This window comes from Rhodococcus sp. KBW08 (assembly GCF_003852455.1).
Classification (GTDB): domain Bacteria; phylum Actinomycetota; class Actinomycetes; order Mycobacteriales; family Mycobacteriaceae; genus Rhodococcus_F; species Rhodococcus_F baikonurensis.
In genome coordinates this window covers 1,224-58,894 of the sequence record NZ_QAJJ01000002.1, presented here as the reverse complement: position 1 = coordinate 58,894, position 57,671 = coordinate 1,224, and the positions used below count along the sequence as shown (strand labels likewise).

Annotated in this window: 41 protein-coding genes and 1 pseudogene (1 of these 42 only partly in view); 26 read left to right on the top strand and 16 right to left on the bottom strand. The window is 62.8% G+C overall.

Going from position 1 to position 57,671, the window contains the following annotated elements; all coding sequences use genetic code 11:
* Positions 1-2,187 carry the 5' portion of a LuxR C-terminal-related transcriptional regulator gene (locus tag DBV08_RS00580; protein WP_124566231.1) on the bottom strand. 219 nt of this gene lie to the left of the window's left edge, so the window shows 2,187 of its 2,406 coding nt (coding positions 1-2,187); the start codon lies at positions 2,185-2,187; the stop codon falls past the left edge of the window.
* 153 nt (positions 2,188-2,340) lie between these two features.
* On the opposite strand from DBV08_RS00580, the gene DBV08_RS00575 reads away from it, so the two are divergent.
* Positions 2,341-4,005, top strand: a complete 1,665-nt coding sequence (locus DBV08_RS00575; protein WP_124566230.1) for an alpha/beta-hydrolase family protein — start codon at positions 2,341-2,343, stop codon at positions 4,003-4,005.
* Between the two features lie 103 nt (positions 4,006-4,108).
* A complete protein-coding gene (locus DBV08_RS00570) occupies positions 4,109-5,530 on the top strand; it encodes a hypothetical protein (RefSeq protein ID WP_124566229.1) in 1,422 nt (473 codons plus the stop codon).
* A gap of 44 nt (positions 5,531-5,574) precedes the next feature.
* On the opposite strand, the gene DBV08_RS00565 is transcribed toward DBV08_RS00570, so the two are convergent.
* Complete coding sequence (locus DBV08_RS00565; protein ID WP_124566228.1) at positions 5,575-6,213, bottom strand: PadR family transcriptional regulator; 639 nt, start codon at positions 6,211-6,213, stop codon at positions 5,575-5,577.
* Between the two features lie 43 nt (positions 6,214-6,256).
* On the bottom strand, positions 6,257-7,582 hold the full coding sequence (locus DBV08_RS00560) for a serine hydrolase (protein WP_095970630.1): 1,326 nt from the start codon (positions 7,580-7,582) through the stop codon (positions 6,257-6,259).
* A gap of 86 nt (positions 7,583-7,668) precedes the next feature.
* Between DBV08_RS00560 and DBV08_RS00555 the strand changes: the two genes are divergently transcribed.
* Both DBV08_RS00555 and DBV08_RS00550 read left to right on the top strand, forming a co-directional pair.
* Entirely contained in the window at positions 7,669-9,261 is a 1,593-nt protein-coding gene (locus tag DBV08_RS00555) for a D-alanyl-D-alanine carboxypeptidase/D-alanyl-D-alanine-endopeptidase (protein ID WP_124566227.1), read from the top strand.
* Positions 9,262-9,396: 135 nt separating this feature from the next.
* On the top strand, positions 9,397-10,059 hold the full coding sequence (locus tag DBV08_RS00550; protein ID WP_124566226.1) for a GAP family protein: 663 nt from the start codon (positions 9,397-9,399) through the stop codon (positions 10,057-10,059).
* A gap of 51 nt (positions 10,060-10,110) precedes the next feature.
* On the opposite strand, the gene DBV08_RS00545 is transcribed toward DBV08_RS00550, so the two are convergent.
* A complete protein-coding gene (locus DBV08_RS00545) occupies positions 10,111-11,574 on the bottom strand; it encodes a glycoside hydrolase family 5 protein (protein WP_124566225.1) in 1,464 nt (487 codons plus the stop codon).
* Between the two features lie 173 nt (positions 11,575-11,747).
* On the opposite strand from DBV08_RS00545, the gene DBV08_RS00540 reads away from it, so the two are divergent.
* Positions 11,748-12,671 carry an alpha/beta hydrolase gene (locus DBV08_RS00540; protein WP_124566224.1) on the top strand — a complete coding sequence of 308 codons (924 nt, stop codon included), beginning with the start codon at positions 11,748-11,750 and terminating at the stop codon, positions 12,669-12,671.
* Between the two features lie 16 nt (positions 12,672-12,687).
* Here the strand turns inward: DBV08_RS00540 and DBV08_RS00535 are convergent, their stop codons facing one another.
* A complete protein-coding gene (locus DBV08_RS00535; protein WP_185564382.1) occupies positions 12,688-13,893 on the bottom strand; it encodes a CdaR family transcriptional regulator in 1,206 nt (401 codons plus the stop codon).
* A gap of 196 nt (positions 13,894-14,089) precedes the next feature.
* Between DBV08_RS00535 and DBV08_RS00530 the strand changes: the two genes are divergently transcribed.
* From DBV08_RS00530 to DBV08_RS00515, 4 genes are all read left to right on the top strand, one after another.
* The gene (locus tag DBV08_RS00530; RefSeq protein WP_124566222.1) at positions 14,090-14,347 is read left to right on the top strand and encodes a DUF3311 domain-containing protein; all 258 of its coding nucleotides are present in this window, start codon (positions 14,090-14,092) and stop codon (positions 14,345-14,347) included.
* Positions 14,344-15,837 carry a sodium:solute symporter gene (locus DBV08_RS00525; RefSeq protein WP_124566221.1) on the top strand — a complete coding sequence of 498 codons (1,494 nt, stop codon included), beginning with the start codon at positions 14,344-14,346 and terminating at the stop codon, positions 15,835-15,837. Before DBV08_RS00530 ends, DBV08_RS00525 begins: the two co-directional genes overlap by 4 nt.
* Complete coding sequence (locus tag DBV08_RS00520; RefSeq protein WP_124566220.1) at positions 15,837-17,426, top strand: amidohydrolase; 1,590 nt, start codon at positions 15,837-15,839, stop codon at positions 17,424-17,426. Before DBV08_RS00525 ends, DBV08_RS00520 begins: the two co-directional genes overlap by 1 nt.
* Positions 17,427-18,360: 934 nt before the next feature.
* A complete protein-coding gene (locus tag DBV08_RS00515) occupies positions 18,361-19,269 on the top strand; it encodes a tyrosine-protein phosphatase (protein ID WP_095970624.1) in 909 nt (302 codons plus the stop codon).
* Between the two features lie 163 nt (positions 19,270-19,432).
* Here DBV08_RS00515 and DBV08_RS00510 read toward each other — a convergent pair whose 3' ends face one another.
* The gene (locus tag DBV08_RS00510) at positions 19,433-20,008 is read right to left on the bottom strand and encodes a TetR/AcrR family transcriptional regulator (RefSeq protein ID WP_095970623.1); all 576 of its coding nucleotides are present in this window, start codon (positions 20,006-20,008) and stop codon (positions 19,433-19,435) included.
* A 109-nt stretch (positions 20,009-20,117) separates the two neighbouring features.
* Here DBV08_RS00510 and DBV08_RS00505 point away from each other — a divergent pair, with 109 nt between their 5' ends.
* From DBV08_RS00505 to DBV08_RS00495, 3 genes are all read left to right on the top strand, one after another.
* Positions 20,118-21,299 (top strand): SGNH/GDSL hydrolase family protein, encoded by a 1,182-nt coding sequence (locus DBV08_RS00505; protein ID WP_095970622.1) that lies wholly within the window; start codon positions 20,118-20,120, stop codon positions 21,297-21,299.
* 71 nt (positions 21,300-21,370) lie between these two features.
* Entirely contained in the window at positions 21,371-21,877 is a 507-nt protein-coding gene (locus tag DBV08_RS00500) for a VOC family protein (RefSeq protein ID WP_124566219.1), read from the top strand.
* A 52-nt stretch (positions 21,878-21,929) separates the two neighbouring features.
* Complete coding sequence (locus tag DBV08_RS00495) at positions 21,930-22,745, top strand: MerR family transcriptional regulator (protein WP_185564380.1); 816 nt, start codon at positions 21,930-21,932, stop codon at positions 22,743-22,745.
* Positions 22,746-22,764: 19 nt separating this feature from the next.
* Here the strand turns inward: DBV08_RS00495 and DBV08_RS32180 are convergent, their stop codons facing one another.
* Positions 22,765-22,920 (bottom strand): hypothetical protein, encoded by a 156-nt coding sequence (locus tag DBV08_RS32180; RefSeq protein WP_172436565.1) that lies wholly within the window; start codon positions 22,918-22,920, stop codon positions 22,765-22,767.
* 276 nt (positions 22,921-23,196) lie between these two features.
* Between DBV08_RS32180 and DBV08_RS00490 the strand changes: the two genes are divergently transcribed.
* The gene (locus DBV08_RS00490) at positions 23,197-24,246 is read left to right on the top strand and encodes a biotin/lipoate A/B protein ligase family protein (RefSeq protein ID WP_124566217.1); all 1,050 of its coding nucleotides are present in this window, start codon (positions 23,197-23,199) and stop codon (positions 24,244-24,246) included.
* Between the two features lie 94 nt (positions 24,247-24,340).
* On the opposite strand, the gene DBV08_RS00485 is transcribed toward DBV08_RS00490, so the two are convergent.
* Both DBV08_RS00485 and DBV08_RS00480 read right to left on the bottom strand, forming a co-directional pair.
* Entirely contained in the window at positions 24,341-25,501 is a 1,161-nt protein-coding gene (locus tag DBV08_RS00485; protein ID WP_124566216.1) for a hypothetical protein, read from the bottom strand.
* On the bottom strand, positions 25,501-26,448 hold the full coding sequence (locus DBV08_RS00480) for a metal-dependent hydrolase (RefSeq protein WP_095970618.1): 948 nt from the start codon (positions 26,446-26,448) through the stop codon (positions 25,501-25,503). Before DBV08_RS00480 ends, DBV08_RS00485 begins: the two co-directional genes overlap by 1 nt.
* A gap of 225 nt (positions 26,449-26,673) precedes the next feature.
* On the opposite strand from DBV08_RS00480, the gene DBV08_RS00475 reads away from it, so the two are divergent.
* Positions 26,674-27,282 (top strand): TetR/AcrR family transcriptional regulator, encoded by a 609-nt coding sequence (locus DBV08_RS00475; RefSeq protein WP_124566215.1) that lies wholly within the window; start codon positions 26,674-26,676, stop codon positions 27,280-27,282.
* A gap of 12 nt (positions 27,283-27,294) precedes the next feature.
* Here DBV08_RS00475 and DBV08_RS00470 read toward each other — a convergent pair whose 3' ends face one another.
* Positions 27,295-28,029, bottom strand: coding sequence for an energy-coupling factor transporter transmembrane protein EcfT (locus tag DBV08_RS00470; protein ID WP_095970616.1), 735 nt, complete (start codon positions 28,027-28,029; stop codon positions 27,295-27,297).
* Entirely contained in the window at positions 28,026-30,065 is a 2,040-nt protein-coding gene (locus tag DBV08_RS00465; RefSeq protein WP_124566214.1) for an ATP-binding cassette domain-containing protein, read from the bottom strand. Before DBV08_RS00465 ends, DBV08_RS00470 begins: the two co-directional genes overlap by 4 nt.
* Before the next feature lie 102 nt (positions 30,066-30,167).
* Here DBV08_RS00465 and dapB point away from each other — a divergent pair, with 102 nt between their 5' ends.
* Together dapB and DBV08_RS00455 are read left to right on the top strand one after the other, a co-directional pair.
* Positions 30,168-30,932 carry a 4-hydroxy-tetrahydrodipicolinate reductase gene (dapB, locus tag DBV08_RS00460; RefSeq protein ID WP_124566213.1) on the top strand — a complete coding sequence of 255 codons (765 nt, stop codon included), beginning with the start codon at positions 30,168-30,170 and terminating at the stop codon, positions 30,930-30,932.
* On the top strand, positions 30,929-31,393 hold the full coding sequence (locus DBV08_RS00455; protein WP_046378448.1) for a hypothetical protein: 465 nt from the start codon (positions 30,929-30,931) through the stop codon (positions 31,391-31,393). Before dapB ends, DBV08_RS00455 begins: the two co-directional genes overlap by 4 nt.
* Before the next feature lie 34 nt (positions 31,394-31,427).
* Here DBV08_RS00455 and DBV08_RS00450 read toward each other — a convergent pair whose 3' ends face one another.
* Both DBV08_RS00450 and DBV08_RS00445 read right to left on the bottom strand, forming a co-directional pair.
* Entirely contained in the window at positions 31,428-32,084 is a 657-nt protein-coding gene (locus DBV08_RS00450; protein ID WP_124566212.1) for a DUF3105 domain-containing protein, read from the bottom strand.
* 47 nt (positions 32,085-32,131) lie between these two features.
* On the bottom strand, positions 32,132-33,079 hold the full coding sequence (locus DBV08_RS00445) for a hypothetical protein (RefSeq protein WP_260395277.1): 948 nt from the start codon (positions 33,077-33,079) through the stop codon (positions 32,132-32,134).
* Between the two features lie 203 nt (positions 33,080-33,282).
* Between DBV08_RS00445 and DBV08_RS00440 the strand changes: the two genes are divergently transcribed.
* Positions 33,283-33,681, top strand: coding sequence for a DUF1801 domain-containing protein (locus DBV08_RS00440; protein ID WP_124566210.1), 399 nt, complete (start codon positions 33,283-33,285; stop codon positions 33,679-33,681).
* 7 nt (positions 33,682-33,688) lie between these two features.
* Here the strand turns inward: DBV08_RS00440 and DBV08_RS00435 are convergent, their stop codons facing one another.
* Positions 33,689-34,846 (bottom strand): isochorismate synthase MenF, encoded by a 1,158-nt coding sequence (locus DBV08_RS00435; protein WP_124566209.1) that lies wholly within the window; start codon positions 34,844-34,846, stop codon positions 33,689-33,691.
* Positions 34,847-35,045: 199 nt separating this feature from the next.
* On the opposite strand from DBV08_RS00435, the gene DBV08_RS00430 reads away from it, so the two are divergent.
* The 9 genes from DBV08_RS00430 (at position 35,046) to DBV08_RS00390 (ending at position 54,796) form a co-directional block, all read left to right on the top strand.
* A complete protein-coding gene (locus DBV08_RS00430; protein ID WP_124566208.1) occupies positions 35,046-35,273 on the top strand; it encodes a phosphopantetheine-binding protein in 228 nt (75 codons plus the stop codon).
* Entirely contained in the window at positions 35,264-36,064 is an 801-nt protein-coding gene (locus DBV08_RS00425) for a 2,3-dihydro-2,3-dihydroxybenzoate dehydrogenase (protein ID WP_124566207.1), read from the top strand. Before DBV08_RS00430 ends, DBV08_RS00425 begins: the two co-directional genes overlap by 10 nt.
* A 41-nt stretch (positions 36,065-36,105) precedes the next feature.
* Complete coding sequence (locus DBV08_RS00420; protein WP_124566206.1) at positions 36,106-37,770, top strand: (2,3-dihydroxybenzoyl)adenylate synthase; 1,665 nt, start codon at positions 36,106-36,108, stop codon at positions 37,768-37,770.
* A 35-nt stretch (positions 37,771-37,805) separates the two neighbouring features.
* Entirely contained in the window at positions 37,806-38,453 is a 648-nt protein-coding gene (locus DBV08_RS00415) for an isochorismatase family protein (RefSeq protein WP_124566205.1), read from the top strand.
* 47 nt (positions 38,454-38,500) lie between these two features.
* Positions 38,501-38,953 (top strand): flavodoxin family protein, encoded by a 453-nt coding sequence (locus tag DBV08_RS00410; protein WP_124566204.1) that lies wholly within the window; start codon positions 38,501-38,503, stop codon positions 38,951-38,953.
* A gap of 208 nt (positions 38,954-39,161) precedes the next feature.
* Complete coding sequence (locus tag DBV08_RS00405) at positions 39,162-51,605, top strand: non-ribosomal peptide synthetase (protein ID WP_260395211.1); 12,444 nt, start codon at positions 39,162-39,164, stop codon at positions 51,603-51,605.
* 40 nt (positions 51,606-51,645) lie between these two features.
* Positions 51,646-52,659 carry a Fe2+-enterobactin ABC transporter substrate-binding protein gene (locus DBV08_RS00400; protein ID WP_095970745.1) on the top strand — a complete coding sequence of 338 codons (1,014 nt, stop codon included), beginning with the start codon at positions 51,646-51,648 and terminating at the stop codon, positions 52,657-52,659.
* Entirely contained in the window at positions 52,656-53,957 is a 1,302-nt protein-coding gene (gene entS / locus DBV08_RS00395; protein ID WP_124566202.1) for an enterobactin transporter EntS, read from the top strand. The genes DBV08_RS00400 and entS overlap by 4 nt, the downstream gene beginning before the upstream one ends.
* Positions 53,954-54,796, top strand: coding sequence for a siderophore-interacting protein (locus tag DBV08_RS00390; protein WP_124566201.1), 843 nt, complete (start codon positions 53,954-53,956; stop codon positions 54,794-54,796). Before entS ends, DBV08_RS00390 begins: the two co-directional genes overlap by 4 nt.
* Here DBV08_RS00390 and DBV08_RS00385 read toward each other — a convergent pair.
* Positions 54,741-56,198, bottom strand: a complete 1,458-nt coding sequence (locus DBV08_RS00385; RefSeq protein ID WP_260395210.1) for an MFS transporter — start codon at positions 56,196-56,198, stop codon at positions 54,741-54,743. The genes DBV08_RS00390 and DBV08_RS00385 overlap by 56 nt on opposite strands.
* Positions 56,199-57,227: 1,029 nt before the next feature.
* Positions 57,228-57,671 (bottom strand): annotated as a pseudogene (locus DBV08_RS00380) (ABC transporter permease); the annotation flags it as partial.

The window sequence follows — 57,671 nt, the reverse complement described above, 5'->3', positions numbered from 1 at the left end:
CGCCGATTTCGGTGATCCACCGAGCGGTTGCTCTCTCAGCGCGCGGGCCGCTGCGTCGTCGAGAGTCAGAGCTCGTCCATGATCGAATGCTGTTTGAAAAACCCGGTCTCCGAGCCGGTTACGAGCTTTGGTTACGCTGTTTTCGTGGTACTGGACCATGCTCCTGAAGGTGTCCATCGGGCTGCCCGTGGCGGTGAACAGCGTGTCGGCAGCTCCCAGCAGTGTGGCTGCCAGCTTCGCGTCCCGGTCGACAAGCGTCCACGCGATTTCCTCGAGGCACCATGCACATCCGAACTGGTTACCCAGCTCTCGCAGCAATCGGAGAGAATCTTCGAGTAGCTCGATGCCGCGAGCGTGGTTGCCAGAACGCCACAGGGCGGATCCGTAGTCCGACATCGCCATCGACCGCCACAAGATTTCGCCGCGCGATTCGGTGAGGGCCAACTCCTCCTCGTAAATGCTTGCAGCCCGGTCGGCTTCACCGAGGGCGTCGACGACGAAGGCGAACCAGTAGAGCGCGGGTACCAGACGGGCGATGTTGTCGTTTGCCCGGAATGCTGCAACAGCCTGCTCCAGGTACTCGGCACCGCGCACGAGATCGCCGTCGGCGACCGCGACGAATCCGAGCGTGTACCGCGCCAGTATGCGTCCGTCGTCGTTCCGCTGCATCTCGGCCTGTCGCCGAGCCTCTTCGGCAATGCTTGTCGCCGAAGCGATGTCTCGTTGGAGGGCTGCCAGCAGTGCGCCTGTCGCGGCGGCCTCGACTACCGCGTCACCGAGAGGGCCCTCGGTCAGTGCGGGCACCTCGGCCAGGGCGCGACCCAACCAATAGCGACCTTCGTTGAATCGACCACGTGCAAGCCAGTAATCATGCAGAGCACTTGCGGTACGCAATGTGGCTTCGACCGAGTCGGGTTCGGTCAAACCGAATTCCAACGCGGTGCGCACGTTGGGTAGGTCGCGGTCGATCCGCGTCATCCAGTCGATTTGGTGCGGCCCCGGCCAGTCGACTCCGGAGCGGAAGACGAGTTGCCTGAACCACTCACTGTGCCTGCGCTGCAGTGAGGCCCACTCGTCGACTGACACCAGTTCGCGCCCGTAGTCGCGAAGAGTCTCGAGTAGGCGGTAGCGAACGTACGAGCCGTTTTGTTCACGGATGAGGATCGACTTGTCGACAAGGGACATCACGAGATCGCCCAAGTCGTCGTTCTGTGCTTCGTCGGCGAGAATTCCTTCGACGGACCCGAGATCGAAGCTACCCGCAAATACGCTCGAGTTCGCCCACAACGACTTCTCCGGCGGCGTACACAGATCGAAGCTCCAGTCGATACTCTGTGCAAGCGTTTGTTGACGCGCTGGAGCGTTCCGGCTGCCCCGCGTCAGCAGTTGGAAGCGGTCGTCGAGTTTTTGCAGGATCTGATCGACCGACATCGCCCTCAGTCGGGCGGCCGCCAGCTCGATCGGCAGCGGTAGTCCCTCCAACCGGCGGACGATCTTCTCCACAGCCGCACTGTTCTCGCTGGTGATGCGGAAGTCCGTCACGGAGGAACGTGCCCGCTGCTCGAACAGCATCATCGCATCACCATCACGGGTGTCGGTTGGCGACGGCGCCTCGGTGGGAATTCGCATTGGCGGCACCCGTAATACCATCTCGCCGGGAATGTCGAGCGGTTCTCGGCTGGTCGCCAGAAGTGCCAATCGGGCACAGCACCGGAGTAGTTCGACGACGGTGTCGGCCACCCAGCCGATGAGGTGTTCGCAATTGTCCAGAACAATCAGGACACGTTCGTCGACGAGACGGCCGATCAGTACCGATCGCGGTGACCGCGCAGATCGGTCTTGTACTCCGAGTGCGGCAAGAATCGTCTGATCGAGAAGTGCCGGCTCCCGCAGTTCACTGAAGTCGACGAACCAGACGCCCCCGGGGAACGCACGGGAGGAATCATCGGCGGCACGGAGCGCCAAGCGGGTTTTGCCGACCCCACCCAGGCCCGTAAGGGTCACGAGGCGGTAGTCCGACAGCAGGCGTCGGACTTCTTTGGCTTCGGACCGACGACCGACGAAACTGCTCAGTTCGATCGGTAGGTTTCCTCGTTTTGCCGCCATGAGAATCGCGCCGAATTTGTACGTGCTGAGTGGATTGACCCCACACAGTGTACGCGGATTCGCGTGCGTGAAATCTGCCATCGCACCACCGGTGTTCGCCCGTAGTTGCCTTTGGGGCGAGGCTTATTGGTGTACGACCCGGAACATCGGACACTTTTTGTCGACGTAGTTCGCGCCTCATTCGAAAGGGATGAGAGGCTCATTCCATCTCTCTGCCGCGCTTACGATTCCGGCATGAAACGTGTGTGGGAAGGTGTGCGGCGCTACGGCAAGACGCTGCACTCGGCTGGGTTGTCGTTCGGCTTGGTGTTTTTCGTCCTCTCGATGAGCCCGTCCCTCTTGCCGCGGGCGTGGTACCTGCAGGGCGTGGCGACCGGTATTTCCGTCGCCACGGGGTACGGCATCGGTGTCAGCGTGGCGTGGATGATCCGCAAATGCGGAGTCGAGCCGACGTGGTCGGATCGGACCAAGAAGTTCGGCTGGACTGTACTCACTGTCCTGGCGGTGATATTGGTGCCTCTCTTTCTGATCTTGGGTTCGTGGTGGCAGCAGATCGTCCGTGATCTGGTCGAGGCACCGCGCGTCAACCGGGCGAACTATCTTCTGGTGCTGCTGATTTCGGTCGCGGTGTGGTTGATCTTGCTCGAGGCGGGTCGCGGTTTGCGGTATCTCACCAGAAGCATCGCTGCCGTCGCTCTGCGGTTTGTGCCCAAAGAGGCGGCGAAAGTCGCGAGCTTGGTCGTCGTCTTCGCGTTGGCGATCTTCGTCGTCAACGGTGCCCTCTACAACGGGCTCATCGCGTTTGCGAACTGGAGTTTCTCCGGTGCGGACAACGACACACCGGATGGTATCGACCAGCCTCTGATCGCCGAACGCAGTGGTTCGCCCATGTCTGCCGAGGCGTGGGATTCGCTGGGTAAGGAAGGGCGCACCTTCATGGGTAGCGGACCGTCCGCGGAGCAGATCGCCGCGCTGACCGGCCGGGACGCGAAGCAACCCATCCGCGTGTACGCCGGCCGCGAGTCGTCCGATTCCGTCGACGGCGTCGCAGGGCGGGTCGTCGCTGAACTCGAGCGCACCGGTGGATTCGACCGCGCCGTCCTGGCAGTAGTGACCACCACCGGCCGCGGCTGGGTCAACGACGACGTGGCGTCCTCCTTCGAATACGTTCAGGGCGGCGACACTGCCATCGCGGCGATGCAGTACTCGTTCCTTCCCAGCCCGTTGGCATTCATCGCCGACCGAGAAACCCCGATGGCCGCCGGCCGGGCGCTGTTCAACTCTGTCTACGCGAAATGGATCGAGCTGCCGCTCGACAAACGCCCCAAGCTGGTCGTTTTCGGCGAGAGCCTGGGATCGTACGGGGGACAGGCGGCGTTCGCGGGAGCGCAGGACATGGCGACGCGTGTCGATGGGGCGCTGTGGTCGGGAACCCCGAATTTCACTGCTCAATGGCAGGAGATCACCAGCGGTCGTGACTCAGGCTCACGGGAAGCGGTGCCGGTGATCGACGACGGGCAGTCGATCCGTTTCGCCGCTTACCCGGAAGACCTCGAACTCGATGCGCCGTGGAACGACTCCCGCGTCGTGTACTGGCAGCACGCCAGCGATCCGATTGTCTGGTGGTCTTTCGACCTACTCCTGAACAAACCGGACTGGCTTGCTGAACCTCTGGGCCGGGATGTCGATCCGGGAATGACGTGGATACCGTTCGTGACGTTCTGGCAGGTGACACTGGACATGGTCTTCTCGGCTGACGTGCCCCCTGGTCACGGACACAACTACGGTGCCGAGGCAGCGGACATGTGGGCACAGATCCTGCACCCCGAGAACTGGTCTCAGTCCGACACCGACGCAATTCACGCCGCTCTGACGAACAACTTCCAACCCACCAAGTAGTAGTGCGGACCGCCGACCTCGTGACGGTCCCTCGTCGTTCGAGCGGGAGCACTCGCTCGTGATCGTTCAATCCCTGTTTTTCAGCTATCTCACAAGGAGCGCTATGCATTCGTCAAGATCACTCGTAGCTGCGGTGGCGCTGAGCGCGATCACTGTGTTTGCCGGGGCGGGGTCTGCAGTTGCCGCGCCGGCGATCGGCTCTGTCGATTTCGGTTCGTCGACCGGGTCCGAAACCGGTTCGTCGAGCGGATCAGGATTCGGCTCTGTCGATTTCGGATCCGGCGGTCCTGATGTGGAGCATCCGGTGTCGACCTGCTTCTGGTCGGTGCCGATCAATCCCGAGCGCGCGGACCCGCAACTCAACTACGCCTTTCCCGACACCGCGGCCATCTATTGGGCTGCGCAGTTCACAATCCCCGAGGATGCCGAGTTGGTTGTTCGAGGGCAATATGCGCATGCGCGCTATCAGTCCTTGAACTCGTACAACGCAGCAACCGCTATGCCCACCGCCGTTCTCAATGACATTTCGACGGCCCCGGACGCAGGCTCACACAACACCTATCTTCCCGGTGCCGATCGATCGAATGACGGTGCCAGGTCGTATACGGCTTCGGTCCGCAACGAGGCGTCGCCTGCCGAACCGAAACCCAACACCTTGTATGCCGGTGTGCCGGGCCAGGACCGGATAAGCCTGCTTTATCGCATCTACCTTCCCGACAATGGGCGTGATCTCACCGGTGGAGTCGGACTGCCGGAGCCAGAGTTGCGCCTTTCCGATGGTCGGGTGTTGCGTGGGGAGGATCTGTGTTCGGCGGTCGGTGCGGACAATGGAATCTTGAAGCCGGCGTCGCTGCCGCTGGACACGTACAAGGCATTGCGTGACCAACCGGGCAAGCCTTCGACCTTCCCTTCCGAGCAGACGCCTGTCTGGCGGGCTTACTACAGCGCCGAGTTCACGCTCGGGTGTACCTATCTCGGCAAATGCGATGGCACACCTCAGCGTGTTGGCGGGCAGTACTCCAACATCGACAACAGCTACGTCACGGCCGAAGTCAATCGCGGGTTCGGCGAAGTTCTGGTACTTCGGGGAGAGTTGCCGAGGACTCCTGAGACGACAACCGGCGCAAAGAATCTCGACAGTGCAGTCGACATGCGGTTCTGGTCGATGTGCAGCAATGAATCGCTGACGACGACGAAGGTAGCCACGTGTCTTTTCGACGAGCAGGTGGCCACCGATGCAGCGGGGCGCTACACGATTGTGGCGTCGCTGCCTGAAGACCGACCTGCAAACGCTACGAAGGAATGTGGAGTGTCGTGGTTATCGCTCTCACCGGCCGGTGACGGCGCAGGCCATCTCGACGATTCGCTTCTGATCATGCGGAACATGCTGCCGGCCAAGGACTTCGGTCACGCTGCGCACGATACTCGGACGCCCGGTGACGAGAAGGCAGTGATGGGACAGTATCTGCCGGACGGTCAATATACATCCAAGCTTGCGTTCGAGGGCAGCGGCTGCGCGAAGTAGCTCGATACCGTCGAACCGGCCCTCTTCGGTCTTCGCTGCGGAAGCTAGCTACTTCCGTCGTCTATCGCACGGGCGAGGGTGGACATGGTGCGCTCTCGGTGGGTTGTTGCGGGTTGCACCGTGTCGGGCCAGTCGGCAGTTTCTTCCAACGCCCAGTCGGCCCATTCTGCGATGTGGTTGAAGTGGCCGATCATGAATCGGTTGGCCAGTGCCATCAGGTGATTTTGTTGGGGGAGTGTGCCGGCTTCGGGGGCCGAAATTCGTTGTGCGTGTGAGACGAACAGACTTCGGGATCGAGCAGCTTGTTCGCGCGTGGTAGTCAGGGTGGACCGCAGGTCGTCGATCGTGCCTTGGTGGGCGAAGATCACGCGGATCATGCCTTCGAATTGCAAGGCAGGGGGCGTGGTCTGGGTCGCGAGCCAGTCGCTCAGTGCTGTTCGGCCTTCGTCGGTGATGGAGTAGACAGTGCGTGAGCGCTGAGTGCCTTTGGTGACCGTGGTCGCCGTGACCAGGCCGCGTTCGAGCAATATCTTGGGCGCGTTGTATCGCTGGCGGTCCGCGCTGGGCCACAACTCGGCGACCCCGCGTCCGACCTGCTCGGCGATTTCGTATGCGGACCAGTCCTTGGCTGTCAGCAGTCCCAGGATCATGTACGAGGTGGGTGTGAGATCACGCTGAGCCACATGGCTCCCTTCGCTCCGCGGTTGGCATCCAAGCCTACAAGTGTCACTTCCCTTCGCCGTTCGCATCCTCGGTGTCGGCGATGTCGTCGGATGCGTCCTGCGCAGGTTTGCCGTAGATGAAGGGGACGAGCGCTCCGGCGACGGCAGACGCCGGTGCGAAACCGTCAGCGGTTGGTGCCAGATTTCCCCACACCACCATGGTCACATCGTTGACCGGGTCGTACCCCATGAACGAGTTGTAGCCGGGAAGTTCGCCGATATGGCCGTACATCGGACCCATTTGAGCGATGCCGTATCCGTATCCCGCAGATCCCTCGCCATCTGTGGGTTGCACACTGTTCACACGCAATTCCTGGGTGGCCGGACTCAGGAGCGAACCGGTGCCTAGAGCTTTGACCCATGTCGCCATGTCGTTGGCAGTAGAGATTCCCTGACCTGCGGACCATGTCCACGAAGGGTTGTGCGTCGTGGTGTCGGTCGGCCTTTCGGTGCCTGCGGCGATCGCGTCGAGGCGAGATTGTGGGAGCGCTTGTTTGCCTTCGCCGAGCGTTTCGACGTTCCCGCTGTAGGTGTACCCGTTTGCATAGGGCGTCGGGATGCTGGTGTCGGTGTTCGCAGGAAACGATGTACCGGCGAGTGCGAGTGGCCCGAAGAAGCGGTCCGCGAAGATCTGCTGAATCGGCTTGCCGTCCAGCTGCTCGGCGATCAAGCCGAGGAGAACGGTATTGGTGTTGGAGTAGTGATAGCCGGTGTCTGGCGCGAAATACGGCGGCTGGCTCAGCCCCATCGCCAGCAGCTCCTCGGGTGTCCACACTCGCTCCGGTTGCTCGTCGAGCGCCTGGTTGAGTTCGAGGGTTTCGGTGTAGTTGTACAGGCCGCTACGCATGTCGAGTAGGTCGCCGATCGTGATGTTGTCGCCGTTGGGGACATCGGGGCGGAACTTGCTGACCGGATCGGTTACCGCCAGCTTGCCCTCGTCGACCAACTGCAGGATTGCCGTGCCGGTCCAGGTCTTGGTGTTCGAGCCCACGCGAACCTTGGTGTCCAGAGTGGGAGGCTCGTTGACTCCTTCTCGGACCGAACCCCATGTGTTGACGTACTTCTGTGTCGGTGTCGTGATCATGACCACCATCGCGATCTCGCGGAATCCCTCCGCCTTCTCCGAGACGACGGAATCCATTGCAGCGCTGTCGAAAGACAAGACGGCGCTGCCGGTCGACCCGGCGGAGGTCGGCGCAGACGAGGAGGGGGACGCGGAATCGGTTGCGGACGAACAGGCTGAGAGAAACAACGCCGTGGCGATGCCGGCGACGGCCACTTTGCGAACCTTGGCGTCGTGTCGTGCTGTCGACTTCCCGTAAGAGTTCATGAAAAGACTTTAAGTGATACTGCACATTGCATGCTGCACTTTGCAGTAAATTACGACAAATCAGTCATAAATCCTCAGGAGTGTCCATGTCGTCCACCACATCAGTTCGCGCCGTTGCTGCTTTGGTCAGCGTCGGCGTAGTCCTCACCGCATGTTCGGCGCAGCCGTCGAATTCCGGTGTCACATCGACTCCGATGCTCCAGATTCCGGACGAGGTAACCCGCATCATGACCACCGATCCCTACTCCATGGCTAGCTGGTCGTATCTCGTGGTCGACCCCGACACAGACGAGGTGATCTACAGCAACAACGCGGACAACTCGATGTTTCTGGCCTCGCAGACCAAACATTTCACCGTCGGCACCACCTACGACACCCTCGGCGTTGACCACACCGTCTCGACCCCCGTATATGCCACCTCCGTTCCCGTCGACGGCACTCTCGCCGGAGATCTCGTGCTCGTCGGCTCCGGCGACCTTGCGCTCGGCGGGCGCAATGCGGCGCAGGGTCGATTCGACTTCGCCACCGACGGAATCGACCACGTGTACGCCGACGCCCTACCCGGAGCCGTTCTCGCGCCCGGCGATCCCCTTGCGGGACTGAACGATCTCGCCCGACAAGTAGCCGGCGCCGGCATCACTCGTGTCAAAGGCGACGTCCTCGTCGACCCTCGTCTGTGGGACACCTACGCGACGGTCGAAGGCCTCGTTCCGTCGATCTTCGTCAACGACAATCTCGTCGATATCCAGGCCCGGCCAGGTGCGGTAGGTGAGCCCGCCACCATCGACATGCTTCCCGGGAACAGCCTGTTCCGCGTCGATGCGCAGGTCACCACCGGTGAAGAAGGTAGCGACTCGACACTGAGGGCAGCAGCGGACCCGACCGATCCCACCCAGATCAACGTGACCGGGTCGGTACCGGCTGGAAAGACGTCGCTGACCGTCCACCGCATCACCGATGCACCGTCGTGGGCCCGGCAGCTGTTCGTAGAGGCATTGCGTCGCAACGGAATCGAGGTTGAAACGGTATCTCGGACCAACGACGCAGCTGCTCTGCCTGCCGATCGGACGTATACCGGCAGTCGTCAGGTTGCGAGCCTTCGATCGGCACCACTTTCGGAGTCGGGAGGGATGATCCTCGCGACCAGCTACAACACCGGCGCGAACACCTTCCTGTGTCTGTTGGCGGTAGCGGAAGGATCGTCGTCGTGCAGCGACGGCTTACCGACCGTCAGGGCACTCGCCGAGAAGGCAGGTATTGCAGCGTCTGATCTTGTGGTGATGGACGGTCAAGGCGGAGATCCGTCACAAGCGACACCCGCGGCAGTCGTCGACTGGCTCGACTGGGTGGACCAGCAGCCCTGGGCCGACACGTTCTGGGCCGGTCAACCGGTACTCGGTGAGCGCGGTTCGTTGTCCGGCGTCGGGACCGACAGTCCCGCGAAGGGGAAGATCATCGGTAAGACGGGAACGTCTGCCGACGTCGAACCCGACACCGGCCGGTTGATAGTGACCCTTCAGGCGCTGTCCGGTTACATGATCACCCCCGATGATCGCCGACTTCTGTTCGTCGTAGCCGTCAGCGATGCAGTATTTCCCGATCTGCCTCGTGGAGTCTTCCAAGTCGGGGGTGACGTCGGCGGTGTTGCCGCTGCGTTCCAACAAGCACAGACGAACTGACTCGGGGCGAGTGAGAGGTACGGCGGTCCGGGCACTCATCCCTTTCGAACGAGGCATGAATTACGCAGGCGCTCGCAGTGTCAGCATTGTCGCGCAGCGGTATCGACTGCGTCCCGATGAGAAACGAGTGTTGACATGGGATCCGTTATCGGAGATCTCCTCCCCATAGCCGTCGGTGTCGCCGTCTCCCCGGTGGCCGTCATCGCGACGATCTTGATGTTGCTCTCCAAGCGCGCCGGTAGCACGAGCATCGGTTTCGCGGTGGGCTGGCTACTCGGAATCTTCATTGCCACATTTCTTTTCGTCCTTCTTTCCAGTGCACTGAGCACCTCGGACGATGGACCGTCCACCACTGCTTCGTGGATCAAACTGGCGCTGGGCGTCCTCCTGTTGATGGTCGGGGTCAAGCAATGGCGAGGGCGCAGCGGTGAACACGAAACGCCGAAGTGGATGCACGCCATCGACGAGATGACCGCGGTCAAGGGGTTGGGCCTAGGATTCGCCCTCGCCGCGATCAATCCGAAGAACCTTCTGATGTGCATCGCGGCAGGAGTGTCGATCGGTTCGGCGTCGCTGGCGACCAGTGGAGTGATCGCCTCCGTCCTCGTCTTCACGATCATCGCCAGTTCAACGGTGGTGATACCGGTCGTCGGATACGTGGTGGCTGCTGACCGCCTGCGCGAGCCGTTGGCCAAGCTCAAGGTCTGGCTCCAGGACAACAACACCACGGTGATGAGCGTGTTGATCTTGGTCGTCGGAGTTGTACTGATCGGCAAGGGAATCGGCGGAATCTTCTGACGCCGCTCTTTCACGTGGTGTGGACGTGGGACAGCCGGGGTGAGTGTCCGATCAGGTCGCTTTCACCGCGTATTCGCCGTCGGCGTGCCCGATCAGTTGCCAACCGCCTTCGATCGGGTCCAGGCGGACGTCGGTGAGATTCGTGGTCTCGAGTTGTGGCCGTCCGGTGCCCGGGTACCAGGCCTCGACCCGCCCCGTGCCGCTCCCGGCAAACCCGTTACGCGATACCTTCGTCAGCGTGCCGGGCGCTGCTCGCGGATAAGCACGCGAGAGTGGAACCGCGAATCCCTCTACAAGTCCGAGTGATTCGCCGGACGGGCAGTCGATGCGATTCAGATTTCCTTGCGGCTGGTGGGTATTGCCGTCTCGAACCGGATGGGGGTCACCGCACGCTTGCGTCCACGACCACCAGGCGCCGCCCATCCGGTACTGGTCGGTGGCGTCGACGAAGCGGTCGACGTCTGCCCCCTGCTTGTCGGCGTCCCCGAACCAGCCCCATTCGCCCGTCCACAACGGTGCGTCGTACCAGGCGGCAGCGCGGTCGGCGATCTTGAATCCGTCCTCGATTGCGGGGAATTCGCTACTGACTGTTATCGATTCGCTGTAAAGATGGGGCGAGAAGACCACCAGAGGATCGGTCAGGTACTGGCGTGGGGGCAGCGCGTCGAAGCCGAAAGCCGACCAGATCGCACTGGGCTCGAAGAACACGAGGTGCGGAAATCCGCCTGCTTCGGCCTGTCTGATGGCGTCGGTGGCTCGCTTGTAGAACTGCCCGATCTGATCAGCTGCCGTGAACGGGTCGCGCAGGCCGGGATTCGGTTCGTTCAACAGGTCGTATCCGGCTACCGCTGGTTCGCCTTTGAACTCGGCGGCCAACCTCGCCCACGTCGCCACGAGGAGACTCTGGATTCCTTGCTCGTCGTCGTAGAACGCCTGGAAGGCGTGGCCGATCGCCGGTGCAGCCTCCCGGAGTCCACCGATGTTGCAGGTTGTCCATCCGCCGGTCAGGGTTGCCCATTCGGGTGCGCCGTCCCAGCCGACTCCCGGCTGCATGAATGACGGGCACGACAGGTCGCTCGGGGTGCCGACATACGGGCCCCATGCGTCCTGATGCATGTCGAGAACGGTGTAGATGCCGTGATCTTTCGCGTTCTGGACTGCGCCTCGAATCCGGTCGACATACGCAGTGTCGAATGCACCGCGAGTCGGTTCGAGGAGGGACCACGCGACGTTGAGTCGGACGACGTTGAAGCCCAGCGCGGCCATCTGCGCGAAGTCCGTTCTTCCCAGCGGCGTGACGGTGGGTAGACCGGTGCCGTTGGTCGCGTAGTCATTGAGGCCGTTGGCGTTCACGCCGCGGAGCAGCACCGTTCGTCCGTCGACGTCCTTGATCGTTCGATCTGCGACGGCCAATCGGGGGAGTGTCCATCCCGATTCCGGAGGTGCAGCGTTAGCCGCCGGGGCTGCAAGCTGGACAGCCAGGATTGCAAGGGTGGCAAGCAACAGCGCACGCATCCGTCGACCTTTCTAGACAAACGTCCAATTCCGAGTTGAGGCTAGCGGGAGAACGTCCTTGTTGCGGCGCAATTCGCACATACCCGTCACGACTACATTGCTGGGCACGCCGACTCGAAGCTGTTACTCGAAGTGCGAGAATTGTCGACACGTCGCGACCCGAGGGAGCATTTGTGAAACTTGCACTGACTGAACTGGTCGAACGACTACCCGGCGACGAGTTGGCGATCACGCGTGCGTTCTACGAGTCACGGACCGCTGGCACCGGTCCGAGTTCTCTGCAGGAACTGCTCGCGGTGCGCGCTTCCAGAGTGGTTGATCCCGCGCCGCCGACCCGAGCTGTCGAGCACATACTCGACGTCGACGGCCGAGCCATATCGGTCCGTGTGGTCACACCGAAAGATGGCGTGGTCAACGGGGTCTATCTGTACCTTCCGGGCGGTGGCTTCTACATGAGTTCGGCGGCAAGCGCTGACGCCCGAAGTACGAGACTTGCCGACGAGATCGGGTTCGCAGTGGTTACCGTCGATTACCGGCTTGCGCCGGAGTTCCCTTGGCCGGCAGCGCCGGACGACTGTGAGGCAGTCGCTTTGTGGCTGCTCGATGTCGCGGCCGAACGGTTCGGGACAACCAAGCTCGCCGTCGGTGGCATGTCGGCGGGAGCAACCTTGGTGATGACAACATTGCTACGGCTTCGTGATCGAGGTCTGGCCATGTCGTTCTCGGGTGCCGTGTTGGAAGCCGGCACGTACGACGTCAGTGCTCAGACTCCCGCCGGCCGCACCATCGGCGACGAATACTTCATCGAAGCCTACGTCGGCCATGTCGGTGATCGCACTGTCCCGGATATTTCTCCGACCTTCGGAGACCTGAGCAGCCTGCCCCCGACCCTCGTTGTCATCGGATCCGACGACGTGGTCCTGGCCGAGAATCTCGCCATGGTGGCAAGGCTGTCGGCGGCAGGCAACGACGTCGACTTGCGCCTCTATCCTGATGTCCCGCACGGATTTACAAACCATCCAACGCCTGTTGCCCGCCGCGCTGCGCTCGATATAGGTGCCTGGCTTCGGCGCCGTCTCGACGACGAGTCGGCGTGACAAGCGCGGGCGCGGTTCAGTGTGCCGAGGACACGCGGCGTGTGTTCGGTGTCAGATATTGGTCGAGTGCTTGACGATGGAACAACTCGAGGCTCACCACAGATTTCATCAGGCCGTCGAGGGTTCGCGGATCCCATCCAGTCAGATGCTGCCATCGGTCGAGCCGATAGGTGACCGAATTTGCGTGCAGATGGATGTCGCGGGCGGCAGCGCTGACGGAGAATCCGCTTCGGGCAAAGGCGCGGACTGCGTCCATGAGGTGGGGGTGTTCTTCGGCTACAGACGCCCCGGCGTGTAGGAGTGGCAGGAGCTCGTCCTGGTGGGAGGCAAGAGTGGCGACGAGCCATTCCTCGGTAAAACTGACCGTCGCGCCCGGCGCTGTTGCCAATTGCAATGCTCGCTCGGCGTCGGTGATGCTTTGAGCTGCGCCGACGAGTCCCTCCCGAAGCATTCCGATACCCAATGACGTTCGTGGATGATCTCGCATGATTGCACGGATTATGTCTTCGACCGGCTCGCCTTGACACATCGCTATTACCCGGGTTCCATGTCGACTGCATTGTGCGACAACGTGTATGGAATCCAGGGTGCGTTGCAGGTGTTCCACTTGTGCTTCTGACCATTCGTCTCCGACGACAGACAGCGCTTGGAACGATTTCTGCGGATCGAATCCGAGGCTCAGTGCCAGCTCCCGTGCGTTGTTTTGTCCAATATCTGTTGTGCTGTGCAGTGTTTCGAAGAATCGGTAGCGAACGCCGGCGCGGATGGCCTGCTCGCTTCGCGTTGCCTCGGAGTGCCCGACGGCGACCGCGCTCGTCGCCGCGTGAACGAGGTCCCAGAGTTTGCCGCCCGCCTGCAGCAGTTCGTGTGTGGGTTTCGTGGACCGCTCGACCATTGTGTTCCAGAGCTCACGGGAAGCAATGTGATAGGTCTCGATGACGTTCGAGAGCGGGAGCCCTTGCATTGCGCGGCGGCGCCCCAGCTCGCGATTGCGATCGGTATCTTCGACGGTGATCGTTTCGTTCTCGGCGACCGCACACAGCATTGCGGACAACTGTTTACGGATGTAGTTGCCTTGCTCGGCCAGTGGTACGGCGGAGTAGGCCGGGAGTTCGCTGCGGATCTGTTGTACCGCGCGCTCGGTGAGCGCTTCGAGTTCGTCGGAGACCTCGCTACACAACCGACGGATCGTGTCTTCTTCTTCGACGTCGGGTACGTCCACGGGGCTACTCCTTTGTGCGTGCTTGGTCTTGCGTCCCGTGAATTTCACGAACGAGCGTCGTGGATTCCGGGGTTCACCCATGGTCCCGCCATAGTGACGGGAGGCACACTCAACGCTAGACCGGACGACGATTCGACGGCAAAACGCCCCTCGCCTCAACTGCTCCGGATCGATCAACGGCTAAGGAGCCACAATCATGTCCAACGAGGCGAAGAGTGCCTTGCTCGCAATCGGAGTTCCGTTCGTCGGGGTGCTGGGCGGGATAGTTGCGCTCTCCGGATCCGAACTGACTGTTCTCGGATTTCCCATTTTGTTCGCGTGGCTTTTCCTGTGGATGCCGCTTACTTCGTTATGTCTCCATTTGGCATGGAAGTTCTTTGACCGCAAGGACTTCGAGGAAGCGGAAAGAAACGAACTGGCTCAGGCCATGACCGAGATCGGGGATCCGACATGATCGCTGCAACATTTACGCTCGTGCTACTCCTCGCGCTCGGCGCCGGAGTGCTTTCACGCCGTGGAAGCAAAAAAGAGATCTCCGACTACCTCGTGGGCGGGCGATCTTTCGGTCCCGTGCTGGTTTTCATCCTGGGAGCCGGTGAGGCCTACAGCATCGGCACGCTCATCGGATTCCCTGGCGGTGTGTACGCCCACGGTGCAAGCTACGGCGTCTGGTTCATCGGGTACATCTTGCTTGCCTACCCGATCGGATACTTCTTTGCGCCCTATCTCTGGCGGGCAGGCAAGCGGTACAACGCGATGACGCTGCCAGATGTGGCAGGGCGGCACTTTCGGTCGCGCGGGTTGGAACTGACAATTGCGATTGCTTCGGTAGTCTTCCTCATTCCCTGGGGGCAGCTGCAGCTTGCCGGCCTCCAGGTTGCACTGAGCGGACTTGGCATCACCATCAACCCGACGGTGGCGGTTTTCGTCGGCGCTGCGCTTGCTCTGCTCTTCCTCCTGCTTTCGGGTGTGCGTGCACCGGCGTTCGTGTCTTACGTCAAGGACGCAGCTCTGCTGCTGGGTGCGATCCTGATCGGACTCGCCGCCACGGCCAAATCGGGCGGTATCACGAAGCTCTTCGCCGATGCGGCATCCCATGGGGCTGGGCAGGCTTCGCAATCCACCGTCACCGGTTCGTCGCTGACCTTCGTGCTCACCACAATTGTGTTCCAGTCACTCGGCTTCTTCGTTTTTCCCTTCATAGTGCAGGCGGTGCTCTCGGCGAAGTCCGAGGCAACCCTCAAGCGAGTCGCCCGATTCAACCCGCTGTACATGCTCATGTATCCCTTCCTTGTCGCTGCTGCCTTCGGCGCAATTTCATTGCTGCCCAACAAGCTCGAGGGCGCAGAGTCCAATGAGGTACTCCTGCAACTGTCCCGCCTCGTGCTCCCGGACTGGCTGACCGGAGTGGTGGCGGGTGGTGCGGCACTGTGCGCGATCGTTGTCCTGTGTGGTTCGGCGCTGGGGATCGGCTCGATAGTCTCGCGGAACATCGTTCCCGGGATACCCGAATCAAGTCAGAGAGTGTGGGTGCGCGGGGTCATTGTCGCCTACCTCGGCCTCTCGCTGATCCTGACCCTCGCCGCACCCCAATTGTTGCTGACGCTTGTGAACACCGCGTATTACGGGGTGACCCAGGCGGTGGTGGTGTTCGCGACGATGATATTCGGATGGAAGCTGCGACCGGCAGCGCTCGCGATGGGCGTGGTGCTCGGCGACGTGGTGGTGCTCTGGCTGTACCTCGACACACACGGCACGGTATCGATGTGGTTGTCGGATCACGGGATAAACATCGGTGCCGCAGCCCTCGTGCTGAACGTGTTGTTCGTGTCCGCTACTCGGCTGATGTGGCCTCCAGTCGAAGCGGTTTCGGGTCTGCGGGCCGAAAATCGATCGGCACCATCGCCTAGCCCCGTCACCACGACCGCGAAGGCGGATATCTGATGACCAGAACGTTACTCACCGCAGATGCAATCCTCACCCAGGACGCGGCGTCACCGCAGGTAGAGGCCCTCGTCCTCGATGGAGGCCTGGTTGTCGCCACCGGAAGTCGAAAGGACATGGCGGAGCACGCAGGACCGGGAACTCGTCGGCTCGATCTGGCTGGCTCAACTGTGATCCCGGGGCTGATCGAGTCGCACATTCACCCGACCTATGCCGGCTTGACTGACGGTTGGGCTGATTGTCGGACGCCACCGTGCGCCTCGATCGCGGATATCCAATGGGCGCTGCGGAACTCTGCTCCCACTCACGGCTGGATACGTGGATGGGGGTATGACGACACACAACTTCGAGAAGGTCGCCATCTCACCCGCGATGACCTCGACGCAGTCTGCACTGACCGCCCGATCATCGTTCTGCACATCTCGGGGCACTTTGCGGTGGCAAACACCGTCGCTCTGGCAACTGCAGGCATCGACGAATCGACGGTCAATCCCGGGGACTCGCAGTTTCCGCGTGGGGCGGATGGGAGGCTCACAGGGATGGCCTGGGAAATCGATGCCGTGGCCCGGCTGAGCGCCGCGATACCAGACCTGACACAGGCAGAGGTGCAGACCGCGCTGCTGCGTAGCTTGATCCTGGCGCGTTCGCGAGGAATCACGACCGTGCACGATCTAGGAGTCGGCCTGTCGGCGGGCATGCAGGAGCTGGCTGCGTATCGTGCCCTGGACACCATGGGCAAGATGCCCGTGCACACGGTTGGCTTCCTTCGGGGCGATCTCGCGATCGCAGAACTGGCGGAAGGGAACATTGCTTTCACGGCTGCACCGGCCCCAGGGGCACGTTTCCGCTTGGCTGGCGCCAAATTCTGGGCGGATGGGTCCATTCAAGGGTTGTCTGCAGCCTTGCGGACCCCGTACACCTGCAGCCCGAACCATCATGGTGATCTGCTCTATCCGCAGGAGCAGCTCGACGACATGGTTCTTCAGGTGCACCGCGAGGGAGGTCAGGTCGCGGTGCACGCCAACGGCGATGCGGCCGTAGCCGCCGCCATCACTGCGCTGCGCACTGCGCACCGCAGTGACGGACGTCGAGCGCGGCACCGTATCGAGCATTGCCAGGTAAGTGGGCCTGCGGATCTCGAGGCAATACGTGATGCCGAGATCGGGGTGAGCTTTTTCGTCAACCATGTCTTTCATTGGGGCGATCGTCACCGTGACCGGTTCCTCGGTCCTGAGAGAGCCGGCAACCTGGACCCGCTGGCGTGCGCCGATGACATCGGCTTGAAATTCGGGCTGCACTCGGATTGCCCGATAACGCCGATGGATCCTCTCGAGACGATTCGGACTGCTGTGAATCGGCTGACCATGGGCGGTGCCGTGCTTGGCTCTCACCAACGGATCGGAGTGCGGCGTGCAGTGCAGGCCATGACTGTGGACAGTGCGTACTTGGTCCACGACGAAGGCCGGGTGGGGATCTTGGCGCCGGGTCGTCGTGCGGACCTTGTCGCGCTCGACGGCACTCTCGCTGCTCTCGCAGATGCTGCGTCCGAAATTCCTCGGCCTGCGTTGGTCATGGTCGACGGCCGGTAGCTCGTGAGAGTGATTTCGTCCCAAACGGATGCCGGCTCGAGTTGGAGTTGATTCGACCTGCATTGACACGCTGACCCGCAGCTACCGATAGCGGTTGTGAGATCGGGGACCCGGAGATTCCGTGCAACCCGTCCTCTCGTTCAGATAGCTCTGCACGGTCGCTGCGAGCGGAAACACTATGGGGAGCTTAGTATGTCGAGATTTGTGCAGTTGCTCGACAGTGAGGTTGTCAGCGATGGGCAGTTGCGGGTGCCGCGTCCTATTCCTCTCATTGTTCTCCTTTTCAGAGTCAAGGCGGCAGTCGTTGACCCCTCGGCATGGAAATCTCCATAATCCCGCAACCATCGCCCGTACACGCAGATAGCAGTCGAACTGGAAACTCAGTTCGTCCGCTACTCGTCCAGCAACCACCGAAGCCGCCCTCCATGCCTGCGCTGGCTCGTTTGTTCAGTACGTGAAAACTGTGGTTCTACCGCATAAATGGCGCGGTCACCGAGGTGGGGACGGGCCGATGGTGCCGACTCGATCGGTTCGTCACCGCAGCGGTGTCACGATGATCCATCGGAGTGGCATGTCCATCGGAGCTTGGTTCGGCCAGCAATGCGAGTAATGCGAAACCGAGAACTGCCGGACCCAATAACCGTGAGTCTTCGTGACACGGCCACACAATATGGTGCTCAAACCTCATCACGGTCGTGCCGGACGTGTGGAGGGGCTGTGGCCGCGGTCTGTAGTTCGAGCGGGTCCGGCGTGGTCGATGGCGCTGCGGTGACCGGCACGAGTTTCTTCCCGCACGACGGCGACAATCCGGGCACCTGAACACTTGTCCGGTTTCCGGAGCAAAGTCGGGACGAGGAGCGCGTCACCCTTGTAATCTCGCACGTGAGTTTGCGGGGGCGCGGGGTCGTCACGCACAGTGAGTGAGAGGACGACGATGACGACTGCTTACACGCGCCGCCGAGGGGCGCGCCCTTTCGGGTTCGCCCTCGCTGCGCTCTTTGCCGTGGTTGCGGCCCTGACCGGTCCCACATTCGCCTCCGCTTCGAGCAGCGACCTGCAATCGGGTTCGAGCCAGTTCGGATCGTCCGGCGAGCACCCGCCGCTGCCAGAGATCCCACCGCCGTCCGCGGCCGCGATCAGGCTCGACGAGGCGCGGAACTTCCGCGACGTCGGCGGCTACCGGACTACCGACGGCAGGACCGTCCGGACAGGAATGGTGTTCCGTTCCAACAAGCTCAGCTCGCTCAGTGAGTCTGATCTGGCCAAACTCACCGCCGCGAACCTGACCCTCGACGTCGACCTGCGCAACACCTCCGAACGCGCGGAGGATCCCGATCGGATCCCTGCCGGGGTCACCTACCAGGTCGCCGACGTCGTCAGTATCGAACACGGCATCGCGTTCCACGAATTCGTTCCCCTGACCCTCGGTCGCGCGTTGATCGACGGCGCAGTCAACGGAACCTCGAACATCGGCCAGAGCATCGGCTACCCCTTCATGGTCAACTACCGAGGCTCCGATGTCGCCTTCCGTGACCTGCTGACTGCGATCGCGAACAACTCCAATGGCGCAACCGTCTACCACTGCAGTGCAGGGAAGGACCGCACCGGTTGGGGCACCGCGATCCTACTGACCATCCTCGGTGTCCCGCGTGAGGTCATCAGTGCCGATTTCATGGCGTCGAACACCTACCTGGGCCGCGACGACGCGGTGGACCTGTCGTGGCTCGATGCGGCGTACGCCCAGGTGGACCGGCTCTACGGCGGCATGGACGCTTACGTACGGGAGGGCCTCGGCGTCGACCAGGGCACTATCGACTCTCTGCGCGCCAAGCTTCTCGTCTAGGCGCAGTCCCACACCTCGGCTTCTTGCGCACTCAGTACCTCTGCTGTCCCAAAGCGGGCGAAACCCGGGTCGGAGAGTTCGAGAACCGTCCACCCTCCAGTGTTTCTCGGTCGAATGCGATTGCCAAGTGGCGCAAGAACTTTACTCGAAAGATCGCGTCTGATCACGGACTCGGCGCTGGCCAATTGGTCAGCATCGAATCGAGTGCCTCGAGGATCCTGGACCAGCTTTCCGCGCTGTCAGGTGCACTGTGACTGAACGATCCACCCAACTCGAGGCTGGCGTAGCCATGGAAAACGCTGCCCAGCAACCGAACTGCGTGAGTCTGGTCGAGGTCCGTGAGGTTGTACCCGCGCAGAATCGATCGCATCATCTGCGAGTGTCTGAAGCCAGCGCTCGCTGCTGCGGCCTCCGGGGTGAGGCGCATCTGCGACGCGGCGTACCGGCCGGGGTGTGCCTTCGCGTAGTTGCGATAGACGTTCGCGAAGGCGGTCAAGGCGTCGCGGCCGGACCGACCGGCCACGGCGTCGGCAGCCTGGTCGGCCAACTCTTCCAGGGCGAGTAATGCGATTCTGGTTTTGAGGTCGTTCGAACTCTTCACATGGGAGTACAGGCTCGCGACCTTGACGTCGAACTGTCTGGCGACTGCCGATACGGTCACCTGCTCGAAGCCGACCTCGTCGGCCAATTCGGCACCCGCCATGGCGAGGCGTTCGGGGGTGAGTCCTGCGCGAGGCATGTCCGATGGTCCTGTTCGTCGAAAAGTGAAACCCATTTGCCTAAATAGTATAGGCAAATTACTGTGTGCTGTAGTTGAACTTTACGCAAGCTATCTACAGGTGAATGACATGCACAGCCAGAGCAGCTGGATTACTACCGAAATTTCCGAGGACATCGTGCGCGGAGCCCTCGAAATCGAACGGACCGAACGCGGTGTGCTGACGCACCGTCTACCTGCCAGGGCTCGCGCACTCTTCGCTGACGGGCAGATGGCCATGGCGCAATCACAACCCTCCGGAGTGCGGCTTGTGTTCCGAACGAGCGCTACGAGCATCGAACTCGATACTCTGCCCACGAAAATGATCTACACCGGCGCCCCGCCGAGACCACAAGGGGTGTACGACCTGCTCGTCGACGGCGAACTGGCCGGGCAAGCAAGCGCCGCGGGCGGCAATTCGGTGACGATCGACATGGCGACCGGCGCCGCTCAGAAGCAGTCCGGGCCCGTCAGCACCATTCGTTTCGCGGACCTGCCCACGCGATCGAAGGATGTCGAGATCTGGTTGCCGCACAACGAGACCACCGAACTTGTCGCACTTCGAACCGACGCCCCACTCGAACCCGCGGACGACACGAAGCGCCGCGTGTGGCTCCATCACGGAAGCTCGATCAGTCAAGGATCCGGCGCTGAAAGTCCCTCCGGCACTTGGCCTGCTCTTGCAGCCTCCGTCGGCGGAGTGGATCTGATCAACCTCGGGTTCAGTGGCAGCGCTCTGCTGGACCAGTACATCGCCCGCGCGATGCGAGACACTTCTGCTGACCTGATCAGCATCAAGATGGGTATCAATCTGGTCAACTCCGACGTGATGCGTCTGCGGGCCTTCACATCGGCAATGCACGGCTTCCTCGACACGGTTCGCGACGGTCATCCAGTGACTCCGCTGCTGGTCGTTTCGCCGGTCTATTGCCCGATTCACGAAGACACGCCGGGACCTGGTGCTTTCGATTTCGATGCACTTGCCAGAGGCGAAATGCGGTTCGTTGCCACCGGAGATCCCGCCGAGCGTGCATCCGGGAAGCTGACGCTGCGCTCGATTCGGGAAGAGTTGGCGCGCATCGTAACCCAGCGATCGGTCGATGATCCCAATCTGCATTACGTCGACGGGTGCGATCTCTACGGTGCGGCCGAGAATGCGGAGCTGCCGCTGCCCGATCAGCTCCATCCGGACGCTGCAACGCATCGTCTCATCGGTGAACGCTTTGCCCAACGTGTATTCGCAAACGGCGGTGTATTCGCCGGACAGGTGTAATCGCGCAGTCTGGTTCGATCCGAGTTCACGCGATTTGACCCTGACGTAGCGTGAGGGCTCACGATGACTTCATGACCGACACCTACCCAGCATTCGACATCAGCCCCGTCCCTGTTCCTACAACCGATGCTGTGCCTCCGGAACAGTTCCGAGGTCTCTACGGAATGCCGATGTTCGTCTCGATTCCTACTTCGGATCTGGCCGAATCGGTCGACTTCTGGATCCGCGGACTCGGCTTCTTCGACCTAGTTTCGGTGCCTGATCGACTGACGCACCTGCGACGCTGGGCATTTCAGGACGTCTTGCTCGTACCCGGTGAGCGAGCAGATTCGCCACCGTCCGTCAGCGTGAGCTTTGCGTGTGTGCTGAGCCAGATTGGCCAGATAGCAAATGCGTGCGAGGAATTGCGGGCCGGATGCACCAGCGGACCGCACGTGAAGCCGTGGAATTCCCTCGAGTTGGAAATTGTGACACCGGAGAATGCACATGTGATCATGACTGCCGCTCGTCCGTACGACCCGAACAGTGCCGAGGCAGAGTATCTGCGAGGTATGGGAATTGACGGACCAGGCGACTGAGCGGCGGTCTGACGCCGTGGCCTCCCGCACCGCGTCTGTCAAACTGGATGCCGTGACGGACCAACTCTTCGGAGACGACGCAGACAGTGCTCTGACTGTCGGTGCAGCCGCATCACGACTGGGCGTAACCGTACGTACCCTTCATCATTGGGACGCAATCGGTTTGGTGTGCCCGTCCGGTCGCAGCGACGGAGGCTACCGGCAGTACACCGACGCGGACCTCGGCCGCATCGGCCGGGTGCTTGTCTACCGTGACGTGGGCTTGTCGCTCGACGAGATCGGGGTATTGCTCGAAGCGCCCGCACTCCACGTGGACGAGACGCTGCGTGGGCAGCGCGCCGAATTGCGGCAACGGATCGCCGACTTGGAGGCACTGGGCGAGTCCTTGGATCGCATCATCGATGCCAGGAGGTCGGGCGTGCTGTTGCCGGCAGACGAACAGGTCTCGATCTTCGGCCGGCACTGGCAGCCGTCATGGGGGCCCGAGGCGCACGAGCGTTGGGGCGACAGCGCGCAGTGGGCGCAGCACGCGGAACGGTCGGCGGGTAGGACCGCTGAGGATTGGCAGAAGATCGCCGACGGCGTCGAGACGCTCAACGACGATCTGGCGTCGGCGTGCCACTCCGGTGTCGAACCGGGAAGCGACGAGGCGAATTCGCTGGCAGAACGGCACCGAGCGTCTATCGGCGTCTACTTCGACTGCACACTTTCGATGCAGGTGTGCCTGGGGCGGATGTACGTTGCCGATCCGGGCTTCTCCGAGTTTTTCGACCAGGTCGAGACCGGTCTGGCTGCGTGGCTCCACGCCGTCATCGATGCGAACGCTCTGGCCAATGGAGTTGTCCCCGAATCGGCGACGTGGGTGTGAGTGAGCTGGAAGTCGCTCGTCAGTCCAACGATGCGCAGGCAGTGCACCACGGTCGGCCGTCGACCCCGGGGGCTCGATGGGCCACTGCGATGCGAGCGGCCAAGATACAGCTTTCGTTGTCGTGATAGACGTCGAGATCCGAAGGAACCGTCGAGTGGAACGCCGGGACCTTCATGTCTACCTCCGTTGTGACTCGCCAGCGAGTTGGCTCGTTGCGGCAATCCTCCCACCCCAGAGATCATCTCGCCTGTCGGCAGAAGTATGGCCGTTGCTCGACCATATGGCCGGGGTCTGACGCGTGCAGTCCCGTAGCCGCGATTGTGCAGCCCCACAGTGACTTACAGCGGTGAGAGCCTGATCACCTTGCCGGCCGAAGAGATGCGCACTGCGCACGCGGTGTGATCTTCGACGGCGCTCACCGCAAAGAATCCCGCAGGGATAGGCTGGACGAATGCGTGGAGAGTACAAGGTTCCTGGTGGAAAACTGGTCGCGGTCGACGTCGAGGTGGCGGATGGTCGACTAGCCGACGTCGCAGTCTCGGGGGACTTCTTCCTCGAGCCAGACAGCGCGCTCGACGACATCAACGCAGCGTTGCGCGGAATGCCCGCCGACTCGGATGCAGAACAGTTGGCGCAAGCCATCTCCGCTGCGCTCGACGAGTCCGTCTCGATGATCGGCTTCACGCCCCAGTCGGTCGGCATTGCGATCCGGCGCGCACTCGGTCACGCCACGAGTTGGGCGGATCACACGTTCGACCTCATCCCGCCGGTGGTTCTCGATCCCGCGATGCACGTCGCGCTGGACGAGGTCATCGCGCGTGAGGTGGCATCGGGTGAGCGTCCGCCGACGCTGCGATTCTGGGACTGGGACTCGCCCCTGGTCGTGATCGGATCGTTCCAGTCGGTGCGTAACGAGGTCGACTCCGAGGCGGCAGCGCGGCACGGCATCGGCGTGGTGCGCCGAATCTCCGGTGGCGGCGCGATGTTCATGGAACCGGGCAACTGCATCACGTACTCGTTGGCCGTACCGGCGTCGTTGGTCGAAGGTTTGAATTTCGAGCAGTCCTACGCATTTCTCGATCAGTGGGTGATGGGAGCGCTTGCCGAGGTCGGTATCAACGCTCGCTACGTGCCGCTCAACGACATCGCCTCGGACAAGGGCAAGATCGCCGGCGCTGCTCAGAAGCGATTCGCGTCCGGCACTGTGCTCCATCACGTGACCATGGCCTACGACATCGACGCGGAGAAAATGACGCAGGTGCTGCGAATCGGACGAGAGAAGATGTCGGACAAGGGAACCAAGAGTGCGGCCAAACGTGTCGATCCGTTGCGTTCGCAGACCGGAATGACACGCGCGGCCATCCTGGAGTCGTTTGCGCAGCACTTCCGAGGCCAATACGACACCCGTGACAGCGATTACACGGACTCGGAGTTGGAGCAGGCGCGCAAGCTGGTGGACACGAAGTTCAGCACCGAAGCGTGGACTCACCGCGTCCCGTGACCCTGGGACACCGTGACCCTGGGACGCCGTGACCCCGTGACCCTGGGAAATCGGGAAATCGGGACGAGACCCGAGGGGTCTCGTCCCGGTCGACCTAGGTAGCCGGGGTCGTTGAGTGTGCCCCGAGAAGTTCAGCGTCGTCGACGACGGAGTTCCTCTTCGGAATTGTGAAAGTTGCGCTCACACACAGGATTGCGATGACGAAGCACGCCAGTGTGTACCAGAGATTTCCGATGGGATCCCCAGCGCTGGTGGAACCGTCGACCGCGTCGAAGAAGTCGGGAAGCGCACTCGCCCACAGTACGGCCATGACAACCAGGTACACCACGCTGTAGACCTGTACGAATCTGTTGGTGTGTGCAGAAGTGTTCGATTCAGCCGAGCGCAAGTCTCGCCATTGCCGGACGAGAACCACGATCGCGACCATTGTGAGGACGGCGAGTTCCGCCGCGTAGAGGAACCCACGAACGGTGTCGCTACCCATCCCGAAGACCGTCGCCGGGAGCGGGAGAATGAACGTGCCCAGCGAGGCCAGAAGGCCGATGACGATGGTGCGCCACACCAACTGAAGTCCGGAGAAGTGCTTGCCGGCGTCAACGTGCCGTCCGACGAAGTACTGGACGCAGAATGCCAACGACATGGGCCACAGCGCGGCGAAGACGACCACGCTGGGAAGTGGAACCGCGTCGAACATGGGTTGGTTGATCGGGTTCGACGTCGACCACTCCCACCATCGCAACTGGGGTCCCAGATGGTCGAAGATTTCGTAGAACGCATGGTGGACGAAGCCGACGCAGACTGCGCCCAGTAGTGGACCGTACTTGCGGAAAACGCCGAGCATTCTGACTATTTCGAAGGCCAGTGTCGCCATGAGCGGGTAGATGGCAATGATGTACAGCGGCAGTCGACCCCACATGAAGTCGACGGTGAACACGTTGTGCGCGAACATCGTGTCCACTTGTTCTTCGATGCCGAATGCCGCCGGGAAGTACAGCGGGGGCTCGATGATGAACAGGTAGGCGGTGGCGCCGAACCAGAGAACCAAGTTGGTGGGGTCACCGTTGCGGCGCAGTCGCACGATCGCCAAAACCAGTGCGAGCACCGAACCGACGATGATCGTCCATTCGAGGACGGGCAGGGTCCAGTTCTCGAGCGCCGCCGGGTTACGGAACTCGACGAGTCCACCTGCTTCCTGGCAGGAGAAACCGAGTTCTGTTGCGAGCTGCGCGAATGTGGGGGAGCAGTGCTCTGCCATCAGTTGGCCCCTGACGTGATCGACTCGGCCTGTGCCTGAGATTCGGCGGTGTACCAGCGTGTGCAGTCGTAGCCGTCGTCGTAACGCTTGAACCACTGGTCGGCCAATGCGGGGAGCTTCTCGTGGTCCGGGTTGTGATTGGGCATCTGGCTGCGGAAGACACCGCCGAGTGCGACGAGTTGTTCGCCGAGTTGCAGGTGATCGAAGGCACGGGGCATGGTGCCCTTGGTCAGGTAGGGCGCAAATGACGTCAGAATCTTCTGCTTGGTGCGGTGCATGGCGAACATCGACAGCGAGTCGACTTGCCGTTCGGAGAGCGGAACGTGCTGGTTGAACCCTGCACAGGCGATGCGAATCACCTTCATCACGTGCGCGAAGATCGACGGCGCCATCCGCATTCGGTAAAGCTCGCTTCCGACAACGGAATTGAAGATGATCAGTGCCGAGCTGCGATGCTCGACCTCCTCGACGAAGTGCCAGATGAACAGCGACGCGACGCGATCGTCTCCCGGACGGAACAAGGTCGCCTCGTTGTCGAGCATCAGCTTGAACACCGGTGTGAAAGTCGCCTCCAGATCAGCGGTGTACGCGAGCCGGTAGTTCAGCGAGGTCGCCTCGGTCAGCAGATCGAATTCACCGATCACGGCGTCGAGCGTGTTCTGCAGTCCGGGGTAACGCCTGATCAGAGCCTTCACATGTTGGCGGTGGGCGGTCGAGTGGTGGCCTTCTTGACGCATGAATGCCACGGCTTCCTCGGCGACCTCCGGATCGCTGATCCGCGACTTGGTCTGCATGATCATCTTCACGATCATCTTCTCGAAACCGATGGCCAGGAACGAGACCGCGTTGGACATGCTCGACCAAGCCGGATTCTCCGGGTTCCACAGGAAGGGAACGTCATGATCCTCGAATCCGAAATCCATCTTTCGGGGCTGAAGGTTGGTCACTTGTCGAACCTCGTCTTTCGGAGGGGCTGGTCAGGTGGCCGCTCTGGCACTGAAAGCCACGTGTGGCAGTGATCATACATATTCGTGTGCAGTTGTATGTTCACTTTCGACGACGAGAGTGCATTCGAGGGCCGCAGATGCAAAACCTGCTTGTGTTAGCCTGTGGCTCTTGGACTTCGAGCGCAAAGACATGGTTCGAGCCTCGTTCGAGCGAGGAAGTGGGCAGTGGCACGAAGGCGTGGGTGGGGCGGCAATCCACCGGACAGTGACGAAGATGCGTCTCGTCGAATTGTCGAGGCCGCTGTCGAGCTGATCGGACGAACGAGTTCGGAAATCAGTATCGGCGACGTCGCGGAGTCACTCGGCGTGATCCGTCAGACCGTGTACCGATACTTCCCCAGCGCCGACGCTCTGATGCGGGCAGCTGCGATCGCGTCGGTCGACGGCTACCTCGATCGACTCGCCACACACGTGAGCGGCATCGAAGATCCCGTCGAGGCGATGACCGAGGGTGTTGTCTACACACTGACCCAGGTCCACCGAACGCCGCATCTCGGCATTCTGCTCACAAGCACGAATTCGAGTGTGCACCCGGAAGGTCTGACCTCTCAGGAGGCGCAAGCCTTCGGAATGGCGATGATCACCCGTTTCGACGTGGACTGGGTGCGTTACGGCTACGACGACGCGTCACTTCAGGAACTGGTCGAATACGTCCTGCGGACGATGCAGTCGTTTTTCCTCGCGCCCGGCGACCCGAAGCGGAGCGACGAGGAACTGCGGCGATACCTGCGACGCTGGATGGGTTCGGCGATCATCGCCCAGTCCGTTCGGTGACGGGTGACCCGGTCAGCGGAGAATTATCGTCAAAGCGACCGCGCTCGCGCACGCTGCGATGACGACGACCAGGGCGAACAGGTCGGCCAGCTGAGGGCGCTTGGGGTATGCCGCGATCAATCCGGTGCCCCCGCGAGCGGAGATTGCTTCGCCCATTTCGGCAGATCGCCGAATTGCCACCGACATGGTTGTGGTGATCAGGTCGACTATCGAATTGTCGGCCGCGCTGTTCACCACAGCTTTCGGGCGCAGTCGCCGCGCTGCAACGAGGGTGAGCATCTCGTCGATCAACAGCGGAAGCGAACGAATACACAGGGCCGTCGCGATTGCCCACTCATCCACGGGAATCTTGAAGAATCGAAGTGGTCGGCCCAGCGTCGCCAAGGCGGGGGCCACATCGCTCATCGACGTCGTCCACGCCAACATCAGTGAGACGCAGAGCAATACGAGACCGAACGTCACAGCTTGCAGGTAGAGGAACACTGCGTCGAGGCCGATCGGAAGGTTGATCAACGCACCGAGCAGGATCAGCGCCCACAACCACCACGGAGGTCGAGGAACTGCAGTCGGGGGGATGCGTCCGATTACCGCGGTCAGCAACAACAATCCGAGTACGACGCCGATCGCCGGCCAGGACGGCGCGGCGACGACCACGATGCTGACGAGTACCACCGCAACGATCTTCGTTCCGGCCCACAATCGGTGGATCGGCGATGAAGTCGGGACTTCGCGCAGAAGTGTTGTCACGTCGTCGATCCTTCCAAAGCGCTGCTGGCGGCAGGGTCGAGGATGCGACCCTGCGACAGTCGAATTGTTCTGCTGCACACGGCGTCCATGCCGTCGACGTCATGCGAGATGACGACTACTGCGGTTCCGTTCCGACGAATCCACCTGAGCACGTTCAGGATTTCGTGTCGGCCGGGTGGATCGAGACCGGCCAGGGGTTCGTCGAGGATGAGTACGCGGGGTTGGCGGACGAGGAGACCGGCCAGCACGACGCGTCGCATCTGTCCGCCGCTCAACTCGTCGATGCTCCGACCTGCGATGTGACGATCGAGTCCGACGGCGTCGAGTGCCCACGAGACTTGTACGGATCCGATCTCCGGACCGCCGGCTGCCTCGATGTCTTCGGCGACGGTTCGACGCTGCAACTGCAACCGCGAATGTTGGAACGTGAGGCCGACGGTGCCGAGTTGGCGTGAGACGGGTTTGCCGTCGAAGACTGCGGTTCCCTTGCTCGGCGTGATCAAGCCCGCCATGATCCAGGCCAGAGTCGACTTACCGGAACCGTTGCCGCCCAGGACCAGGAGTCCCTCCCCGTCGCCGATGGTCAGATTCACGTCCGACAGTGCGCGTCGCGACCACGGAGTCCGGTCGCTGTACGTGTGGGTGACATCGGTGAGTTGGAGTACAGCACGTGTGCTGGTCGGCCACGGTGCAGATGGAGGACCCGCGAACGTCGACGTCATCCAGCCGGGTTGGTGATCGATCTGCCTTCCACGCTGGAGTTGGATCACCCGATCTGCGGCACGCGTATCGGCGTGGTGGTGGGTGACGAGTACCACGGCCATGGGATGGCGGCGTGGCAGTTCGGCGAGGAGCGCGACCAATTCCTCCCTGCCCGCCTGATCGACCATCGCGGTGGCTTCGTCGGCGATCAGCAGCGCGGGGCGCCGGGCCAGAGCCGCGGCAACCGCCAGGCGTTGCATCTCGCCGCCGGACAGCCCCGACGTCTCGCGCATGCCCATTCCGGCGAGTCCCACTTCGGCCAGCAGCGCATCGACGTCGGGATGTGACTCGGGGGGAAGCCCCCAGACGACGTCATCGGCGACCCGGGTTCCGAGGATCTGGCTCTCGGGACGTTGGAGGACAACGGCGGTTCCGCCGTGTCGGCCCAGACCGGCGGAACCGGGTCTCGTCAGGGTCCCGACAGTCGGCGCGCGACCGGCGAGCAACCGAGTGAGTGTGGACTTGCCCGAGCCGTTGTGGCCGACGACGGTGACGAACTCTCCTCGTCGCACCGTGAAGTTGACGTCGACGAGGGCCGGCGTCGATGCACCCGGATAGGTGAAGCCCACGTGATCGAAAGTGACCGGTAACGGATCGATCGGACGGTCGTCGGGTGTCGTCTCGAGTGGATCGGACGAGGGGAGCGCCGCCAATCGGTCGAGGACGGCACCGAGGACGAAATAGGAGACGACGGTACTGAGGACGATTCCGGAGATGATGGACACGCCGATCCACAACCACCAGTAGCCGATGATCGAGCCGATGCTGTTCTCGATCCATTCGGCTGCCCCGACCAGCGTGGGGGCGCGCTTCAAGATTGCGGCCACACCCAGCGCGGTGTTCTCGAGCGAGGTCAGCAACAAGGTGCGCAGGGGCGCGAGAACAAGCAACAGGACTATGGAGAACAACGCCAGCGCGGGCCCGATGACACATGACGAGAGCAACGCGGAGACGAAGCCGAGACCGCGCCGCTTGACGGTACCGATGATTCCGCCGAGGAGAGCGCTCAGCGCGACCGCCGCCGCAGATCCTGAACCCGCCGCGACGAAGGCGACCGCAGTAGCCGAGACACCGGCCGTCATCACGGCGCGGACTCGGAAGCGCTGGGCGACAATTCCCATCGGAACCGCTGCCACGAGGTTGAGGGCGCTGGCCATGGGGATGACCGTGGCAATGACGGACAACGCGACCGTGAATCCGGCCATGACGGCACCCGTTGCCAACTCGAGTGGTCGAAGGTTGCCGGTTTCGCGGACTTGCGGACGGTTGCTCACTACGTCCAGTGTGCCAGTGGTGACATAACTCCTGCCCGACTGATGGTGAGCGCATCTGCGCGATTGCGTAGGCTTCACCTCAAACAATGGATCGGACGGAGCGTGGAAGACGTGAGTGCAGCACCCATCAGGGTCGGGGTTCTGGGAGCCAAGGGCAAGGTCGGTCGAGCGATCTGCGAGGCAGTGGAAGCTGCTCCCGATCTGGAACTTGTCGCTCAGGTCGACACCGGAGATCGCATCGAGACGTTTGTCGACACCCGCACTCAGGTAGTGGTCGATTTCACCCACCCCGACGTCGTCATGGGAAATCTGGAATTCCTCGTGGCCAACGGAATTCACGCCGTGATCGGCACCACCGGTTTCGACGAGTCCAGGCTTGCGACGGTGCAGGCCTGGCTCGACGCCCAGCCGGCAACGGGTGTTCTCATCGCGCCCAACTTCGCTATCGGTGCCGTGTTGTTGATGCGCTTCTCCGCTGCTGCGGCACGCTTCTTCGATTCTGTCGAGGTCATCGAACTCCACCATCCCAACAAGGCCGATGCCCCCTCGGGTACCGCGTACCGAACGGCCGCCATGATCGCCGAGGCTCGCGCCGAAGCGGGCGTCGGACGCAGTCCGGACGCCACCACGACCGAGCTCGAGGGCGCACGTGGAGCTGACGTCGACGGCGTCCGGGTTCACTCTGTGCGGATGGCCGGACTGGTTGCGCATCAGGAAGTGATTCTCGGAACGCAGGGCGAGACGCTCACGATTCGCCACGACTCGATCGACCGGAATTCGTTCGCGCCGGGCGTTCTGCTCGGAGTCCGCCAGATCGGTTCGCGTCCGGGCCTGACGGTCGGTATCGATTCCTTCCTCGATCTATGAACAAGACCACCCGCACTCTCGCGCTGATCGTTGCGATCTGTATCGCGCTCGCGGTGTACTTCGTGCTGCTCGGCCAGCGCGGAATCCAGCTCATCCAGGACGGCGGTGGCGCCGCAATCGGTCTCGGGATCGGAGTGCTGATCCTGCCTTTCCTCGGGCTGTGGCTCGTCATCGCCACGCTCCGTGCCGGCTTCACGCACCAGCGTCTCGCGCAGCAGATTCACGACGAGGGCCTCGCCGTCGACGCGTCTGCGCTTCCGAAGCTGCCTTCGGGCCGGATCGAGCGAGCGGCGGCCGACGAGTTGTTCGCCCAGATCAAGGTCGACTGGGAAGCGGACCCGGACAACTGGAAGCAGAACTTCCGACTCGCTCGCGCCTACGACTACGCCGGTGACCGAAGCCGGGCTCGGGAAACCATGCGCCGGGCAGTGGAACTGGAACGCCGTTCTCGAGGCAAGTAGGTATCTCTGCTGCGGCGAGGGGGCCGCTGAGACGCTACCGCTCGGGAACCGTTGTGGGAGAAGACGGATCCGGAGCGGTGGGGTCGAATGGCGGCGGGTTGTTCGGGTCGAAACTCGTCACCGGCACCGAACACGTCGCGCCCACTTCGGGATACGTGTTCGGGTTGACCCGCAAAGCCGAGACGAATTGGTCGATGCGAGCGTCCGCGGCATTGTCGAGCTTGAGTTGACGGCCCCAAGACTGCAGTGAGATCGGCGAATCCAGGGTCGGATACGGCGACATCAACGTGTAGCTCATACCTTCGACTCGCTGCGCCAAGCGAGCCTGATCCTCGCTCGAGACGAGGTCGGGGTTGTACGTGATCCACACGGCCCCGTGCTCGAGGGAATGGACCGCATTTTCGGTCCGAATGGCTTGCGGATAGACAACTCCGGTGCAGTTTGCCCAGACCGAGTCATGGCGACCGCCGAAGGGCGGTGAATGTGTGTATGCCACACGTTCGTTCGGCCGTACGTGTTGGGCTGCTGGGTAGTCGACCGTGACAACTCCGTCGATGGCTCGGGACGGATCCGGATTGTCGACGCTCGGAACAAACGCATCCGGTTGAGGTGTTCCTTCGAGGGAATTCGCGCACGAAGCCAGCGCGAGAACTGCCGAGATCGCCACTGTCGCTCGAAGTTGTTTGTTCACTCGGCCATGATAGCGGCGCCTGTCCGCTTTCCCGGGACGTGAATCGACTACGACCCGAGAGAGCTTGTCGTCCCGCCCGAGAGCGCGATGTCACTGGCGCTTCGGAGAATTCGGAGCGGAGGCAGCGGCCCTTGGTATGCCTCGGAGCCACTGATCAGATCACCGGCCGCGTCGAACGCGATCGCCTCACCCTGTGGCTCGTCCGGAAGAGGCACACGAATCGGCTTGGTGGTCAAGGCTTTCACGACATCACCGTCGGGGGCTGTGTAGAGATAGACGTCGGTGTACGTGCGCAGTGCTACCACCGTGCCGTCTTTGCTCACGGCGCCGCCGGTGACAGCCATGGTTCCGGCGTGGGGGATCGGTCCACCGGAAGTGAGGGTGGGAGTGAATCTGAGCTGACCTACCTTGGCCAACATGGTCGGCGGCGCCGTACTCAGATCCTGAACGTGCTGTCGCTCAGCGGTTGTATAGACCGCGCTTGCGCCTAGGTAGTCCTTGGTGACGATCACGGGAAGCCCGTCGCTCTGGATCAGCACTGCCTCGGCGTCATGGGCCCCGTCCGGATAAGCCAGGGGGTAGGAGGTGGTGGCACCCGAAGCCGGATCGAGTTCGATCAGCCCGATCGACGTTCGTACCGCGTTGTTGTCGCCGATGTCTGCCAGCCACAGGTGGCCGTCGGGAGTCGACGAGAGATCCTCGACATCGACGCGAGGGGTGCCCACGTCGATCCAGCGCTGAACGTGGCAGTTCGAATCGAGTTCGGCGACCCGGTCGTCGGAGCCGCTGTCGCCGATTGCGTACATCCCGGTTGTTGTGACCGTGAGTCCGGACAGCTCGGAAAGGCCTGCATCAGTGGGCGTGCACAGTACGTCGAAGACACGCGGGGTCTGTTGCGCCGACGCTGGAACAGTGTGAATGCCCACGACCGCGGCGGCGAGAACAACCGAGCCGGCAGCCGCAGCGACTGAATGGGCAAGCGGGCGATTCCACATCACGATGCAGACCTCCGGGCCGAAGAATCGGGACTTAGTACCCGGAGAATACTGGACGTCCGTCTGACTTCGTCCGAGTTTGCAAGAAACGGCCGATGCCGAGACGACGTGATGCGTCAGTGATTCGCCGAGTGAATGCAGGTGCAGGAGGGGATACTCGACTCACTGGAGATCGGCGACAACGAGCAGGAAGTGACGAAGCGATGGCGAAGAGTGAGTCCGACAAGCAAGATGCAGATTCCCCGTCTCAGTTGATCGACCAGCGAATCGAGGAACTCGGAGACTGGCGGGGCGAGATGCTCTCCCGGATACGAACTCTGATCAAAGAGGTGGATCCGGATGTGGTGGAGGAATGGAAGTGGCGAGGCGTTCCGGTGTGGTACCACGCCGGAATGATCTGTACCGGTGAGACTTACAAGAGCGCAGTGAAGGTGACTTTTGCCAAAGGCGCATCACTCGACGACGCTTCAGGTCTCTTCAACTCCAGCCTCGAGGGCAATACGCGGCGGGCGATCGATTTCCACGAGGGTGAAGCCGTCGACGAAAAGGCGTTCAAGGCACTCGTTCACGCCGCGATTGCCCTGAACACCTCGAAGAAATGACGCCCTGTCAGAGTTGATGTTCAGCGAGGTCGAACGCACTGAGTAGCGTGCGGAATTTCGTACTGGTCTCTCTCAATTCGATTTCCGGATCGGAAGTAGCGACGATGCCGCCGCCGGCGTAGGCCCGCGCCGAGAGGCCGTCTGCTGCGATCTCGGCGCAACGAATAGCGACCATCCACTCGCCGTCTCCGGTCCGGTCGCACCAGCCCACGGCACCCGCATAGAACCCACGATCGGCTTCGGTTGCGGTGATGTGCTCGCGTGCGGCGACCGTCGGTGTTCCGCAGACGGCAGGAGTCGGATGCAGCGCCATTGCCAGTTCGAGCGAGGTCACGCTCGGGTCGATCAGAACACCTTCGATCTTGGTCCCGAGGTGCCACAGTTGCGGTGTCCGAAGTAGTTCCGGCGCACCGGGTGCGGTGAACGATGTGCAGAGCGGTCCGAGTATCGCACTGATGGAGTCGACGACAAACGCGTGTTCGGCGAGATCTTTGGTCGAAGCGCGGAGTTGCTCGGCATTCGCCTCGTCCTGATCCGAATTCGGGTGGCGTGCAATCGAGCCCGCCAACGGGTGGCAGGTGACGACGTCGCCTCGCCGTTCGATCAGAACCTCGGGCGTCGAGCCGACCAGCGAACGCCCGCGGTATTTCCCTCCGGCGGGGGACAGGTCGACGCAGAAGCCGTTGTGCGCGTGGTCGAGTGCGATCAGCTTCTCTGCCAAGGCGGGGGGGGAGATCGTGGACTCGGCTTCGATGGTCAGGGAGCGTGCGAGGACAACTTTGTCGAGTTCGCCTGCTCGAAGGCGGGTGACGGCGCCGCGGACCCTGTCGGTGTGGATCTGCGGGCTCGGTTCGAATTCCGCGACCCGCGAAGTGGGGAGTGTCGGAATGTTCGAGTGATATAGATCACCGTGGACCCGAGTGAAACTCAGTGGCGCAGTGAGGGCGGACGGCGTCTCCGGGGAGAACGGCAGAGCGCCGACGACCGAGTCGATCCGCCCGGTTTTGAGGGCTTCGGCGGCATCGAAGGCGGAGTCGAATTCTTCGACCACTCCCGAAGTGCGGATCGACGTTTGCCTACGTGAGAGCAGGAAAACGGAGTCCGTTTCATCGTCAGTCCGGTTGTTGCGCAACGGGAATTCGGAGACTTCGGCGAGTGCTGACATGGACACCCTTCCAGTTCGACAGGATTACTTGCTATGTTGAGGCTAGCCTTAGTTCGGGTGAATTTGTGCCGTGGCCGTCCGGGTTGTGTACTTCCGTACCGTTATGGTTAGGCTGGCCTAAAGTCAGGCGTGCGGACGGGGTCGACACGAGGATGGGTTGGCTCGATCTGAGCGCGTCGACCACTACCCGAGGAGACCGATGAGCAACACCGTGGACCGTGACCAGATCGTGCGCGACGTCGCCGAGGTTCTGTCGATGAGGGCAGAACAACTCGGCGACGACGCGGACCTGGGTGACGAAGGCCTGGACTCGGTTCGCCTGATGACGCTCGTCGAACGGTGGCGGGGAGCGGGCGCGGATGCCGACTTCGCGGAGTTGGCAGAAGAGCCCACGATCAATGCCTGGGTTCAGGTCCTGTGCCCGTAGTGAGTGAGCGCAGAATCGCCGTGGTCACCGGTGCGGGGGCGGGGATCGGCGCCGCAGTGGCCCGGACTCTTGCCCGTGACGGGTATTCGCTGGCGCTTCTCGATCGTGACGACGTCGAATTGAAGCGGGTAACTGCGGAATTGGCAGAAACCATCGTCGACGGCGCCGATGTCGCGAGTCACGTCGTGGACGTGACCGATCGGCAGGCAGTCGACGCGGCAGTGACCTCCACGATGGACACGTTCGGCCGGATCGATGCTCTCGCGCACGTCGCCGGAATTCTCGACACCGGGTCGGTGCTGGACTCCGATCCAGATCAGTGGCAGAAGATATTCGGCGTCAACGTCTTCGGATTGCTGAACGTGCTGCAAAGTGTGGGACGGGAAATGCGTCGCCGTCGGGCCGGGGCGATCGTGGTGGTCTCGTCGAATGCGGCCGGTGTCCCACGTATGGGGATGGGTGCTTACGGTTCGTCGAAAGCTGCCGCCACCATGTTGGTTCGAACCGCTGGACTGGAGTTGGCCGCAGACGGGATTCGTGTCAACGTGGTCGCTCCGGGATCCACCGACACAGCGATGCAGCGGTCATTGTGGTCGGACCCTTCCGACGATTCGGGTGCCGACGCCGTCATCGAAGGCAATCTGGCGAGCTATCGCCTGGGTATTCCGCTCGGAAAACTGGCCACCGCAGACGATATCGCGGACTCGGTGCACTTCCTGCTGTCCGACCGGGCGGCCCACATCACCATGCAGGCGCTGTACGTCGACGGTGGAGCGACGCTCAAAGCGTGAGACGTAGTTGCTGACAGTACTTTCGAACAGGAGTCACTTGCATGACCTCGAGGATCGCTCGCGAGCCCTTGGCACCCGTCGCACAGTATCCACCCGAATTGGTGACGCATTATCGGGAGCGAGGCTATTGGACTGACGAGACGCTGGCCGGATTCATCACGGCCGCGGCCGCACGGTATCCCGACAACGAAGCGGTGGTCGGCAGCGATGCCGCTGGCACACAGACACGGCTGACGTATTCCGAGCTCGATCGTCGCAGCTCGGCCGTGGCCGGAGGCCTGTCCGGGTTGGGTGTTCGCCCCGGTGACCGGGTGCTTCTGCAGCTACCGAACATCGTGGAATACGTCGAAGCATTGTTCGGTGTGTTGAAGCTCGGCGCCCTGCCGGTATTCGGGTTGCCGGCGCATCGCCGAACCGAAATCGGCTACTTCTGCCAGTTCGCTGATGTCGCTGCCTATATCGTCGCCGACCGTGATGGCGGGTTCGACTACCGCGCACTGGCGCGTGAGGTGAACGAGGGCCTCGAGACTCCGCCTGTTGTGATCGTGGCCGGTGACCCCGAAGAGTTTGTCGGTTTCGATTCGCTGCGCGGATACGAGATTCCCGTTCTTGCCGACGTCGATCCGTTGTCGGTCGCCTTTCTTCAGCTTTCCGGTGGCACGACCGGTGTTCCGAAGCTGATTCCGCGAACGCACGCCGACTACCTCTACTCGGTGCGGGCATCGAATCCGATCTGCGGCGTCGACGACTCGACGCGCATGTTGGTGGTTCTTCCTGCAGCGCATAATTTTCCGATGAGTTCGCCAGGCATCCTGGGTGTTTTCCACGCGGGTGGCACCGTGGTTCTGGCGCCGGACACCATGCCGTCCACAGCTTTCGGTCTGATCGAATCAGAGCGAGTCACGCACGCTTCTTTGGTTCCACCGATCGCGTTGGCCTGGATGGCTGCCCCCAGCAAGGCAGATCACGATCTGTCGAGCTTGCGGGTTCTCGGCGTCGGGGGAGCAAAGTTCAGCGCCGAAGCTGCTGCGCGCGTACCCGAGGAGCTGGGCTGCACCCTCCAGCAGGTGTTCGGGATGGCCGAAGGGCTGGTCAACTACACCCGCCTCGACGACACGCCAGAATTGATCGTCAGTACGCAGGGCCGGCCTATTTCGCCCGACGACGAGGTTCGTGTGGTCGACGACGAGGGCGCGCCCGTCGAGCCCGGAACCACGGGGCACTTACTGACTCGGGGGCCGTACACGATCCGTGGCTATTACCGGGCAGATGCGCACAATGCCGAGGTCTTCGACGCCGAAGGGTTCTATCGCACCGGCGATCTGGTCAGCGTCACCGATACGGGACACCTGATTGTCGAGGGTCGCGCAAAGGACCAGATCAACCGCGGCGGTGAGAAGGTGGCCGCAGAGGAGATCGAGAACCACCTGCTCTCGCATCCTGCTGTCCACGATGCGGCCGTCGTCGCCGTCCCCGACGAGTACCTGGGCGAGCGAACGTGTGCTGTCCTGGTGGTCGCCGGAGAAGCGCCGACCGTCGGCGAGATCAAGCGATACATACGAGGCCGAGGCGTTGCGGCATACAAAGTGCCGGATCGAGTGGAGTTCGTGACCGAGTTCCCCGTCACCGGCGTCGGAAAGACCAGTAAGGCGGCCCTGCGCCGTGTTCTCAGTGAATCGATTGCGGCGCAGACGCTGTCGAGTTGATCGGTTCTCGCCCCACTTCTTGGAGGAGATTCTTCATGGCGCTACCCACCGCAGTCCGATACGAGATGCCCACCGAGTTTCCGCAGAATCGGGTCGACTGGACTCTCGATCCTTCCCGCGCGGTATTGCTTCTGCACGACATGCAGGAGTATTTCGTGAACGCGTACGACCGAAGCGTCGACCCGCTCCGAACCGTGGTTCCGAATATCGATCGCCTTCGCTCGTCGGCGCGAGCTGCCGGAATCCCGATCGTCTACACCGCGCAACCCGGAGATCAGGATCCCGAGGAGCGCGCGTTGCTGTCGGATTTCTGGGGACCGGGACTGAAGGCAGATCCCGCTCACACCGACGTGATCGCCGAGTTGGCTCCGCATCCGGACGACGTGATGCTCACAAAATGGCGCTACAGCGCCTTCATCAAGACGGACCTGCGTGAACGGCTGCGTGAGAGTGGTCGTGACCAGCTGATCATCACCGGAATCTATGCCCACATCGGCTGCCTGACTACCGCTTTGGACGGGTTCATGCAAGACGTGCAGATCTTCTTCGTGGGTGACGCGGTGGCCGACTTCTCCCTCGACGAGCATGTCGGTGCACTCGAGTACGCGGCCGGGCGCTGCGCCTCGGTCACCCGAACCGACGACCTGGTCAAGGCGATGAGCGCGGAAACGGTTTCGGCGTAGGAGTGAACGGCGACGGGTGCGCCACCCGTCGCCGTATTGTCAGGTGTGTGAAGACTTTGTTGGTGGTTCACCACTCGCCCTCGCCGACAACCCACGAATTGTTGGATGCAGTCCTCGCGGGCGCTCGCGATCCCGAGATCGAGGGTGTGGAGGTGAAGGTAGTGCCGGCGTTGGTGGCGACGGTGCCCGACGTACTCGCTGCTGACGGCTATCTTTTCGGTACCACCGCAAACTTCGGTTACATGTCGGGTGCGCTGAAATACTTCTTCGACACCACGTACTACCAATGCCTCGGCGCGGTGTCGGATCGGCCGTACGGCCTGTGGGTTCACGGCAACAACGACACTGCCGGTGCCGTGTCGTCGGTGCGCAAGCTCGCCACCGGGCTCGGATTGGTCGCGGTGGCGGATCCGCTCGAAGTGACTGTGAGCGTGGACAAATCCGTCCGCGATGGTTGCTATGAACTGGGCGGAACCGTAGCAGCAACGCTGATGGACTAGCCTTCACTTTTCTCGTTTCGGTTCACGAAAGAGATTGTCCTGCAAGCGGTTGTAGCAGCGTGCGTTCTCTTGTGAACGCGTCGGGAGCCATCGGAATTCGGGTCACCGGCGAGGCGGATTCCCCGATTCCTCGCCATTTAGTTTAGGCTACCCAAAACGACGTTAGGTCACCCTTGGGTGACGTGTGTCCACAGACGAGGGGATCAGTGTGAGCGTTCTTCCAGGTTCGAACTCCGGGGCGGCAAACGAAGCTACGTTTGCTCTCACAGGAGCTCAACTCGGGATTTGGAACGCGCAGAGGCTTGATCCCGAATCTCGGAGCTACCTCGTCGGTGAGGTGCTCGAAATCTCGGGCGACGAACCGATCGACACCGACCTTCTGACGGCCGCAATCACGGCGACGATCGGTGAAGCCGAAACCATGCGGCTGCGGATGGTGGAGACAGTCGACGGCCCGCGTCAGTACATCTCCGACGAACCGGTGGGCGCCATCCCCGTCACCGATGTCCGTGACGAGCGCGATCCCGTAGCCGTGGCGCACGCATTGGTCGACGCCGAGCGCAGCCGGGCGTCCGAGTACTGCCGCTTGATGGTGGAGCGTCCGCTGTACACGTACTCGCTGATCAGGCTCTCCGATCGCGAAATCTGGTGCATCCAGCTCTATCACCACCTGATCGTCGACGGATACAGCGCAGCCATGATTTCGCGCCGTGTCGCTGCGCACTACACGGCCGCGAAGAAGGGAACCGAGGTCGCGCCAACGCGATTCGGTTCTATGACCGATCTGGTCAGCGAGGACGAGGCGTACCGGGCGGGCGAGCAGTTCGCGGAAGATCGTGACTACTGGCGTGATGTCCTGACGCCGTTGCCCGCGTTGGACGGGCGCGGCCAGCAGGTCGCCGGTCCGGCGGAACGAACGATCCAGGTTCGTGAGGTCATCAGTGCCGACGCCCTCGGCCGCCTCAAAAAGGTGGCAGACGCGACGGGAACAACGTGGGCCGAGGCGTTGATCGCCTGCTACGGCGCGTTTCTCCACCGATTGCTGGGTGAGACGGATGTTGTCATCGCGATGCCACTCATGGCGCGCGTTGGGCGCACGGCACTCAAGACCCCGGCCATGGCAGTCAACGTTCTGCCTCTCCGGTTGACGATTCGCAGCCACGATCGTCTCGGTGACCTGAGCAAGCAGGTAGCCGCCACGATGAAAAGCCTGCGCGCACACCAGCGCTACCGCGGTGAGAATCTTGCTCGGGACCTGGGCGTCGCGGGCACCGGCGCACTCCTTCACGGGATCGGAATCAATCTCAAGGCTTTCGACTTCGCCCTCGACTTCGCCGGCGCTGTGGGCGTACTGCGTAACGTCGCCGGAGGTCCGCCGGAGGACCTGGGTTTGACGGTCACCCCCATAGCGGACGGCGAAGTCCTTCTCGGATTCGAAGTGGACGCGCGTACCAATACTCGGGATTCGGTTCAGCGACGCCTCTCCGGTTTCGTGAGCATCGTGAACGCGTTGGTGGGGGAGCAAGATCCTGCCGTCGGACAGGTGCAGATGATGCCGGCACCCGAGGCTGCGCGGATCCTTGCCGGCCGTGAGACCGAACCTGTGCCTGGCTCCGTCGAGCTCGTCCCCGACGTCTTCGACCGCATCGTCGCCGATCATGCGGATGACACGGTCCTCGTGTGCGGTGAGGAACGTTTGACAGGCGCAGAACTCGGTGGCCGCGTCCACCGGCTTGCGCGGTTGCTTCGCGCTCGCGACGTCGGCCCGGACGACATTGTCGGACTTGCACTTCCGCGAACGTCCGAGATGGTCGTCGCGCTGCTCGCGACATTGAGCGCGGGCGCAGCGTACGTGGCCTTGGATCCGCAGCACCCGGCTGAGCGGTTGCGGGACTTGGTCGACGACGCGCAACCGAAGGTGGTGCTCACCACTTCCACACTGGCCGGGAAACTCGTCGGAGATTCGCGGCCCGTCCCGCTCGCACTCGATTCCGATGCCGCGCGAGAAGAACTCCGTGCCAATTCCGAGCTTCCACTCGAACTCGGTGAACTGGCGACACCGCGGCATGGTGATCACCTGGCGTACGTCATCTACACCTCTGGATCGACCGGCAAGCCGAAGGGGGTGTTGGTCAGAAGTGGTGGATTGGCGCATCTGCTTCACCACCACCGCGCCACTATGTACCGGGAAACTGCCGAGCGAGTCGGAAACCGGCAACTGCACACCGCGCACACGGCGTCGTTCGCCTTCGACGCGTCTCTCGATCAGCTGTTGTGGCTGCTGTGTGGTCATCGGGTTCACGTGTACGACGAAGAACTCCAGAAGGACGCTGTTGCCCTGGTCGCGGCGTTCGAGCGAGATCGTGTCGACGTGGTCGACACGACGCCGTCGATGGCGGCAGCGATGGTGGACAACGGATTGCTGCGCACGCAGCGGCTGCAACTGCTTGTCGTGGGCGGCGAAGCGGCACCGCCCGCACTGTGGGACGCGATCATCGAATCCGGTGTTCCGGCTCGAAACCTGTACGGCCCCACCGAAACGACGGTCGATGCGATCGCGACCACGGTCGAAGGCGCCAGGCCGCGTATCGGGTACCCCCTCGCGGGTACCCGTGCGTACCTGCTCGACAGCGCGCTCGAGCCGGTCGCCGACGGTGAACGAGGTGAGCTCTATCTGGCCGGACCGCAATTGGCCAGGGGATACCTCGGCCGCGCCGGCGCAACCTCCGAGCGTTTCGTCGCCGATCCTTTCGGTGCTCCGGGAGATCTGATGTACCGCGCTGGGGACGTCGCGCGCTGGGTACCGGGGCGGGGCTACGACTTCATCGGTCGTAGCGACAAGCAGGTGAAGATCCGCGGACATCGTGTCGAGTTGAGCGAGGTCGAAGCTGTTCTCGGATCGGTGCCCGGAATCGGCGCGGCTGCCGCGCTGATCCGTACGGACGGAGGACGGCCCAGCCTGGTCGGCTACGTTGTCGCCGCTGTCGGCGCGACGCTTCCGCCGCAGGAAGAGCTACGCCGAGACCTCGCCGGTCGTGTACCGGATCATCTGGTTCCGGCCGCAATCGTCGTTCTCGACGAACTACCCGTCACGGTGAACGGAAAGCTCGATCGTGCGGCACTACCCGCCCCGGCTACCGAGTCGGAAGGTCGCGCTGCGTCCACACCGCACGAAGAAATTCTCTGTGACGTGGTGGCCGAGGTGCTCGGCCGCGAACGCGTCGGCGTGGACGAGGACTTCTTCGGCCTCGGTGGTGACAGCATCACGGCAATCAGCGTCAGCAGTCGCCTGCGGGTGCGCGGGCTGGTCGTGGCTCCCAAAGAGCTTCTTGCACAGCGAGATCTGGGAACAATTGCCGCTGCAGCGCGCAAGATTGCCGATGACGCCGACGTCGCAGCTACGGTCGCGGACGTGGCGACCGGCACGGTGATCGCTCCGCCGATCGTTCGGGCACTGATCGACAAGAATCCGACAGACGAGGCAATCGCGGGCTACGCGCAGTGGACTGCGGTGCGCATCGACGACGACCTCTCGCTGGATGACCTGCAGTCCGGCGTACAGACGGTCCTCGATCACCACGACGCTCTCCGTCTGCTCCTGCGGCGTGACAACGACAGCGGCACTGCTGAATTGATCGTCCGCGACGCGGGCGCGGTGCGTAGCGAAGGGCTCGTTCGCGAGGTGTCCGACAGCCCCGAACCGCTCCGGATCAGAGAGCTCGCAGAGGCGGCGGCAGCGAGTCTCGATCCACGCGCCGGTGAACTCTTGCACGTTGTGCTGGTGAGGACTGAGGCCGGTCGGCCCGATCAATTGATCGTGGTGGCTCACCATTTGATCGTCGACGGTGTGTCCTGGCGAATTCTGCTTCCCGATCTCCACGAAGCCACCGATGCTGCACGCGAGCGCAGGTCCGCCCGGTTGGCTGCCGGCGGCACTTCGTGGCGTCGATACGCGGGGTTGCTCGCAGAATTCGGGACCTCGGGCAGCAGGGCATCAGAGCTGGAGCACTGGAAGTCCGCATCGGTGCAGGCGGACGACGAGCCGATCGGCAGCCGTCGTCTCGACCCGGACATCGACGTGACCGCAACAGCTTCCCGCACGACAACTGTTGCGCCCCCGGCGGTCACCGACGCGCTGTTGACCACGCTTCCGGCGGCGTATCGAGCCAAGGCCGACGAAGTGCTTCTTGCTGGTTTGATGCTTGCAGTGCGCTCGTGGCAGCACGGTCGCGGCCTGACCGGGTTGCCCGCGCAGACCGTCACCGTCGAAGGCCACGGCCGCGACGCGCTCACCAGCGACACCGACTTCGCCGGAACCATCGGGTGGTTCACCAGCGAATTCCCGGTTCGGGTTCCCACCGAAGCACTGCTGACCGCCGACGATCTTTCCGACGCGCTCAGCGGCGGAGCAGCTGCCGGGCATCTGCTTCGGGCGGTGAAGGAGGCAAAACGCGCCGTGCCTGGAGGTGGCGTCGGCTACGGAGTTCTGCGGCACCTGGATCCCGAAACCGCACCTGATCTTTCCGCGTGCGCTACTCCCGAACTGCTGCTCAACTATCTCGGCCGCTTCCCGTCCCTGCCCGGAACCGGATGGCGATTGCCGGAACAGGATGCATTCGCGGTTATCGAACCGGCGACCAAGGCCATGTCGGAAGTGCTGGCGCTCAACGCATTCGTCCGCGAGGATGGCGAGACGACGCTGGCAGTCGAATGGACTGCGGCGGGTTCAGTGCTTGACGACGCGACGATCGTCGAGCTGCAAGAGCATTGGGAACGTGCGCTCGCTGCCCTGACCGCGCATGCCGCGCTCTTCGAGGGTGGTTTGACGCCTTCCGATTGCTCGGCGACGATCTTCGGCCAGGGCGCGCTGGTCGATCAGGCAGGGATCGACGAACTCGAAGCCGTCCACGGACCGCTTGCCGACGTACTTCCGTTGTCGCCGCTTCAAGAAGGTCTCCTGTTCCACGCGGTCCGCGACGGCGCGGCAGATGTTTACACGCTTACTGCACGCTTCGACCTTTCCGGCCCCTTGGACGAAGGAAAGCTGGCCGACGCGTTCGAGACGGTGATCGACAGGCACCCGAACTTGCGCGCCGCTTTCCACTACGAGCAGTTCGAACGTCCCGTTCAAGTCATTCCGCGCGGTGCAGGAGTCGAGTGGCGTTCGGTCGACCTGACCTTCGTTCCAGCTGCCACCGCATTCCGCTCTGCAGCTCAGCTCGAGGACGAGGCCGCCGAGCATGTCTTCGACGTCAGTTCGCCGCCACTTCTGCGCGCTCTACTGATCCGGCTGCCCGGTGGGGTGCACAGACTCGTTCTCAACGCGCATCATCTGCTCACGGACGGGTGGTCGACGCCGATCGTCCTGCGCGAGTTGATGAACGTCTACCATGACGGCGATGCGCACCTCCCGTCGCCGACTCCGTATCGCGACTACTTGGCGTGGATCGCCGGCCGGGATCAGGACTCTGCCCGTGCAGTGTGGAGCGAGCGTTTACGTGGGCTCGCCGCGCCGACTCTCGTTGCCGACATAGGGGCGCCGCGAAGTGTGCCCGTCGCGCTCGAAGTTCCACTTGCGGCATCGGACGCCGATGCGTTGATCGAACTCGGCCGTGCGCGAGCGCTGACGATCAACACGCTGGTCCAGGGCGCGTGGGCGGCTACGCTCGCCGAGGCGACAGGACAGTGGGACGTCGTGTTCGGGGCCACCGTGTCAGGTCGACCTGCCGAACTCGCCGGAGTGGAGGGGATGGTCGGGTTGTTCAGCAACACGATTCCGGCCCGCCTCGACATCGCCGCGAACGAGCCTTTGCTGGAACAGTTCGTGGGGCTGCAGAACGCGCAATTCGACATCGTGGACGTCGAGCACACCAGTTTGGCCGAGATCGAACGCATCGCCGGGATCGGTCAACTGTTCGACACGCTCCTGGTATTCGAGAACTTCCCGAACTCCGGTGCGGGACAGCCTGCGTCGCACACACTTCGGGTCGAGGGATTCACCAACCGCGGAGTCACGCACTATCCGATGACGTTGATGGCACCGCCGAGCACCGGTCTGGATCTGGTCCTGTACCACGATCCGGCGGTTGTCTCCGAAGCCACGGCGCAGCGAACGGTCGCTCGGCTCGCCGAGATCCTGCGTGGTTTGTTGACCGAACCGACAGCTCCCGCATCCGCGGTGCTGACGGTTGTCCGACAGACACGCCGCGTTGCCGATGCAACGGCCGCCACGAAGAGGGCCGACGAGCAACGTCAGGCGATCGACGCCGATCCCGCGGTCGTCGATGCGGTGTGTGCCTGTGTTGCAACGGTATTGGAGCTTTCCGACGTCGATCCAGGAGACAATTTCTTCACTCTCGGTGGTCACTCGCTCACTGCGATGAGGTTGGTGGGCAGTCTGCGGAAGCTGGGCATCCGCGTCGTCGTCTCGGATGTGTTCGACACCCCGACCCCCCTCGGTCTTGCCGCGGCCGCCCGCGTCGATCAGAAGAAGTTCTCGCCGGATTCGGTCGCTGTCGTTGATCGACCTACAGTGAACGCGGCGACGTTCCGCTCCCCGGCAGCGGCTGGAAATCCTGATCACGAGCGGTACTGGGTTCGCACGCTTGCGGGCCTGCCCCTCGAAACGGACCTTCCCTACGATCGCTCGCGCGGCGAAGAGTACCGCCCGCACACCTACGTTCGTCAGTTACGCGATGCTCGGTTCGGTGACGGATCAAGATTCGACGCGGTGCTGTTGGCCGCCGTGGCGGCGACGCTGAACGGCTTCGGCGGTGGTCGGGACCTTGCGGTCGGGCTGTCCTCGGACGAGACGGACACCCTGATTCGGATCGACCTGTCCGGCCGGCCGCACATTGCCGATGTCGTTCGACGAGTCGAAGACGCAGTGTCCGAGGCACGCGCGCATTCCGATGTCAGCCTCGACCGAATCGCCGATCTACTCGGACGTCCTACCAGCAGCCTCTTCGCTGCCCGCGTCGGTCACTCGCCCGGTAAGAGCGTCGACCTCGAGTTCGTCCGAACTGCAACAGAACTTCGATTGACGGTTGATGCCGGGCTGTTCGACGCCGCCACCGCAGACGCACTGCTCGACGGTGTGATCGCGGTTCTGAGCCACGAAAACAGCACCGTCGTCGCGGATCTCCGGCTGCCGGAGAGCAAGTCGGACCGTGACCCGGACCGACGCGCGACGTCGCCTGCCGGAATTTCGCAGTTGTTCGCCCGACAGGTCAGCCGTCACCCCGACGACGTCGCGGTAGTCTTCGGTGAGGTCGGAATTACCTACGGGGAACTGTCGGCGCGGGTCGACGAGTTGGCTCGCGAACTGCTCGCGGCCGGCGCAGGGCCTGAGAAGGTAGTCGCCGTCGCGCTCGATCGAGATGCGGATCTGGTGGCCGGACTGCTCGCGGTACTGCGCATCGGCGCGGCGTACCTGCCACTCGACGTCGACTACCCGACTGAGCGGCTCGAGTTCATGATCGAGGACGCGTCGCCGGTGTGTGTCCTGACCAGTATCGACAGCGCAGGTCAACTTCCGTCGACGGTCGCCACGAGCGTCTTCGTGGACGGTGAGTTCACCAACTCGGGCGTCGTGCTTCCTCCGGCGCCTGCGGCGGGTGATCACCTCGCCTACATGATCCACACCTCCGGTTCGACGGGTCGCCCCAAGGGCGTGATGGTCTCGACGGGCAACCTCGCGGCCTTCGCGGACACGGTAGTCGAGGATCGCTGGATCAGGCCGGGCGATCGCATCGTGGCGGTGACAACGGTGTCGTTCGACATCGCGGCACTCGAGTTGCTGTGCCCGCTCGCAGCGGGCGCCACGGTCGTCATCGCGGACCGCCGGACGGTTCGCGACCCGGATGCATTGTTGGCGTTGATCATCGCGAGTGATGCGACAGTGATGCAGGCGACGCCGGCACTGTGGCGAGTGGTCACCGAACATGAGGATGCGCCCCGCCTCGCCGCGGTGCGCGCCTTGGTGGGAGGGGAAGCACTCCCACAGGATCTTGCCGACGATCTGGTGGCCAACGCTGCTTCGGTCCGGAATGTCTACGGACCCACCGAGGCCACGGTGTGGGCGACATCTTCGGTCATCACGACCGGTGACCCAGTCACGATCGGTCGACCCTGGACCGATGTGCACGTACGAATCCTCGACGACGACCTGCGCGAGGTTCCGGAAGGCGTTGCGGGCGAGCTGTACCTGGGCGGTGCGCAGGTGGTTCGCGGATACCTGAACCGCCCCGATCTGACCGTCGCTCGGTTCGTCGCCGATCCTTCTCTGCCGGGGGCACGCCTCTACCGCACCGGAGATCTGGTCCGACGCAGGCGAGGGGTTTTGCACTTCCTGCGCCGTGCGGACGATCAGGTGAAGGTCCGCGGTTTCCGCATCGAGCTCGGCGAGGTCGAAGGCGCACTCGGATCGGTAGCCGGTGTGTTCCGCGCGGCAGCCACCGTCCGCGTCGATGCGGCGGGTACCGGAAGTCTGCACGGATACGTGGTTCCCGAAGGTGCAACCGCGCTCGATTCGGTACTGGTGCGCAAGGAGATTGCGCGGCTCCTACCCGAACACATGGTGCCGCAGACCATCACGGTTCTCGAGGCACTACCGCTCACCCTCAACGGGAAGGTAGACCGCAAGGCATTGCCCGACACCGCGCCGGATCGTGTGCCGAACCCTCTCGTAGCCGTCGATACGGATCGACGGGCACGGCTCGAGTCGCTGAGCCCGGGCTGGCAGGATGTGCTACCGCTCGGTCCCTTGCAGGAAGGCATGTACTTCCAGTCGGTTCTGGACGGTGCCGGCGGTACGGATGTTTATCACATGCAGCCGCGATTCGAGTTCTCCGCCGATGCCGCCGTCGACGTTCGCTCACTCCGCGCAGCGGGGGATGCGCTCTTGCGGCGCTATCCGAACTTGCGGGCCGGATTCACACACGCCGGGTTCGATGCTCCGGTGCAGTTCGTGCCCAGGGAAGCCGAAATGCCTTTCCGTGAGATCGATCTGAGCGCTGTCGCACCCGAGGACTTGGATATCGAGGTCCGCGCAGTCGACGAGGCCGAATTCGGCAGGCTGTTCGACTTGAGTGCGCCGCCACTCATTCGAATGGTGTTGGTCTGGTTGCCAGGTGGGGGAGCGCACCTCGTCTTCACTCAGCACCACCTGCTGACCGACGGTTGGTCGCAGACCTTGATGTACGCGGAGTTGTTGGCGCTCTACGAGTTTGCTCGCACTCACGGCACGGACCCGGTTGGACTCGACGGCGCGCTCGACAAGCCTGCGGACTTCCGTGATCACCTGCGATGGATCGCCGAATCGGATCGCACGGACGCCCTCTCGTCGTGGAAGGACTACCTCGCGGATCTCGAGCAGCCCACACTCGTGGGTGGTACGGGATCAGGTGGGCGGGCTCCGTTGCCGGTGTTCACCCGCGTTCAGCTCGAGCAGAGCGTCACCGAGGCAGTTCGCGAGCTGGCCAGACGTAGCGGCGTGACCCTGTCCACCGTCGTCTCTGCGGCGTGGGGCCTGGCCTTGCGTGCTGTGACGGGCCGAGACGACGTCGTCTTCGGATCCACGGTCTCGGGACGTTCGCCCGAGGTCGAGGGCGCCGACCGAATGGTGGGCCTGGCGCTCAACACCATTCCGGTGCGTGTCCGCGTACGGCCAGGTGAGGAGATCCCGGCGCTGCTCGGTCGCCTGTTCCGCGAGCAGGGTTCGCTGCTCGAGCATCACTTTCTGGGGCTCGGTGACGTACAGCGAAGCGCAGGGTTCGCCACGCTCTTCGACACGCTCTACGTTTTCCGCAACACCCCGCGCGACGAACAGGCACGTCGAGACACGTTCGGGCGCAGCGGAATCGTCGGGTTCGATGCGGTGGACGGCACTCACTATGCGCTCACGCTCGATGTGGACCCGGGTGTCGGGGATGCGGCGATGGCGCTCACACTCGAAAACCGCCCCGACCTGATTCCGCACGACGTGGCTGAGGACGTCCTGTCACGCACCATCACGATTCTCGAAGTGATGGCGACATCCGACACGGCTACGGTGGCGGACACGACGATTCCGCTTTCGAGCACTCCCGCGGAATTCGCTTCACAGCACGTCGTGATGCCGCGGCCGGACCAGGCGGGCGGCAGCGTGGACGCCTTGCTCCGCGAAAGGGCGGTGGCCACACCCGACGACACTGCACTGGTCTTCGGTGACGTCACGCTGAGCGCGGCCGAGATGAACTCTCGGGTGGACAGACTGGCGCGGCTACTCGCCTCGGTGCTGGGGCAGTCGGCGCCAGGCGGGGGTCCGACCCGTGTTGTGGCGCTCGCACTTCCTCGTACCGCCGATCACGTCGTAGCGATCTTCGCCGTCATGAGGACCGGAGCGGCATATCTTCCCTTGGATCTGGCTCACCCGCCGGCACGCCTGCGCGAACTGATCCTCGACAGCGATGCTGCGCTGGTGGTCACCACGACTCAGACGCGTGACCTCGTTGTTCCCGATGGACAGGCGTGTCTGGTCCTCGACGACCCGGACGTAACCGGGGTACTCGACGGGCAGGCTCCGGCACCAGTCGTCGACGAGGCCGCGGTATGCGGGCCGACTTCACCGGATCAGCCTGCCTACGTCATCTACACCTCGGGCAGTACCGGAAAACCCAAGGGCGTCGTCGTTGGTCATCGCGGGTTGACGACGATGTATCACAATCACAAGGCCGAGATCTTCACTCCGACGGAGAACAGCGCTGGTGGTCGACGTTTGCGCATCGCGCACACAGTCTCGTTCTCGTTCGACATGTCGTGGGAAGAACTGTTCTGGTTGCTCGCCGGGCATGAAGTTCACGTGATCGACGAGCAGGCGCGACTGGACCCCGTGTCTCTGGTGAAGCACTACCGCCAAGTCGGGATCGACGTCGTGAACGTAACCCCCTCGTATGCACGGGAACTGATGGCCGCCGGTCTCCTCGACGGTGAGCGGACGCCTGTGTTGGTGATGCTCGGCGGAGAAGCTGTGCCTGCCGAACTGTGGTCGCGACTGCGCGATCAGGACGGTGTCGACGGGTACGACCTTTACGGACCGACCGAGTTCACGATCAATGCGATGGGATCCCCGGTTCAGGGGAGCGAGACACCGTGCTTGGGTCGTCCGATTCTGAACGCGTCTGCGCGGGTACTCGATTCGGGGCTGCGGGAGGTTCCGATCGGAGCGGCGGGCGAGTTGTACATGTCCGGTGACGGAACGGCGATGGGTTACCTCCACCGGACCGCCCTGACCTCCGCTGTGTTCGTTGCAGACCCCTACTCCGTCGGCAGGCGCATGTACCGCACGGGTGATGTCGTACTGCGTCGCCGCGACGGTGAACTCGAATACCTGGGCCGCGCGGACCATCAGGTCAAGATCCGAGGCATTCGAATCGAATTGGGTGAAGTGGAATCCGCGTTGGCGTCGTTGCCGGGAGTGTTGCGAGCGGCAGCGTCAGTCCGAAGCGAAGGCGGCGCGCCGCCGCGACTGGTCGGTTACGTCATCGAAGAACCCGGCGCCGATGCAACCGATCTGCGAGCCGAATTGAGGGAGCGCGTACCGGCACACCTGGTTCCATCGGACATCGTCGTCGTGGATTCCATACCGCTGACGCCCAACGGAAAACTGGACCGGGGTGCGTTGCCGGCGCCCCCTGCCCGAGCGGCGGCCAGAGCACCGCGAACCGAGATGGAAAGGTGCCTGTGCCAGGTCTTTGCGCGGGTACTCGGAGTTGATGCGGTGGATCCCGAAGAGAGTTTCTTCGATCTCGGCGGCGACTCGCTTCGAGCGATGCGGCTCGTGGGGGAGATGGAGCACGACCTGTCGTTGAGCGTCGGTGTAGGAACGCTGATGACCCGTCCGACAGTTGCCGAGCTCGCAGCACACCTTGACGAGCCGGCGTCCGACATCGATCTGAGTCGCGATCACCTGCTGATGCTTCGGGCCGAAGGCAGCGGTGAACCACTGTTCTGCGTGCATCCGGCGGGTGGATTCGCTTGGCCCTTCGCACCTTTGACCGGCGTCCTCGAGGCCGACCGTCCACTGTTCGGCCTCCAATTGCCCACAGTTGCCGGGAAACCACTCGAACCGACGAACGTGGACCAATTGGCAGCGATGTACGTCGACACGATTCGCGGCGTGCAACCGAGCGGGCCGTACCACCTGCTCGGCTACTCGTTCGGTGGCAACGTCGTTGCCGCGATGGCGGCTCAGCTGGTCGATATCGGCGAGACGGTGGAGTTCGTCGGTCTGATCGATACTCATCCACTGGGAGATCGTGACGATCGCGGTCGCGACGATGCAGACGACCGAGATCTGGCCGCCGCCCTGCCGCCCGAGATCCTCACTCAGGCACCGGGACTGGTCGAGGCTGTTCTGGCGGGTTTTGATGCCACTCGTTTGCTCGTGGCCCGCTCGACGGACACAACCTACGACGGACCGGTTACTCTGATCACCGCCGACGCCGAGGCGTCCGGACAGCTGCTGGCTGATCGCTGGCGCGGAGTCCGCGGGGACCGGGACATGGCAGTACACCATCTGCCGTACGACCACGCCGGATTGGTGACCCCAGCCGGGTGGGCGGCGATTGCCCCGCTGCTCGACAGCCATCTGTCGAAACGCACGGCCACATAGTTCGAAAACCACACAGTTGAAACACAATGGGAGCTCAATGATGAAGTCCACACCGCCCCTCGCGATACGGAGTTGGCGACGTTTCGTCGCCATCGCAGGGTTGCTGATCGTCGCACTCGTGGCGATGATCGGTTGCAGCAGCGATTCGAACGACGAACCGACCAAGGCTGCAGAGCCCACGACGCGCGTGATCGAAACCGAAAAGGGCTCGGTCACCGTGCCCGCGTCGGCGGAGCGCATCGTGGTTCTGAGTGGCGGTCTCGCCGGATACTTGTACGCCCTGGACGCACCGGTGGTTGCCACCGATACCCGCGTGCTCGGTGTCACGAACCTCGACGGTGGATTCCCGCCGGCATGGTCGGACGCCGCAAAGGCGCAGGGCACCAAGGAATTGCCGGCCGGCGAGCAGCTCAACATCGAGGCCGTCGCGGCGGCTGAACCCGACCTGATCATCGGCGGTGGCCAGGGCATCACCTCGGTTCAGGCCGAGGAACTCTACGACCAGCTGACCGCTATCGCACCCACCGTGTTGGTCCCCAAGACGGTTGCCAACTGGGACAAGCAGCTTGAAATCGTCGCCGACGCCGCGGGCCGTTCCGACCAGGTTCCGGCACTGTTGAGCGCATACGAGGACAAGGTCAAAGAGGTCAAGGGCAAGATCAAGGTTCCCGAGGGCAACGTCGTCTACTTCCTCTCGGTCTCGAGCAACAAGCCGTACCTCGTTCCGCCGACGGCCGCGCTGCCCGCGATGCTCGCCGAGCTCGGTTTCAAGGCCGACGACGTCATGGCCAAGGCCGGCAACCCGCAGCTCTTCGGCTCGGGTGACTCGTTCGAGGTCAGCCCGGAGCTGCTCTCGCAGGTCGCCGATGCGCCTGTCGCCTTTGTCCTTCCGGTGTCCGGTCGCCCGATGGCCGAGCTTGCCACCGATCCGCTCTACTCGCAGTTGCCGTCGTTCAAGGCCGGCACGACGTTCGAGCTCCCCGCCAGCAGCTACCGTCCTGACTACGACGGCGCAATGGCTACGCTCGACCTGATCGGCCAGACCTTCGCATGACTCGATTCGGTGGGCTGGTGATCGATGTTTCACCGCTGCGGACCAGCCGTCCATTCCGGTATGCCTTCTCGGCGCGATTGATCTCGCTGCTCGGGATCGGACTGCTCGTCGTAGCCGTTCCCGCGCAGACATACCAGCTCACCGGGTCGACCTTGCAGGTTGCCGGAGTGTCCACGGCGATGGCCATCGCCATGTTCTTCGGCAGCCTGTTCGGCGGCGTGCTCGCTGATCGCTACGACCGGCGACGCACCATCCAGTTGGCCCGCAGTACTGCGGGCCTCGGCTTTGTCATTCTCGGCTGCAATGCGCTCTTGCCACACCCGTCGATGTGGGTCATCTACGTCGCGGCAGCTGTCGACGGCTTGGCCGGCGGTGTCAGCAGCTCGGCCTTGATGGCTTTGATGCCGACGTTGTTGCCGCGCAACAAGATGGCTGCGGCCGGCGCTTTGGTAGCGCTGACCACCGACATCGGGACGATGATCTCGCCGGCAATCGCCGGCGTGATCATCGCCTCTGGTGGCATCCCCGCGACATACTTTGTTGCTGCGGTGGCCACCGCAGCAACTGTCACGTTGTTCCAAGCCATCGGCCCTTCCCCTGCACCGGGCACGAATCACGAAAGCCCGATGCGCGCGCTTGTGACCGGCGTGAAATTCGCCGGCACGCACACAGTCATTCGCGGCATCCTGATCAGCGGACTGTTGGTCATGTTCGTCAGCGGGCCGATGGTGTTGCTGCCTGCCTTCGTCGACCAGGTTCTCGGCGGCGGACCCACCATGCTCGGTCTGCTCTACGGCGCCCCGGCCGTCGGCGCCGTGATCGGTTCCCTCACCAGCGGGTGGACGGGACGAGTCCACCGCAACGGCGCCGCGATGTTGATCTCTGTTGCGCTGATGCCCCTCGGCCTGGTGGTACTGGGTGCGTCGGGAGCAGCGATTGTCGCGTTCCTGGGCCTGGCCGGATTCGGCCTCGGCCGCGCACTCAACGACATTCTGAGATTTGCAGTCCTTCAACAGAACACGCCGGACGAATTGCGCGGACGCGTGTCAAGTCTGTGGATGGTGCAAGCCGTCACGGGTACGGCGATCGGTTCGATGGCAGCCGGGTTCCTCGGGCAGTGGCTCGAGCCGGGCGCCGCGCTACTGGTCTTGGGGCTCGCCGGTCTGACATTGGGCCTGGTGCTCCTGGCAACGTTGGGTTCGGTGCGCCGGGTAACTTCGGAGATCAACGAAGTCGATCACTCCGAAAACACTGTGCCGGTGGGGAATGCTCCGCCGGAAAAGGAAGGTAGTTCATGAACCGAGGAGACCACCTCGCGACCATCGCCGAAGTTCTGGCGGGAACCACCGGCGCAAAAGTGCCGTACCCCATCGGCATTCGCGAACTCGAAGTTGTTCGCAGCGAAATGGTCGGATCCGGACTGCTGCGTCTGACCTTGGGTGGACCGGAGTTGGCGGGCTTCGAATCGCACGCTCCCGACGAGCATGTCCGCCTGGTGTACCCGGATGCAGACGGAACTTTGCGTCTACCCGAACGCGACGGATTCAGCCTGAAGTGGCCTCGTCCATTGCCGATCTCGCGTGAGTACACCGTCCGTCGATACGACGCCGAGGCGGGGGAGCTGGACCTCGACTTCGCGCTCCACGACGGTGGGTACGCCTCTGATTGGGCTCAGGCGGCCACCATCGGCACTCGGGTGCACGTGGCGGGGCCGCCCGGTGGCGTCGTGGTTCCGTGGACGTACGACCGCTATCTGCTTGCCGGTGACATCACCGCCCTTCCTGCCATTGCTCGTTGGCTCGAGATGATGCCCGCTGCTGCTGCCGGGTGGGTGTTCGTCGAGATCACCGATCCTTCACAGGAAATCGAACTCACCGTTCCGGAAGGCGTCGAGGTGCGATGGCTGTACCGCGGCGACGTGCCGGCCGGTCACTCCGATCTACTCGAGCAGGCCGTCCGAACGGTGACGGTGCCCGAGGGCGAGCGCGTCTACGCCTGGATCTCCGGTGAGGCCACCAGCCTCAAGCCGATTCGCAGATTCGTGCGCGACGAACTTGGATTGAGTTCGGGCGACCACCTGATCACCGGCTACTGGAAGCGCGGAGTCGCGGACTTCGACGAGGACGACGACCACTGAACATGGTTGCCCCGGCCCCAGCCCTCGGCATCGTCACCGCGACAACGAGTCCGACAAACGCAACGATTGCCGCTACCCCGAAGGCCGTGGCGAATGCCGAGTGTCGGGGAAGGCCGCCGGATGAAGTCGCGCTCGCGATGATCCCGGCGGCAATTTGGGTTCCGACGGCAGAACCCAGCGATCTGGCGATGGTGACTATCGCCGTCGTGACACCTACGCGGTCTGCCGGTGCGCTGTCGGCGGAGATGACGAACACTGCCGTCGACGCGGCCGCAACGCCGGTACCCGCCAGGATCAGCACCACAACGATCTGCCACATCGTGGTTGCAAAGACTCCGACGGCGCCGCTCAGGCCGAGGAGGGCAACTCCCGCTACCGCAATGGCTTTCGTGCCGACCCGTTGTGCGAGCTTTCCGGAGATCACCGACGCGATCACCGCTGCGCCGTAGCCGATGCACAGCAGGATTCCGATAGCACTTGTCGATGCACCGCGGCCGAATCCGCTCTCCTCGGGCGCGGCGAGTTGCTGCGGAAGTAGATAGACAACTGCGCCGTAGGTGAACCCGAAAACCACGCCGACGACCACTGCGCTCCACATCGAACGATGCCGCATCATCGTCAGGTCCACCATCGGTTCGTTGGTCCGGCCCTGATACCTGGCCCAGATCGTGAACACCGTAGCGGCAGCGAGAACCAGCAGCATCGACGTCGGTGCGCCCCAACCGTTGCTCGACGCGCTCGCAAGCCACGCGGTCAGCGTCAACAATCCCAGGGCCAATCCACCCGCTCCCGGCCAATCGAGCCGGCCGCCGACCTTCGACATGCGATCTCGTGGTGTGCTCACAGCAAAAGCAATTGCGCCGAGTATGACGAAAGCGGTCGGAACTGCATACATCGCGGTGCGGGAGACGTTTTCGGCGACGGGCCCGGCCAGCACGACTCCCAGAGCGCCGCCCGCCACGACGACGGCACCGAGCAATCCGGTGGCCGTCTTCAGTTGTTCCGAGGACAAAGTGCGTCGTAGGACCACGAAGCTCACGGGCAACAACCCAAGCCCGAATCCCTGGAGAAACTGACCGAGGACGAACAGCGGGAAGATCGTTGCGAGAGCGGACACGCTGCCGCCGAGCACGACGATGGTCGTGATCGCGAGCAATGTGGGACGGGCGCCGTACACGTCGGCTATTCGCCCGGCCATCGGCGTGACGAGAACAGTGCTCAACGTCAGAGCGACGGAGGCGAGCGCTCCGACGTCGGCCGTCACTCCGAAGTCTCGCTGTATCAGGGGGAGTGCGGGGACGATGATGCTTTCGAGAGCGGCGACTGCTGCGATCAGAAGTGTCAGGCTGGCAATTGTTGCAACCGGTCGCTGCTGATGTCCGGAGATGCTCTCAGTGGTCATCGTGCTCTCTTTCGATCGGGGAGTGAGGAGCTTCTCGACGCGACGATGCGTCACCCCACCAGGAGTCTGGAAGGGTTGTGGCACTGCGTATATCGGTTGGCGCAGTAACGAGTCTTGATATTTCGTTACGCGTACCGTTATTGTGGAGGAATGTAATCGGATTCGTCAGACAAAGCAAGAGTTGGAGGGGCGGAAATAGTGCCAAGTATCGCCAGACAGCAACGGGCAGACTTTCGCTGCAGCCGTCGGTCAATGTCAGGTGATGTGACGGTTGGGCCTATTTCTCGTCGAACATGACGCTGATCACCAAAAGGATTCTGCGAGCAGGGAGTTCATCTGCCGGACACATTCAAGGTCCCCGTTTGAATGCCGGGTTTGTTAGCTTTCTGCCTGTGACGCGACGTCACGGAAAGTTCACGAATCACGGAGGATCATCATGGGTTCTATTTCAACGATCATCGGAATCTTCGAGCTCTACAAGCTTCTCGAGCCGCTGCTGAGCTCGCTGAGCTGATTCAAGTGTTATTCCGCTGTCGAGCCGGGGCGCCGAGGGACTCGGCTCGGCAGCGGATCTCGAGGATCCGGCGCGATCAGGACCCGTGGAACGGATGTCGGCACCGGCAGAATTCCATCGCTCCGGTGTAGTGGTCCATCACCAGGATTTCTGCGCACCGAGCGGGTTGGGGTGCGAACCTGAGGCAGCGCTCGATCCAGCCGCGCTCGAGCGAAGGGGCCGGGTGCGCGCAGTTCCCGCATCGGCCGGGACGTTCGGCGACACGTACGGAACCGTGGTGCTCCGGGGGCATGCCAAACATCTTGGTGGTGCGATGATTCCAGGGCAACGGTTCGGCTCGAGCGGAAGCTATGTCACGAAAGCGCCGGCGGCGATATGCGAGGACCGAACGCGTTGAGGCTGCGCTACCTGGCTACCTGGCTCCCTGATAAGCCGATTGCCCAGACTGAGTTTTTTGGTGCAAGCTGCGGCTACTGCGCTGACGCCCAGAAATTCTCGGACTATCTGGGCAACGATCATGTGGTGGTAACTGCGAACAGAATCCGATCCGGCTCGCGTTGCATACGGGTGATCGCGACGCGGCCCCCGATCCAAGCACCCAGTGCACCAATCGCAACAGCGACAGGGATGGCGAAATAGTTCACCGGGTTCGGTAGCAGCGCCCCGAGTAGAACGCCGGGCGCCGTTGTCGCGGCGAAGATGACGATGCCGAGGATGATCAGTCCGAAGGACGAGCCGTTGAAGGACCCGCGGGTGTTGAAGGAGAACGTCTTCTTCATCTCCGGAACCGGGTAGGGCGCTTTGGCGGATATCGCCACTACCAATCCTGCACCGACTCCCATCATCGAAATGCCGACGGCGATCGGCACGGCCAGTCGGTCGGTCCCGAGGTCCCCGAAGATCCGTACAGCAGCTGTTGCGACGACCACGAAGGGTGTCATCACGATTGCCCACGCGAT

Excerpts from the sequence above, each read along its gene's own strand:
- DBV08_RS00575 (WP_124566230.1), top strand. The coding sequence starts at position 2,341 with ATGAAACGTGTGTGGGAAGGTGTGCGGCGCTACGGCAAGACGCTGCAC.
- DBV08_RS00570 (WP_124566229.1), top strand. The coding sequence starts at position 4,109 with ATGCATTCGTCAAGATCACTCGTAGCTGCGGTGGCGCTGAGCGCGATC.
- DBV08_RS00560 (WP_095970630.1), bottom strand. The coding sequence starts at position 7,582 with ATGAACTCTTACGGGAAGTCGACAGCACGACACGACGCCAAGGTTCGC.
- DBV08_RS00555 (WP_124566227.1), top strand. The coding sequence starts at position 7,669 with ATGTCGTCCACCACATCAGTTCGCGCCGTTGCTGCTTTGGTCAGCGTC.
- DBV08_RS00550 (WP_124566226.1), top strand. The coding sequence starts at position 9,397 with ATGGGATCCGTTATCGGAGATCTCCTCCCCATAGCCGTCGGTGTCGCC.
- DBV08_RS00545 (WP_124566225.1), bottom strand. The coding sequence starts at position 11,574 with ATGCGTGCGCTGTTGCTTGCCACCCTTGCAATCCTGGCTGTCCAGCTT.
- DBV08_RS00530 (WP_124566222.1), top strand. The coding sequence starts at position 14,090 with ATGTCCAACGAGGCGAAGAGTGCCTTGCTCGCAATCGGAGTTCCGTTC.
- DBV08_RS00525 (WP_124566221.1), top strand. The coding sequence starts at position 14,344 with ATGATCGCTGCAACATTTACGCTCGTGCTACTCCTCGCGCTCGGCGCC.
- DBV08_RS00520 (WP_124566220.1), top strand. The coding sequence starts at position 15,837 with ATGACCAGAACGTTACTCACCGCAGATGCAATCCTCACCCAGGACGCG.
- DBV08_RS00515 (WP_095970624.1), top strand. The coding sequence starts at position 18,361 with ATGACGACTGCTTACACGCGCCGCCGAGGGGCGCGCCCTTTCGGGTTC.
- DBV08_RS00510 (WP_095970623.1), bottom strand. The coding sequence starts at position 20,008 with ATGCCTCGCGCAGGACTCACCCCCGAACGCCTCGCCATGGCGGGTGCC.
- DBV08_RS00505 (WP_095970622.1), top strand. The coding sequence starts at position 20,118 with ATGCACAGCCAGAGCAGCTGGATTACTACCGAAATTTCCGAGGACATC.
- DBV08_RS00500 (WP_124566219.1), top strand. The coding sequence starts at position 21,371 with ATGACCGACACCTACCCAGCATTCGACATCAGCCCCGTCCCTGTTCCT.
- DBV08_RS32180 (WP_172436565.1), bottom strand. The coding sequence starts at position 22,920 with ATGAAGGTCCCGGCGTTCCACTCGACGGTTCCTTCGGATCTCGACGTC.
- DBV08_RS00490 (WP_124566217.1), top strand. The coding sequence starts at position 23,197 with ATGCGTGGAGAGTACAAGGTTCCTGGTGGAAAACTGGTCGCGGTCGAC.
- DBV08_RS00485 (WP_124566216.1), bottom strand. The coding sequence starts at position 25,501 with ATGGCAGAGCACTGCTCCCCCACATTCGCGCAGCTCGCAACAGAACTC.
- DBV08_RS00455 (WP_046378448.1), top strand. The coding sequence starts at position 30,929 with ATGAACAAGACCACCCGCACTCTCGCGCTGATCGTTGCGATCTGTATC.
- DBV08_RS00445 (WP_260395277.1), bottom strand. The coding sequence starts at position 33,079 with ATGTGGAATCGCCCGCTTGCCCATTCAGTCGCTGCGGCTGCCGGCTCG.
- DBV08_RS00440 (WP_124566210.1), top strand. The coding sequence starts at position 33,283 with ATGGCGAAGAGTGAGTCCGACAAGCAAGATGCAGATTCCCCGTCTCAG.
- DBV08_RS00435 (WP_124566209.1), bottom strand. The coding sequence starts at position 34,846 with ATGTCAGCACTCGCCGAAGTCTCCGAATTCCCGTTGCGCAACAACCGG.
- DBV08_RS00430 (WP_124566208.1), top strand. The coding sequence starts at position 35,046 with ATGAGCAACACCGTGGACCGTGACCAGATCGTGCGCGACGTCGCCGAG.
- DBV08_RS00420 (WP_124566206.1), top strand. The coding sequence starts at position 36,106 with ATGACCTCGAGGATCGCTCGCGAGCCCTTGGCACCCGTCGCACAGTAT.
- DBV08_RS00415 (WP_124566205.1), top strand. The coding sequence starts at position 37,806 with ATGGCGCTACCCACCGCAGTCCGATACGAGATGCCCACCGAGTTTCCG.
- DBV08_RS00400 (WP_095970745.1), top strand. The coding sequence starts at position 51,646 with ATGAAGTCCACACCGCCCCTCGCGATACGGAGTTGGCGACGTTTCGTC.
- entS (WP_124566202.1), top strand. The coding sequence starts at position 52,656 with ATGACTCGATTCGGTGGGCTGGTGATCGATGTTTCACCGCTGCGGACC.
- DBV08_RS00390 (WP_124566201.1), top strand. The coding sequence starts at position 53,954 with ATGAACCGAGGAGACCACCTCGCGACCATCGCCGAAGTTCTGGCGGGA.
- DBV08_RS00385 (WP_260395210.1), bottom strand. The coding sequence starts at position 56,198 with ATGACCACTGAGAGCATCTCCGGACATCAGCAGCGACCGGTTGCAACA.